The 57,032-nt window shown below is 57.1% G+C and carries 55 protein-coding genes (2 of these 55 cut by a window edge); 37 read left to right on the forward strand and 18 right to left on the reverse strand.

What is annotated here, in order from left to right; translation table 11 throughout:
- From rnr to rlmB, 13 genes are all read left to right on the forward strand, one after another.
- Positions 1-1,790, forward strand: partial view of a ribonuclease R gene (gene rnr / locus M8013_RS11300; RefSeq protein ID WP_271267898.1) — the 3' portion only. 676 nt of this gene lie to the left of the window's left edge; the window shows 1,790 of its 2,466 coding nt (coding positions 677-2,466); its start codon lies off the left edge, out of view; its stop codon occupies positions 1,788-1,790.
- Between the two features lie 217 nt (positions 1,791-2,007).
- Positions 2,008-3,012 carry a D-cysteate sulfo-lyase gene (gene cuyA / locus M8013_RS11305; protein WP_271267899.1) on the forward strand — a complete coding sequence of 335 codons (1,005 nt, stop codon included), beginning with the start codon at positions 2,008-2,010 and terminating at the stop codon, positions 3,010-3,012.
- Positions 3,005-3,712 (forward strand): cysteate racemase, encoded by a 708-nt coding sequence (gene cuyB, locus M8013_RS11310; RefSeq protein WP_271267900.1) that lies wholly within the window; start codon positions 3,005-3,007, stop codon positions 3,710-3,712. Before cuyA ends, cuyB begins: the two co-directional genes overlap by 8 nt.
- Positions 3,713-3,751: 39 nt before the next feature.
- Complete coding sequence (locus tag M8013_RS11315; RefSeq protein ID WP_271267901.1) at positions 3,752-4,759, forward strand: taurine ABC transporter substrate-binding protein; 1,008 nt, start codon at positions 3,752-3,754, stop codon at positions 4,757-4,759.
- Positions 4,756-5,526 carry an ABC transporter permease gene (locus M8013_RS11320; protein WP_271267902.1) on the forward strand — a complete coding sequence of 257 codons (771 nt, stop codon included), beginning with the start codon at positions 4,756-4,758 and terminating at the stop codon, positions 5,524-5,526. Before M8013_RS11315 ends, M8013_RS11320 begins: the two co-directional genes overlap by 4 nt.
- Positions 5,526-6,302, forward strand: a complete 777-nt coding sequence (locus M8013_RS11325; RefSeq protein ID WP_271267903.1) for an ABC transporter ATP-binding protein — start codon at positions 5,526-5,528, stop codon at positions 6,300-6,302. The genes M8013_RS11320 and M8013_RS11325 overlap by 1 nt, the downstream gene beginning before the upstream one ends.
- A 53-nt stretch (positions 6,303-6,355) precedes the next feature.
- A complete protein-coding gene (locus tag M8013_RS11330) occupies positions 6,356-7,573 on the forward strand; it encodes a M20 family metallopeptidase (RefSeq protein ID WP_271267904.1) in 1,218 nt (405 codons plus the stop codon).
- Positions 7,574-7,595: 22 nt separating this feature from the next.
- Positions 7,596-9,158, forward strand: coding sequence for an ABC transporter substrate-binding protein (locus M8013_RS11335; RefSeq protein ID WP_271267905.1), 1,563 nt, complete (start codon positions 7,596-7,598; stop codon positions 9,156-9,158).
- A 12-nt stretch (positions 9,159-9,170) separates the two neighbouring features.
- The gene (locus tag M8013_RS11340) at positions 9,171-10,127 is read left to right on the forward strand and encodes an ABC transporter permease (protein ID WP_271267906.1); all 957 of its coding nucleotides are present in this window, start codon (positions 9,171-9,173) and stop codon (positions 10,125-10,127) included.
- Positions 10,124-10,984 (forward strand): ABC transporter permease, encoded by an 861-nt coding sequence (locus M8013_RS11345; protein ID WP_271267907.1) that lies wholly within the window; start codon positions 10,124-10,126, stop codon positions 10,982-10,984. The genes M8013_RS11340 and M8013_RS11345 overlap by 4 nt, the downstream gene beginning before the upstream one ends.
- Positions 10,977-11,966: an ABC transporter ATP-binding protein gene (locus M8013_RS11350; RefSeq protein WP_271267908.1), complete on the forward strand. Its 990-nt coding sequence runs from the start codon at positions 10,977-10,979 to the stop codon at positions 11,964-11,966. The genes M8013_RS11345 and M8013_RS11350 overlap by 8 nt, the downstream gene beginning before the upstream one ends.
- Positions 11,963-12,763, forward strand: coding sequence for an ATP-binding cassette domain-containing protein (locus M8013_RS11355; protein WP_271267909.1), 801 nt, complete (start codon positions 11,963-11,965; stop codon positions 12,761-12,763). The genes M8013_RS11350 and M8013_RS11355 overlap by 4 nt, the downstream gene beginning before the upstream one ends.
- Before the next feature lie 107 nt (positions 12,764-12,870).
- On the forward strand, positions 12,871-13,602 hold the full coding sequence (rlmB, locus tag M8013_RS11360) for a 23S rRNA (guanosine(2251)-2'-O)-methyltransferase RlmB (protein WP_271267910.1): 732 nt from the start codon (positions 12,871-12,873) through the stop codon (positions 13,600-13,602).
- A 98-nt stretch (positions 13,603-13,700) separates the two neighbouring features.
- Here rlmB and M8013_RS11365 read toward each other — a convergent pair whose 3' ends face one another.
- Positions 13,701-14,990: an MFS transporter gene (locus M8013_RS11365; protein WP_271267911.1), complete on the reverse strand. Its 1,290-nt coding sequence runs from the start codon at positions 14,988-14,990 to the stop codon at positions 13,701-13,703.
- A 160-nt stretch (positions 14,991-15,150) separates the two neighbouring features.
- Here M8013_RS11365 and M8013_RS11370 point away from each other — a divergent pair, with 160 nt between their 5' ends.
- Positions 15,151-16,773: an isovaleryl-CoA dehydrogenase gene (locus M8013_RS11370; RefSeq protein ID WP_271267912.1), complete on the forward strand. Its 1,623-nt coding sequence runs from the start codon at positions 15,151-15,153 to the stop codon at positions 16,771-16,773.
- A gap of 3 nt (positions 16,774-16,776) precedes the next feature.
- On the opposite strand, the gene M8013_RS11375 is transcribed toward M8013_RS11370, so the two are convergent.
- The 3 genes from M8013_RS11375 to bsmA all read right to left on the reverse strand — a co-directional run bounded on the left by M8013_RS11375 (position 16,777) and on the right by bsmA (position 19,628).
- On the reverse strand, positions 16,777-18,702 hold the full coding sequence (locus M8013_RS11375) for a methyl-accepting chemotaxis protein (RefSeq protein WP_271267913.1): 1,926 nt from the start codon (positions 18,700-18,702) through the stop codon (positions 16,777-16,779).
- Positions 18,703-18,874: 172 nt separating this feature from the next.
- Positions 18,875-19,162, reverse strand: a complete 288-nt coding sequence (gene yjfN, locus M8013_RS11380; RefSeq protein ID WP_271267914.1) for a DUF1471 family protease activator YjfN — start codon at positions 19,160-19,162, stop codon at positions 18,875-18,877.
- A gap of 136 nt (positions 19,163-19,298) precedes the next feature.
- Entirely contained in the window at positions 19,299-19,628 is a 330-nt protein-coding gene (gene bsmA, locus M8013_RS11385) for a biofilm peroxide resistance protein BsmA (protein WP_271267915.1), read from the reverse strand.
- A 138-nt stretch (positions 19,629-19,766) separates the two neighbouring features.
- Between bsmA and yjfP the strand changes: the two genes are divergently transcribed.
- Entirely contained in the window at positions 19,767-20,498 is a 732-nt protein-coding gene (yjfP, locus tag M8013_RS11390) for an esterase (protein WP_271267916.1), read from the forward strand.
- Here the strand turns inward: yjfP and ulaR are convergent.
- Both ulaR and ulaG read right to left on the reverse strand, forming a co-directional pair.
- Entirely contained in the window at positions 20,495-21,250 is a 756-nt protein-coding gene (ulaR, locus tag M8013_RS11395) for an HTH-type transcriptional regulator UlaR (RefSeq protein WP_271267917.1), read from the reverse strand. The genes yjfP and ulaR overlap by 4 nt on opposite strands.
- A gap of 109 nt (positions 21,251-21,359) precedes the next feature.
- Positions 21,360-22,424 carry an L-ascorbate 6-phosphate lactonase gene (gene ulaG, locus M8013_RS11400; RefSeq protein WP_271267918.1) on the reverse strand — a complete coding sequence of 355 codons (1,065 nt, stop codon included), beginning with the start codon at positions 22,422-22,424 and terminating at the stop codon, positions 21,360-21,362.
- Positions 22,425-22,781: 357 nt separating this feature from the next.
- Here ulaG and ulaA point away from each other — a divergent pair, with 357 nt between their 5' ends.
- Genes ulaA through M8013_RS11430 form a run of 6 tightly spaced genes read left to right on the forward strand, consistent with a single transcriptional unit; the run spans position 22,782 to position 27,192 of the window.
- Positions 22,782-24,179: a PTS ascorbate transporter subunit IIC gene (gene ulaA, locus M8013_RS11405; protein ID WP_271267919.1), complete on the forward strand. Its 1,398-nt coding sequence runs from the start codon at positions 22,782-22,784 to the stop codon at positions 24,177-24,179.
- Between the two features lie 15 nt (positions 24,180-24,194).
- Complete coding sequence (ulaB, locus tag M8013_RS11410) at positions 24,195-24,500, forward strand: PTS ascorbate transporter subunit IIB (RefSeq protein WP_271267920.1); 306 nt, start codon at positions 24,195-24,197, stop codon at positions 24,498-24,500.
- 9 nt (positions 24,501-24,509) lie between these two features.
- Complete coding sequence (ulaC, locus tag M8013_RS11415; protein ID WP_271267921.1) at positions 24,510-24,977, forward strand: PTS ascorbate transporter subunit IIA; 468 nt, start codon at positions 24,510-24,512, stop codon at positions 24,975-24,977.
- A gap of 12 nt (positions 24,978-24,989) precedes the next feature.
- Positions 24,990-25,643 (forward strand): 3-keto-L-gulonate-6-phosphate decarboxylase UlaD, encoded by a 654-nt coding sequence (locus M8013_RS11420; RefSeq protein WP_271267922.1) that lies wholly within the window; start codon positions 24,990-24,992, stop codon positions 25,641-25,643.
- 9 nt (positions 25,644-25,652) lie between these two features.
- Complete coding sequence (locus tag M8013_RS11425; protein WP_271267923.1) at positions 25,653-26,519, forward strand: L-ribulose-5-phosphate 3-epimerase; 867 nt, start codon at positions 25,653-25,655, stop codon at positions 26,517-26,519.
- Entirely contained in the window at positions 26,506-27,192 is a 687-nt protein-coding gene (locus M8013_RS11430; protein ID WP_271267924.1) for an L-ribulose-5-phosphate 4-epimerase, read from the forward strand. Before M8013_RS11425 ends, M8013_RS11430 begins: the two co-directional genes overlap by 14 nt.
- Positions 27,193-27,269: 77 nt before the next feature.
- Here M8013_RS11430 and yjfY read toward each other — a convergent pair whose 3' ends face one another.
- Entirely contained in the window at positions 27,270-27,545 is a 276-nt protein-coding gene (gene yjfY / locus M8013_RS11435; RefSeq protein WP_271267925.1) for a DUF1471 family protein YjfY, read from the reverse strand.
- Positions 27,546-27,869: 324 nt separating this feature from the next.
- On the opposite strand from yjfY, the gene rpsF reads away from it, so the two are divergent.
- The 5 genes from rpsF (at position 27,870) to M8013_RS11460 (ending at position 30,401) form a co-directional block, all read left to right on the forward strand.
- Positions 27,870-28,265, forward strand: coding sequence for a 30S ribosomal protein S6 (rpsF, locus tag M8013_RS11440; RefSeq protein WP_271267926.1), 396 nt, complete (start codon positions 27,870-27,872; stop codon positions 28,263-28,265).
- Positions 28,266-28,271: 6 nt separating this feature from the next.
- Positions 28,272-28,586 (forward strand): primosomal replication protein N, encoded by a 315-nt coding sequence (gene priB, locus M8013_RS11445; protein WP_271267927.1) that lies wholly within the window; start codon positions 28,272-28,274, stop codon positions 28,584-28,586.
- A 4-nt stretch (positions 28,587-28,590) separates the two neighbouring features.
- Entirely contained in the window at positions 28,591-28,818 is a 228-nt protein-coding gene (gene rpsR / locus M8013_RS11450) for a 30S ribosomal protein S18 (RefSeq protein WP_002210155.1), read from the forward strand.
- A 39-nt stretch (positions 28,819-28,857) separates the two neighbouring features.
- Positions 28,858-29,307: a 50S ribosomal protein L9 gene (rplI, locus tag M8013_RS11455; RefSeq protein ID WP_271267928.1), complete on the forward strand. Its 450-nt coding sequence runs from the start codon at positions 28,858-28,860 to the stop codon at positions 29,305-29,307.
- 152 nt (positions 29,308-29,459) lie between these two features.
- The gene (locus M8013_RS11460; protein WP_271267929.1) at positions 29,460-30,401 is read left to right on the forward strand and encodes a DMT family transporter; all 942 of its coding nucleotides are present in this window, start codon (positions 29,460-29,462) and stop codon (positions 30,399-30,401) included.
- Positions 30,402-30,414: 13 nt separating this feature from the next.
- Here the strand turns inward: M8013_RS11460 and M8013_RS11465 are convergent, their stop codons facing one another.
- Complete coding sequence (locus tag M8013_RS11465; RefSeq protein ID WP_271267930.1) at positions 30,415-31,053, reverse strand: OapA family protein; 639 nt, start codon at positions 31,051-31,053, stop codon at positions 30,415-30,417.
- Positions 31,054-31,284: 231 nt separating this feature from the next.
- Here M8013_RS11465 and fklB point away from each other — a divergent pair, with 231 nt between their 5' ends.
- Positions 31,285-31,905: a BamJ family beta-barrel-assembly machinery protein gene (fklB, locus tag M8013_RS11470; protein ID WP_271267931.1), complete on the forward strand. Its 621-nt coding sequence runs from the start codon at positions 31,285-31,287 to the stop codon at positions 31,903-31,905.
- Positions 31,906-32,213: 308 nt separating this feature from the next.
- Positions 32,214-33,623, forward strand: coding sequence for a D-serine/D-alanine/glycine transporter (gene cycA / locus M8013_RS11475; RefSeq protein ID WP_271267932.1), 1,410 nt, complete (start codon positions 32,214-32,216; stop codon positions 33,621-33,623).
- A 99-nt stretch (positions 33,624-33,722) separates the two neighbouring features.
- Here the strand turns inward: cycA and ytfE are convergent, their stop codons facing one another.
- A complete protein-coding gene (ytfE, locus tag M8013_RS11480; RefSeq protein ID WP_271267933.1) occupies positions 33,723-34,385 on the reverse strand; it encodes an iron-sulfur cluster repair protein YtfE in 663 nt (220 codons plus the stop codon).
- A 242-nt stretch (positions 34,386-34,627) separates the two neighbouring features.
- Here ytfE and M8013_RS11485 point away from each other — a divergent pair, with 242 nt between their 5' ends.
- Positions 34,628-36,277, forward strand: coding sequence for a methyl-accepting chemotaxis protein (locus tag M8013_RS11485; RefSeq protein WP_271267934.1), 1,650 nt, complete (start codon positions 34,628-34,630; stop codon positions 36,275-36,277).
- A gap of 76 nt (positions 36,278-36,353) precedes the next feature.
- On the opposite strand, the gene M8013_RS11490 is transcribed toward M8013_RS11485, so the two are convergent.
- The 3 genes from M8013_RS11490 to M8013_RS11500 form a co-directional block, all read right to left on the reverse strand.
- On the reverse strand, positions 36,354-37,319 hold the full coding sequence (locus tag M8013_RS11490) for a DMT family transporter (RefSeq protein ID WP_271267935.1): 966 nt from the start codon (positions 37,317-37,319) through the stop codon (positions 36,354-36,356).
- A gap of 75 nt (positions 37,320-37,394) precedes the next feature.
- Positions 37,395-38,219: an AraC family transcriptional regulator gene (locus tag M8013_RS11495; protein ID WP_271267936.1), complete on the reverse strand. Its 825-nt coding sequence runs from the start codon at positions 38,217-38,219 to the stop codon at positions 37,395-37,397.
- An 81-nt stretch (positions 38,220-38,300) separates the two neighbouring features.
- Complete coding sequence (locus M8013_RS11500; RefSeq protein ID WP_271267937.1) at positions 38,301-39,149, reverse strand: SDR family oxidoreductase; 849 nt, start codon at positions 39,147-39,149, stop codon at positions 38,301-38,303.
- A gap of 89 nt (positions 39,150-39,238) precedes the next feature.
- Between M8013_RS11500 and M8013_RS11505 the strand changes: the two genes are divergently transcribed.
- Positions 39,239-39,619 (forward strand): winged helix-turn-helix transcriptional regulator, encoded by a 381-nt coding sequence (locus tag M8013_RS11505; RefSeq protein WP_271267938.1) that lies wholly within the window; start codon positions 39,239-39,241, stop codon positions 39,617-39,619.
- A 93-nt stretch (positions 39,620-39,712) separates the two neighbouring features.
- Here the strand turns inward: M8013_RS11505 and cpdB are convergent, their stop codons facing one another.
- Positions 39,713-41,656 (reverse strand): 2',3'-cyclic-nucleotide 2'-phosphodiesterase, encoded by a 1,944-nt coding sequence (gene cpdB, locus M8013_RS11510; protein ID WP_271267939.1) that lies wholly within the window; start codon positions 41,654-41,656, stop codon positions 39,713-39,715.
- A gap of 191 nt (positions 41,657-41,847) precedes the next feature.
- On the opposite strand from cpdB, the gene cysQ reads away from it, so the two are divergent.
- Positions 41,848-42,588 (forward strand): 3'(2'),5'-bisphosphate nucleotidase CysQ, encoded by a 741-nt coding sequence (gene cysQ / locus M8013_RS11515; protein ID WP_271267940.1) that lies wholly within the window; start codon positions 41,848-41,850, stop codon positions 42,586-42,588.
- Here cysQ and M8013_RS11520 read toward each other — a convergent pair.
- On the reverse strand, positions 42,582-43,139 hold the full coding sequence (locus M8013_RS11520) for a YtfJ family protein (RefSeq protein WP_271267941.1): 558 nt from the start codon (positions 43,137-43,139) through the stop codon (positions 42,582-42,584). The genes cysQ and M8013_RS11520 overlap by 7 nt on opposite strands.
- Before the next feature lie 323 nt (positions 43,140-43,462).
- On the opposite strand from M8013_RS11520, the gene M8013_RS11525 reads away from it, so the two are divergent.
- On the forward strand, positions 43,463-43,669 hold the full coding sequence (locus M8013_RS11525; RefSeq protein ID WP_271267942.1) for a DUF1107 domain-containing protein: 207 nt from the start codon (positions 43,463-43,465) through the stop codon (positions 43,667-43,669).
- Between the two features lie 68 nt (positions 43,670-43,737).
- On the opposite strand, the gene paeA is transcribed toward M8013_RS11525, so the two are convergent.
- Together paeA and msrA are read right to left on the reverse strand one after the other, a co-directional pair.
- Positions 43,738-45,075, reverse strand: a complete 1,338-nt coding sequence (gene paeA / locus M8013_RS11530; RefSeq protein ID WP_271267943.1) for a polyamine export protein PaeA — start codon at positions 45,073-45,075, stop codon at positions 43,738-43,740.
- Between the two features lie 197 nt (positions 45,076-45,272).
- A complete protein-coding gene (gene msrA / locus M8013_RS11535) occupies positions 45,273-45,914 on the reverse strand; it encodes a peptide-methionine (S)-S-oxide reductase MsrA (protein WP_271267944.1) in 642 nt (213 codons plus the stop codon).
- Between the two features lie 223 nt (positions 45,915-46,137).
- Between msrA and tamA the strand changes: the two genes are divergently transcribed.
- From tamA to M8013_RS11550, 3 genes are read left to right on the forward strand one after another with little or no spacing between them, the layout of a single operon-like run.
- The gene (tamA, locus tag M8013_RS11540; protein WP_271267945.1) at positions 46,138-47,871 is read left to right on the forward strand and encodes an autotransporter assembly complex protein TamA; all 1,734 of its coding nucleotides are present in this window, start codon (positions 46,138-46,140) and stop codon (positions 47,869-47,871) included.
- Positions 47,868-51,644: an autotransporter assembly complex protein TamB gene (gene tamB, locus M8013_RS11545; RefSeq protein ID WP_271267946.1), complete on the forward strand. Its 3,777-nt coding sequence runs from the start codon at positions 47,868-47,870 to the stop codon at positions 51,642-51,644. Before tamA ends, tamB begins: the two co-directional genes overlap by 4 nt.
- A gap of 2 nt (positions 51,645-51,646) precedes the next feature.
- On the forward strand, positions 51,647-51,991 hold the full coding sequence (locus M8013_RS11550) for a gamma-glutamylcyclotransferase family protein (protein ID WP_271267947.1): 345 nt from the start codon (positions 51,647-51,649) through the stop codon (positions 51,989-51,991).
- A gap of 36 nt (positions 51,992-52,027) precedes the next feature.
- Here the strand turns inward: M8013_RS11550 and M8013_RS11555 are convergent, their stop codons facing one another.
- Complete coding sequence (locus M8013_RS11555) at positions 52,028-53,611, reverse strand: methyl-accepting chemotaxis protein (RefSeq protein ID WP_271267948.1); 1,584 nt, start codon at positions 53,609-53,611, stop codon at positions 52,028-52,030.
- 239 nt (positions 53,612-53,850) lie between these two features.
- A complete protein-coding gene (ppa, locus tag M8013_RS11560; RefSeq protein WP_271267949.1) occupies positions 53,851-54,381 on the reverse strand; it encodes an inorganic diphosphatase in 531 nt (176 codons plus the stop codon).
- 309 nt (positions 54,382-54,690) lie between these two features.
- On the opposite strand from ppa, the gene ytfQ reads away from it, so the two are divergent.
- Both ytfQ and ytfR read left to right on the forward strand, forming a co-directional pair.
- Positions 54,691-55,647 (forward strand): galactofuranose ABC transporter, galactofuranose-binding protein YtfQ, encoded by a 957-nt coding sequence (ytfQ, locus tag M8013_RS11565; protein ID WP_271267950.1) that lies wholly within the window; start codon positions 54,691-54,693, stop codon positions 55,645-55,647.
- Positions 55,648-55,750: 103 nt separating this feature from the next.
- A protein-coding gene (gene ytfR / locus M8013_RS11570) for a galactofuranose ABC transporter, ATP-binding protein YtfR (RefSeq protein WP_271267951.1) crosses the window boundary here: on the forward strand, positions 55,751-57,032 show its 5' portion. It continues 221 nt past the right edge of the window; 1,282 of the gene's 1,503 nt are visible here — the first part of the coding sequence; the start codon lies at positions 55,751-55,753; its stop codon lies beyond the right edge, outside the window.

Consider the following 57,032-nt stretch of genomic DNA (forward strand, 5'->3'; position numbering starts at 1 on the left):
TGGCGCTGCGCACCCATGAAATCCCGTACGTCTGGCCAAAAGAGGTTGAAGAGCAGATTGCAGGGCTGAAAGAACAGGTGCCGGAATCGGCAAAAGTTGGCCGTGTTGATCTGCGTGACCTGCCGCTGGTCACCATTGATGGCGAAGATGCCCGCGACTTTGATGACGCGGTGTACTGCGAGAAAAAACGCGGCGGTGGCTGGCGCCTGTGGGTTGCCATTGCGGATGTGAGCTATTACGTGCGTACCCACACCCCGCTGGACGGTGAAGCGCGTAACCGTGGTACCTCGGTGTACTTCCCGTCGCAGGTCGTACCGATGCTGCCGGAAGTGCTCTCCAACGGCCTGTGCTCGCTGAACCCGCAGGTTGATCGTCTGTGTATGGTCTGTGAAATGACCATCTCCACCAAAGGGCGCTTAACCGGCTACAAATTCTATGAAGCGGTGATGAGTTCACATGCTCGCCTGACCTACACCAAAGTGTGGCATATGCTGCAGGGTGACCAGGAGCTGCGCGAACAGTATGCGCCGCTGGTGAAGCACGTCGAAGAGCTGCATAACCTCTATAAGGTGCTGGATCAAGCGCGCGAAGAGCGCGGCGGTATCTCATTTGAGAGTGAAGAAGCTAAGTTCATCTTCAACGCCGAGCGCCGCATCGAGCGTATCGAGCAGACGCAGCGTAACGATGCGCATAAGCTGATTGAAGAGTGCATGATCCTGGCGAACATCTCCGCCGCGCGTTTCGTTGAAAAAGCGAAAGAGCCGGCGCTGTTCCGTATTCATGATAAGCCGACCACCGAAGCCATCACCGCCTTCCGCACCGTACTGGCCGAGTTGGGCCTGGAGCTGCCGGGCGGCAACAAGCCGGAACCGCGTGACTACGCAGAACTGCTGGAATCCATTGGCGATCGTCCTGATGCAGAAATGCTGCAGACCATGCTGCTGCGCTCCATGAAGCAGGCGATTTACGATCCCGAGAACCGCGGTCACTTTGGTCTGGCGTTGCAGTCATATGCCCACTTTACCTCACCGATCCGTCGTTACCCGGACCTCTCCCTGCACCGTGCGATCAAGTATCTGCTGGCGCAGGAGCAGGGCCTGAAGGGCAACACCACCGAAACCGGTGGCTACCACTATTCGATGGAAGAGATGCTGCAGCTGGGCCAGCACTGTTCGATGGCCGAGCGCCGCGCGGATGAAGCGACGCGTGATGTCTCTGACTGGCTGAAGTGTGACTTCATGTTGGATCAGGTTGGCAACGTGTTTAAAGGTGTCATCGCCAGCGTCACCGGCTTTGGCTTCTTTGTTCGCCTTGATGAACTGTTTATCGATGGTCTGGTTCATGTTTCCTCGCTCGACAACGACTACTACCGCTACGATCAGGTTGGGCAACGTCTCACCGGCGAATCCAGCGGCCAGACTTACCGTCTGGGTGACCGCGTGGAAGTGAAGGTCGAAGCGGTGAACATGGACGAGCGCAAAATTGATTTCAGCCTGATCTCCAGTGAGCGTGCGCCACGCAACGTGGGTAAAACCGCGCGTGATAATGCGAAGAAAGGCGCGGCGGGCAAACCGGGTAAACGTCGTCAGACGGGTAAGAAGGTGAACTTCGAGCCGGACAGCGCTTTCCGCAGTGATAATGGCAAGCCAAAATCACCGAAACCGCCTAAAGCGAAGAAAGATCAAGGTGCGAAGAAAGAGCCAGCCGCGAAAAAACCGTCGGCAAAGACTCAAAAAATCGCCGCCGCAACCAAAGCGAAACGAGCCGCGAAAAAGAAAACTGCGGAATAATGTTTCCCCTCTGACCCCTTCCTGCCGGAAGGGGTTATTCTTTTTAGCCGTAAGTCATTCCAGAACAGAATAGATAATTCGTCACCTGCCTGATATTTCCTGCTTAGTTATTTTCCTGCAAACGTTATTAATTAATTTTGATTAGTCATCTCATCACGATGTGTATAGTGAATTTACGGTTTAAATAAATTCATTACCTGCTTTGCAAGGAGCATATATGCATCTGGCTCGTTTCCCTCGCGTCTCTCTCGGTCATTTCCCGACGCCACTTGAACCCCTGGAAAATATATCCCGTCTGTTAGGTGGGCCGAAAATATGGATTAAACGAGACGACGCAACCGGTCTGGCAACCGGGGGAAATAAAACCCGTAAACTCGAATTCCTGCTGGCGGATGCGCTGGCAAAAAAGGCGGATGTGATTATTACCCAGGGCGCAACGCAGTCAAACCACGTGCGCCAGACCATCGCCGGTGCCGCCCGTCTGGGGCTGCAGGCCAAAGCCCTGCTCGAAAAACGGGTGAGTGACTTTGGTGACGATTATCAGCATTCGGGCAACGTCCTGCTCGATAAAGTGCTGGGCGGTGAAATCGTGGCCCATCTTCCCGCCGGAACCGATATGCAGCAGGCGATGGAAGAGTACGCGGCAACCCTGCGCGAGCAGGGCCACAACCCGTATGTGATCCCCGGCGGTGGCTCCAACCCCATCGGTGCGCTGGGCTACGTGGCCTGTGCCGAAGAGTTGCTGTATCAGTCGTCCGAACGTCGCCTGCGCATCGACCACGTGGTTCACGCCACGGGCAGTACCGGGACGCAGGCGGGATTAGTGGCGGGCTTTACCGCCACCAACAGCCACGTGCCGGTGCTGGGCATTAGCGTGCGGGCACCGAAGGCGAAGCAGGAAGAGAACGTCTGGAATCTGGCCTCCCGCACGCTCGATTTACTCGGTGTGCCGGGTGAGCTGTCCCGCTACGCGGTGGTGGCAAACAGCGATTACGTGGGCGATGGCTACGGATTACCCACCGAAGGTACGCTTGAAGCGCTGTCGCTGCTGGCCCGCCACGAGGGCATTCTGCTCGACCCGGTCTATTCCGCAAAAGGCATGGCGGGGCTAATCGACCTGATTCGAAAAGGCCATTTCCGTCAGGATGAGAACGTGGTCTTTATCCATACCGGCGGCGCGGCCGGGCTTTTTGGCTACCGTCAGGTGCTGGAACATGTCTGAGCCGTTTTTGCTTGGGGTGCTGGGTGGGATGGGGCCGCTGGCGACGCTGGATTTTCAGCGCCGGCTGTTTGACGCCACCCCCGCCCAGCGCGATCAGCAGCAACTCCCTTCTGTGGTCTGGAACGTGCCGCAAATTGCGGACCGGCAGCAGGCGCTGGCGGGCACAGGCCCTTCACCGCTCCCGCAGTTAATTCAGGGGATTACCCGCCTTAACCAGGCCGGGGCGAGCCATATCGCCATTCCGTGCAACACCGCGCATCACTGGTACGACGCGCTGAGCGAGGCCAGTGAGGCACCCATTTTGCACATCGTGGATGCCACCCTTGCCGTGCTGAATCAGGAGGCGGTCAAGCCGCAGCGGGTGGGCATTATCGCCACTCACGGCACGCTTGCTGCAGGCTGGTATCAGCAAAAACTGGCTGCTCAGGACATCGAGATTATTGAGCCGACCGCGCAGGAGCTGGCGGAGTGGTTTGTGCCGGGCTGCTATGCGGTAAAGCGCGGGGCGCTGGAGGAAGGGGGCGCGCTGCTGGTCAGGCAGGCGCAGGCGCTGTTTGCCCGGGGAGCGCAGAAGCTGATTCTGGCCTGTACCGAAGTTCCGATTGCGCTCCAGGCGGCTAACGCACCGTTTTTACCCTTAACGTTCGATCCGGCCCAGGCGCTGGCGCAGCGATGTTCGCAATTATGGCAAGGCCATTAAACACCACAATTAAATCTTATTTTTAACGGGATAAATAAAATGAAGAAAAGTATCTGCTTATTACTGGCGGCGGGTGGCTTATGGGCAAATTTCAGTTATGCAGCCAATCCTGCTGAAGTGCGGGTGGCATTTAGCGGAGGCTCGCAGGTATTAATGCTGGCAAAAGCCGACGGCTCGCTGGATAAAGCATTAAACAGCAAAGTGAAGTGGGTGCAATTTGCCTCCGGTGCCGATGCGTTAAATTATTTCGCCAGCAACGCGATTGATATTGCCAACTTTGGATCCAGCCCGGCAACGGCCGGTATTGTCAGAAAACTGCCGGTCGAAATTATTGGCGTCTCCGGCGTCATTGCCAGCTACGAACGTCTGATCGGCAAAGACGGTATTGCCAGCATCAAGGATATCGAAGGTAAACGCGTCGCCTACCCACCGAACTCAACCGCTCAGTACGCGCTGGAAGCGGCAATCAGCGTTAACAAACTCGACCGCAGCAAGATCACCCTGTTGCCGCTGCGTCCGGCAGAAATGGTGGCAGCCTGGAAACGGGGTGACATAGATGCGGGCTACGTCTGGGCACCTTTTGCTCAGGAGTTGGAGTCCTCCGGCGGGCATCAGGTGTTTGCCACCAAAGACCTGCAAAAAGAGGGCTACCTGATCTACAACAACTACGTGGTGCGTAAAGCCTTTGCCGAGCAGTACCCGCAGGCGGTGAGTGCTTTCCTGCGCGTCCACCAGCAAAAAGTGGATGAGTTCAAGCAAGACCCGGAACGCGCCGCCGCGATTGTCGCCAAAGAGGTCGGCGCCCCGGTGACTACCGCCGCCAATACCCTCGGCGGGCTGGAATACCCGACGCTGGCCCAGCAGGGCACCGCAGAGTGGCTGGGTAATGGCACGCACACCTCCGACAGCGGCATTGGCAAAGCGCTGAGCAAAACCTCCAGCTTCCTGGCGGGCATCGGTGAGATCCGCCAGCGTGATATTCCGGCCAACTGGGATACAGCGATCGAATCGCGCTACATCCGTGATGCGGCGGTAGCCGCGCAATGAGATTGAGTCAGCATATCGCCATCAGCATCCTGTCGGTGGCGGTGTTCTTTATCGTCTGGCAGGTGGCGGCCACCCGGCAGTGGGTCGATCCGCTGCTGCTGCCGTCGCTCACCGATATCGGCCTCACCACCGAAGAGTTGCTGGCCGATGGCTATCGTCAGGTGCCGCTCTGGCAACACATTGCCGTCAGCCTGGCGCGTGCCCTCGGCGCGTTTGCGGTGGCGATTATCATCGGGATTCCGCTGGGCCTGTTGATGGGGCTGTCCGATGGCCTGGCGGCGGTGCTCAACCCGTTTGTGCAGTTTCTGCGTCCGCTGCCCAAGATCGCGCTGATCCCGCTGGCCGTCGTCTGGCTGGGGATTGGCGAGGCCTCCAAATTCTTCCTGATCTTTATCGCCACCTTTTTGAGCGTGGTGGTCGGGGCCTCTGCGGCGGTGGATCGCATTGGCCGGGCAAGGATCCGGGTGGCACAAACGCTGGGCGCATCGCGTCAGCAGATTTTCCTGCGCGTGGTGCTGCCGGATGCCCTGCCGGATCTGTTCACCACTGTCAGGCTGTCGATTGGTATCGGCTGGACGTCGCTGATTGCGGCGGAGATGGTCGCGGCCAGCTCTGGCCTCGGCTGGATGGTGATCAACGCCAGCTCCTATTTGCGCACCGATATCGTGATGCTCGGCATTTTGCTGCTCGGCGGTATTGGCTATCTGCTGGACCTGCTTTTGCTGGGCTTGCAGCGGCTGGTTGTACCCTGGGCGGGGAAAGAATAATGAGTGCCATCACGCTGGAAAATGTCTCGCTCGCGTTTGCGGCGAAACCGCAGCCCTTCACGGTGCTGGAAGATATCAACCTCTCCCTGAGCAAGGGGGAATTTGTGGTGCTGCTGGGGCCGTCGGGCTGCGGGAAATCCACCATTCTGAACCTGGTGGCCGGGTTTACTCAGCCGGATAGCGGTCGGGTGGCGGCAGGGGGGAAAACGGTGCGCCAGCCGGGACCGGACCGCGGGATGATCTTCCAGCAGCCGAATCTGTTCCCGTGGCTGTCGGTGCTGGACAACGTCACCTTTGGCCCGCGCCTTGGCAAACACCGTAAAGACGCAACCAACGCGCTGGCGCATGACTGGCTGGCGCGCGTGGGGCTGAAAGGATTTGAGCATCACGCCCCCTGGCAGCTCTCCGGCGGCATGAAGCAGCGCGTGGCGCTGGCCCGCGCCTGGCTGCCGCAGCCGGAAGTGCTGCTGCTGGATGAACCCTTCGGCGCGCTAGATGCGCAGACCCGCCTGATGATGCAGGAGCTGCTGCGTGACGCCTGGCTGTCCACCGGCACCACGCTGCTGTTCGTGACCCACGATGTGGAAGAGGCGCTGTTTCTCGCCGATCGCATCCTGATCATGTCGGCAAAACCCGGGAAAATCGTCGAAGAGATCGCGCTGCCGTTTGGGCGCGAGCGCGACATCGAAACCCTTGCCGAACACCCGCGCTACAGCGAGATCAAGCATCACGTTTTGCACCGGGTGCGCCAGGAGGCGAAGCGGCACTTAGGGTAAACACCATTCCCGGCGTCGGGAATGCATTAACTGTCATGACTGAGGTGGAAGCAATGAGCAGCAGCGAATTACGAGACCGTCTGGAAACCAGTATTCAGCAGCACCGGGATGCGTACGTGGCAATAGCCAAAGATATTCATGCCCATCCTGAAACCGGCAATAACGAATATTACGCCAGCGGGCTGCTGACGCAGCTGCTGGAAAAACATGGCTTTAGCGTCACCGTCAACGTCGCCGGACACGAGACAGCCTTCTACGCGGTCAAGGAGAGCGGCAAGCCCGGTCCGACCATCGCCTATCTGGCGGAATACGATGCGCTGATCGATATCGGTCACGCCTGCGGGCATAACATCATCGGCGTCACCAGTATTGCGGCGGCGATTGCGCTGGCCGACACGCTTGACCACACCGGGGGCAAAGTGGTGGTGCTGGGCACGCCTGCGGAAGAGGGCGGGCTGCGCGGCAAAGGGGGCGCGAACGGCAATGTGAAGGCCCGCTTTGTGGAGCACGGCTTCCTGAAGGAGGTCGACGTCGCGCTGATGGTTCACCCGGCAGGCAAAACGCGCCTCTCAGGCCCGTCGCTGGCGAACAACCATCTCTACTTCCATTTCTACGGCAAACCCTCCCATGCGGGCAGCTCGCCGCATAAAGGGGTAAATGCGCTGGATGCGCTGGTGCTGCTGTACAACGGCATCAGCGTGCTGCGCCAGCAACTGCCGGACGGGATCCGCGTCCATGGCATCATCACCAACGGCGGGCAAGCGCCAAACGTGATCCCGGAATACGCCTCTGCCCACTACTACATCCGCGCCCACACCCGGGAAGCGGTGCTGGCGCTCGAGCCACGCATTCGGGCGATTGCCGACGGCGTTGCGCTGGCAACCGGCACGACCGTGAAAATCGAACACCAGGTCGGTCCGCGTGATTTCAATATCAACCACACCCTCAATGGCGCCCTGCAGGAAGAGTTCACCGCTGCGGGCGAACAGGTAGAGCTGAAAGAGAAAGAGGGGCTGGGTTCGACCGACGCTGGCGACATCAGCCACGCCGTGCCAACCGCGCATCCGTACATCAAGATTGGTCCGGACGATCTGATCGGCCACACCGTGGCCTTCCGCGAAGCGGCCAACTCCACCCAGGGGTACAACGCACTGGTGACCGGGGCGCAAGTACTGGCGCGCACCGGGTTGCGCCTGCTGACCGATGCCGCGCTGCTGCAGGCAGCAAAAGACGAATTTGCCGGGCGCACCACCGCGACCCAGGCCGCTTAACGTAGACCGGAGCGATAGAATAATGAAAATGCTGTTTTCTGCCGCCACGCTATTGCTGGCGGCGGTTTTACCCCTGGGAAGCGCACAGGCGCAAAGCGTGGATCGTAATGCGACCCTGAATATTGCCTACGGCAACCGTCCGGGCACGCTGGATCCCTATCTGACCACCAACAATGCCACCTCGGACGTGGACCGGCATATCTTCGAAACGCTGTTCACCATCAATGCGAAATTCGAGCCGGTACCGGAGCTGGTGCAGAGCTACACCCTGAGCGAGGATCGCAAAACCTACACTCTGGTGCTGCGCGACGGGATCCATTTTCACGACGGTCAACGGCTGACTGCCGACGACGTGGTGGCCTCGATGAATCGCTGGCTGGCGGTCTCCACCCAGGGCAAAGCCAACCTGCCGGGCGTGCAGTTCAGCAAAGTGGATGACAAAACCGTAGCCTTCACCCTGGCGGCACCCTCGCTTATCACCCTCAACGTGCTGGCCGATGTGAAGAACATCGCCGCCATCATGCCAAAGCGGATTATTGATGCGGCCAACAGCAGCAAGAAGCCGGTGACCGACCTCATCGGTACCGGCCCTTACAAGCTGGCCGAGTTTAAGCCCGGTGATTACCTGCACTTAACCCGTTATGACCAGTATCAGTCGCGCACCGAGCCTGCGAGCGGGCTCGCAGGGCAGAAAAAAGCGGACGTGAAAGATATCTGGTTCCGCTACATCACCGACGAATCGACCCGCCTCGCCGGGGCGATGACCGGGGAATACGATCTCGTCTTCCAGCTGCCGAAGGACAATATTGATACCCTGAGCAGTGCGCCGGATCTGTCCCTGTTTCAGCCGCAGGGCGGCGGATCCTTGATCACCTATCTGTTCAACAAAAACCAGGGGCCGTTTGCTAACGTGAAGCTGCGTCAGGCCTTTAATCTGGCGCTCGACGTGCATCAGACTCTGCTGGCAGGCTACAGCGATCCGCGCTTCTTCAAAGAGGATCCGTCGCTGGGCTTCCCGGATCAGGTGGACTGGTACAGCGAGGCGGGCAAGCCTTACTGGAACCAGCACAAGCTGGAGGAGGCGCGCGCGCTGGTCAAAACGTCGGGCTATAACGGCGAAGAGGTGGTGATCATCGCCACCAAAGAGTATGCCGAGCTGTACAACCTGGCGATTGTTGCCCAGCAGGTGCTGAAGCAGATCGGCGTCAAATCCCGACTGGACGTCTACGACTGGCCGACCGTGCTGCAGCGCCGGCAGGATCCGAAAAACTTCGATCTCTGCGCGCTGGAGTTCTCCATGCGCCAGGTTCTGCATCAGTATCCGTTCCTCGACTCCCGCGCCAAATTCCCCGGCCTGAGCAACAGCCCGGAGATCGACAGCGTGCTGGATGCGATCAAGCAGGCTCCGTCGCTACAAGAGGCAAAACCGCTGGTGGACAAACTCAACGTGCTCAGTTGGCAATATTTGCCGGTGATCGTGCTGGGACGCACCACCCCGGATGCGGTGGCGATCAAAAATAACGTTAAGGGCTTTGAGGATCTGATTGGCCCCATTCTGTGGAACGTTAGCGTGACGCAGCCCTGACCGGAGAAGGCGATGAAAAGATATCTGTTTCACCGCCTGCTGGCACTGCTACCGGTGCTGCTGGTGGTGTCGGTAGTGGTGTTTTGTCTGATTCACCTGGCGCCGGGCGACCCGGCGCTGGTGATTCTCGGTAACGATGCCAGCCCGCAGGACGTTGCGGCGATGCGCCAGCAGATGGGGCTGGATCGGCCGATGCTGGTTCAGTTTGTCAGCTGGTTTGGCGACATTCTGACCGGCAACCTGGGGCATTCCCTGTTTCTGGATACCAGCGTGATGACCCTGTTTTTACAGCATCTGACTCCCACGCTGGCGCTGGCGTTGTATGCGCAAGCCATCGCGCTGGTGCTGGGCCTGACGGGCGGCGTACTCAGCGCCTGGCAGCACGGTAGCCTGACGGATCGCGCTATTCGCATGCTGGCGACGTTCGGGATGTCGGTACCGGGGTTTCTGCTCGGCCTGTTTCTGATCTTCTTTTTTGCCGTGCAGCTGCGCTGGTTCCCGGTGGTGGGGTATCGCTCGAGCAATGACGCCTTCTGGCTCAACGTCTGGTATCTGACCCTCCCGGCGATTGCGCTGGGGTTACGCATTGCGGCGCTGATCGCGCGTATGACCCGGGCGGTCATGCTGGACGTCATGCAGGAGCCATTTATCAGCACCGCCAGAGCCAAAGGGGTGCCGGAGCGGTGGGTGCTGCTGCGCCACACGCTGAAAAACAGCCTGATCCCGATCCTCACCATCTGCGGCGAATCCTTTGCCTCGCTGGTGACGGGCACGATCGTTATTGAAAGCGTGTTCGGTATCCCCGGCATCGGATCGCTGATTGTGGATTCGATCGAGCGGCGCGACGTGACGGTGATCCAGGGCGTGGTGCTGTTGCTCACCGTCTGCTATGTGCTGATCAATCTGGCCGTGGATCTGTTGAGTTATCTCGCCGATCCGCGTCTCTCCGTCGACGGGGGTGAAAAATGATCCCGATGCGTCATCCGGCTCTGTTGATCTGGCCTGCGGTGCTGGCCGCGATCGTCCTGCTGTCGTTTTTTGCCAGCGGCTTAAGCCCTTACGATCCCTACAGTATCGATCCGTTAAGTCGCCTGAAGCCCCCCTCTGCCGCACACTGGTTCGGTACCGACAACTTTGGTCGGGATCTGTTTGTGCGGGTGGCGCTGGCGGTGCGGGTGTCATTCTCGGTGGGTGCCGCCGTCGCGGTAATTGCGGGCATCACGGGGATGGTGGTCGGGCTGCTGTGCGCCTGGTATCACCCGGTTGATCGGGTGTTAATGCGCGTCTGCGATGGTCTGTTTGCGTTCCCTTCGCTGCTGCTGGCCATCGCCATTGTCGGGGTGCTGGGGCCAAATATTGCCAACGTGGTGCTGGCCCTGTCGCTGGTGTATGTCCCGTCGATTGCCCGGGTGATCCGCGGGGCGGCGAGGGTGATTAAAGAGAAGAACTTTATCGAAGCGCTGCGGGCGCAGGGAGCGAGCGCCTCGCGCATCATCTGGCTGCATCTGCTGCCCAACGTCATTTCACCCTTTATCGTGCAGGTCAGCTGGGTCTTTTCAGTGGCGATCCTCACCGAAGCGGCGCTCAGCTTCCTCGGCTCTGGGGTTCCGGCCCCGATGCCCAGCCTCGGCAATTTACTGCTGGAAGGGAAAGCAGTGATCTTCACCGCCTGGTGGATGACCTTCTTCCCCGGTATCGCCATCGTGCTGCTGATCCTCGGGCTGAACATCATTGGCGACGACCTGCGCGACAGCGCCGATCCGGGGCTTAAACCGCTGCCGCGCCACGTCTTACGTCTGTTAAAACAAGGAGGACGCCATGGCTGAGGCACTGCTTCAGGTCAACGACCTGGCGGTCAGTTTCGCCACCCGTCAGGGCATTATCTCCCCGGTACGCGGCGTCTCATTTCAGGTGAATGCCCATGAAACGCTGGGCATTATTGGTGAGTCCGGCTGCGGTAAAAGCGTTACGGCGCAGGCGCTGATGGGACTGCTCTCGCCGCGCACCAGCCGGGTTGAGGGCGAGGTGATTCTGGCAGGCACAGCGCTGCACCGGCTGTCGGCACACGCCCGTCGACAGATGAGCGGGCGCGACATGGCGATGATTTTCCAGGATCCGCTTGCCAGTCTGAATCCGGTGATGACCATTGGTGCGCAGATTGACGAAAGCCTGCGGCTGCATACGACGCGGACGCGCGCGCAGCGGCAGACGAAAACTCTCGCGCTGCTCGCGCAGGTCGGCATACCCGATCCCGGGCGCTGTGCCAGCGCCTGGCCGCATGAGCTCTCCGGCGGGATGCGCCAGCGGGTGATGATTGCAATGGCCATCGCCACTTCGCCGTCGCTGCTGATTGCCGATGAACCCACCACCGCCCTCGATGCGACCATTCAGGCGCAAATCCTCGATCTGCTCGACGCGCTGAAGCAGGAGACCGGGATGGGGATCGTGATTATCACCCACGACCTGAGCGTGGTGGCCAGATTGTGCCAGCGGGTGGTAGTGCTGTACGCCGGGCAGGTGGTGGAAGAGACCGATGTCTATACGCTGTTTGAGCGCCCGCGCCATCCTTACACCCGTGCGCTGCTGGCGGCGCGTCCGTCGGCCGATCATCCGCCGAAAACGCCGCTGGCCGAAATTGGCGGGCAGGTGCCGTCCCTGCATGCGCTGCCGCAGGGCTGTACCTATGCCGATCGCTGCCCGCTGGCACAGCCTCGCTGTCGGGGACAGGCGCCCGAGCTGCGCGCCGTGGGGCGCGATACGCAGCGGGTTCGCTGCTGGCGAGCCGACGAGACAGGAGCCATGACATGACTACCCCTTTACTGAGCGTTAATCAGCTGTCGAAAACCTTCCAGCGCCGCGGGCAGTCCGTGGCGGCGGTAGACCGGGTGAGCTTTACGCTCAATGCGGGCGAAACCTGGGCGCTGGTGGGCGAGTCCGGCAGCGGCAAAAGCACCACCGGACGGCTGGTGCTGGGGCTTACACCGGCAAGCGGGGGCGACATTCAGTTTGAAGGGCGCTCGCTGGCGGATTTAAACTCCAGTGGGTGGAAGCGCGTGCGCCGCGATATGCAGATGATTTTTCAGGATCCGCTCTCTTCGCTCGACCCGAAGCGCACCGTCGGCTACAGCCTGGAAGAGCCGTTGATTATCCACGGCATCGGCAAGCGTAAAACCCAGGTCGCCGGGATGCTGGAGCAGGTGGGCCTGCGCCCGCAGGATGCCGCCCGCTATCCGCATGAGTTTTCCGGCGGCCAGCGCCAGCGCATCGGGATTGCCCGGGCGCTGATCCTCAAGCCCAAGCTGATTATCTGCGATGAGCCGGTATCGGCGCTGGACGTGTCGATTCAGTCGCAGATCCTCAATCTGCTGATGGGGCTGCAGCGCGAGTACGGGCTGGCATACCTGTTTATCTCTCACGACCTGAATGTGGTGCGCCATATTGCCGATCGGGTGGGGGTGATGCACCGTGGCAGGATCGTGGAACAGGGTGAAACACAACGTATTTTTACGCATCCGCAGCAGGAGTATACCCGTTATTTACTCAACGCTATTTTGCCTGCGCACCCGGTTGCGGCAGGCGCGGGGCAAGTGGTGGTGAATGGCTAACGCCGACAAGGGTCGATTTGGGCGCAGTGTCGGTTATACTAGGCGCAAGTGACCTGTTTCACGGCCCAATTTAACCCGGCGCACCCCGCCTAAAACGAGTAAGTTTAATGAGTGATATGATTTACGGCATCCATGCGGTGCAGGCCCTGCTGGAGCGCGCCCCGGAGCGTTTTCAGGAAGTTTTTATTCTGAAAGGGCGTGAAGATAAACGCCTGCTGCCGCTGATCCACGCCCTCGAAGCACAAGGCGTGGTGATCCAGCTGGCCAGCCGCCAGTTCCTCGATGAGAAAAGCGAGGGTGCGGTACACCAGGGGATCATTGCCCGCGCGAAACCAGGCCGCCAGTATCAGGAAAACGATCTGCCGGATCTGATCGCCAGCCTGGAAAAACCGTTCTTCCTGATCCTCGACGGCGTGACCGATCCGCACAACCTCGGCGCGTGCCTGCGAAGCGCTGACGCTGCGGGTGTGCATGCGGTGATCGTGCCTAAAGATCGCTCTGCGCAGCTGAACGCCACGGCGAAGAAAGTGGCCTGCGGCGCGGCGGAAAACGTTCCGCTGATCCGCGTGACCAACCTGGCGCGCACCATGCGTCAGTTGCAGGAAGAGAACATCTGGATCGTCGGCACCGCTGGCGAAGCCGACCATACCCTGTTCCAGAGCAAAATGACCGGCCCTATGGCGCTGGTGATGGGTGCAGAAGGCGAAGGCATGCGTCGTCTGACCCGCGAGCACTGCGACGAGCTGATCAGCATTCCGATGGCGGGCAGCGTGTCATCCCTGAACGTCTCCGTAGCAACCGGCATCTGCCTGTTCGAAGCGGTACGCCAGCGCGGGTAAGTCTTTGTGGTTTTGCCGGGTGGCGGCTACGCCTTACCCGGCCTACCAAAAAGCCCCATCCCGTAGGCCCGGTAAGCGCAGCGCCACCGGGCAATTTGTCACTCTTCTAACGATCGCAAATGGTCGTCTTTATTCAGCGTCATCAGCGCCACGATACTCACTACTGCCGTTGCCATCACGTAATAGGCCGGAATATCCAGATTGCCCGTCTCTTTGATAAGCCCGGTAATGATCAATCCCGCGCAGCCCGAGAAAATCGCGTTCGACAGCGAGTAGGCCAGACCCAGCCCGGTATAACGCACCCGCGTCGGGAACATCTCCGACAGCATCGCCGGTCCCGGACCTGCCAGCATTCCCACCAGACCGCCCGCAATCAGTACCACAATCGCTTTCACCGCCAGCGTGCTGGATTCTGCCTGCAACATTTTCAGCAGCGGCAGGGCGAGGATCAACAGCAGCGCGGCGGCAATAACCATCACCGTCCGGCGCCCGATGCGGTCACTCAGTATTCCTGACGGGATAATGGTCAGGGCAAAACCAATATTGGAGATCACCGCAATCAGCAGCGCTTGATTAAAACCGGTATGCAGCGCCGATTGCAGATAGGCGGGCATGATCACCAGATAGGTATACCCGGCTGCAGACCACACCATCACCCGACCGATGCCCATGACGATCGCTTTCAGGGTTGCCGACGTCTGCGCTTTCACCGCCACCGGTTTTGCCTGCTGCTTCACAAAGCTCGGCGTCTCTTCCATGCTCACCCGCAGCCACAGGGCCACGGCCCCCAGCGGCAGCGCAATAAAGAACGGAATACGCCAGCCCCAGTCATGCAGTGCCTCTGGCGTCAGCAACGCTGAGAGCAGCGCCACGATCCCTGCCCCGGCCAGCAGGCCCAGCGCCACGGTAAAGGACTGCCAGGCACCGTACAACCCGCGCTTGCCGCGCGGGGCGAACTCGGTCATCAGCGACACCGCGCCGCCGTATTCGCCGCCCGCGAACAGTCCCTGCAGGATCCGCAGGCCAGTAATGATAAGCGGTGCAGCAATGCCGATACTGGCATACACCGGCACCAGCCCAATCGCCGCCGTCGCCAGGGTCATCAGCACCAGCACAATAATCAACGTCGGTTTACGCCCGATCCGATCGCCGATCCGGCCAAAGACGATGGCACCCAGCGGCCGAAAGAAGAACGCGATGGCGAAGGAGGCGTAGGTGAGGATCAGGCTGGTCAGCCCCGCTTCACCGTCCAGCTGAAAAAAGTTTTTCGCAATGACGGTGGCCATAAAACCGTACACCGCAAACTCATACCATTCGATGAAGTTACCAATCGAGCCTGCAATTAACGCGCGCTTATGGGCTTCTGGCGCAAGTTGAGTAGAGTGCATCGTGATTCTCCCTGAGAAATGAGAATAAATTATTCACCATAAGCTGACATGGAAATTAATTATTCTTAGGTTGTGTGAGCTGTTTCACGCTTGCAGAGCGCAATACCTCCTTTCGTAGCGTCCATACTTACCTTCATTGCCATTGAAGGAGGGACACAACATGCACTGGCAAACGCATACGGTTTTCAATCAGCCTTTACCGCTGACTAACAGTAATCTTTTCCTCTCTGACCGCGCCCTGTGTGAAGCGATCCACCGTGAAGGCGCCGAATGGGACGCCGACCTGCTCGCCAGTATCGGCCAGCAGCTGGGTACCGCAGAATCACTGGAGTTAGGCAGGCTCGCCAACGTCAATCCGCCGGAACTGCTGCGCTATGATGCCAGCGGCACGCGGCTGGACGACGTGCGCTTTCACCCCGCGTGGCACCTGCTGATGCAGGGGCTGTGCGCCAACCGGGTGCACAACCTGGCGTGGGAAGAGGACGCGCGCAAAGGCTCGTTCGTGGCCCGGGCGGCGCGTTTTGTTCTGCATGCGCAGGTGGAGGCGGGCACGCTGTGCCCTGTCACCATGACCTTTGCCGCCACGCCGCTGCTGCAACAGGCGCTGCCGCGAGGCTTGCACGACTGGCTAACGCCGCTGCTCAGCGACCGGTATGACTCGCACCTGGCGCCAGGCAACCAAAAGCGCGGCCTGCTGATTGGAATGGGGATGACGGAAAAACAGGGTGGGTCAGATGTCCTTAGCAACACCACCCGGGCGGAGCGCTGCAGCGACGGCAGTTACCGGCTGGTGGGCCATAAATGGTTTTTATCGGTGCCGCAAAGCGATGCACATCTGGTGCTGGCGCAGGCAAAAGGTGGGCTGTCGTGCTTTTTCGTTCCGCGTTTTCTGCCCGACGGTCTGCGCAATGCCGTGCATCTGGAGCGGCTCAAGGACAAGCTGGGCAATCGTTCAAACGCCAGCAGCGAGGCCGAGTTTCTCGACGCCACCGGCTGGCTGCTGGGTGAAGAGGGCGAAGGCGTGCGCCAGATCCTTAAGATGGGTGGATTAACCCGCTTTGACTGCGCCCTCGGCAGCCATGGTCAGATGCGCCGCGCACTCTCGGTGGCGCTGTATCACGCCCACCAGCGCCAGACCTTTGGCAAAAATCTTATCGATCAGCCGCTGATGCGCGACGTGCTGAGCCGGATGGCACTGCAGCTGGAGGGGCAAACCGCGCTGCTGTTCCGTCTGGCGCGAGCCTGGGATCGTCGTGCTGACGAACAGGAGGCTTTGTGGGCCCGGCTGTTTACCCCGGCGGCAAAGTTTGCCCTCTGCAAGGCCGGGATCCCGTTTGTCGCCGAGGCGATGGAGGTCCTCGGCGGGATCGGCTACTGCGAAGAGAGCGAACTGCCGCGGCTGTACCGCGAGATGCCGGTCAACAGTATCTGGGAGGGCTCGGGGAATATCATGGGGCTGGACGTGCTGCGGGTGCTGGCGAAGCAGCCCGCCGTTATTGAGATGCTGTTTGCAGATTTTGCCGAAGTGAAAGGGCAGGACCGCCATTTCGATCGCAGCTGGCGACAGCTGCAGCAAAAACTGCGTAAGCCGCAGGAGGCACAGGGCAGGGAAATCGCCCGGCAGATTTATCTGCTGGGCGCGGGGGCGCAGATGCTGCGCCATACGTCGCCGCCGATGGCGCAGGCCTGGTGCCGTGAAATGCTCGACGCCCGTGGCGGTTCCCTGCTCAGCGCGCAGGTGCAGGACGACCTGCTGCTGCGCGCCACGGGCGGCGTAGCATGAGTGTTACAGGCGGAACAGGCTGACCAGATCGGTCAGGTGCGATCCTTTCCCCCGCAGGGTCTGCGCCGTCTCTTCGCTGCGTGAAACGCGGTCAGCGTTGATATGTGACGCTTCACCGATATGCGCCATTGCCAGATTAACCTGACCGATGCCTGCCGACTGTTCGCGGGAAGCGTGGTTAATCTCCGTGACCAACTGGTTGATATTGTCGATGTGCGCGGTAATGCTTTCCATCGCCTGACGGGTCTGCTCCGACAGGGCGTGGCCCTCACTCACTTTACTGAGCGTATCGCCAATCAGCTGTTCAATCTCTTTCACCGCGTTGGCGCTGCGCGCGGCCAGGGCGCGGACTTCCTGCGCCACCACGGCGAAGCCCTTACCGTGCTCACCTGCCCGGGCGGCCTCAACGGCGGCGTTCAGTGCCAGAATATTGGTCTGGAAAGCGATCCCCTCAATCACCCGCGTGATGGCTTCGATACGTTTCGATGCTTCGCGAATATCATCCATGGTCGAGACTGCATTACTGACGGTCTCCCCGCCCTGATGTACCGCCCGGGAGGTTTCACCTACCAGCTGCTGGGTCTGCTCCATATTGGCCGCATTCTGCTGCACGGTGGCCGCCAGTTGTTCCATGCTGGCGGAGGTCTCTTCCACGCTGCTGGCCTGCTTGTTGATCTGCGCAGAGATCTCGCCGGTATCCGCCGCCAGAGCGTTGGTTCCCAGATGGATATCTCCCGCCGCTTCTCGCACCTGCAGCACGATTTTTTGCAGTCCGCCACCAATACCGTTGATGGCATTGATCAGCTGGCCAACCTCATCCTGACGGCTGGCTGGAAGGGTGGCGCGCAGATCGCCTGAAGCATACTGTTGAGCAAGACCAATCACGTCGCGCAGCGGGCGTGTCAGCCAGCGGCGGATAATAAACACGAACAGCATGGCGAAAAGTGCAGACAGCACCACGCCGGCCAGCAGGAAGCGATCGCGCAGGCTGGTCACGTCGGCCAGCAGTACGGTTTTATCCACCTGGCCCACAATCGTCCAGTTCCATCCCGGAAGCGGGGTCCAGGCCATAATCAGCGTGCGGCCATCGGCGCTCTGGCGCTCCAGCGTGCCGGGACGATCGCCCAGCAGTTGCTGCTGAACAGCGTTCTCCCATTTCGGTAATTGCCCCTCTTCTGCGCTGTGGAACAGGTACTGGCCGTGATTTTTGCCATTACTGCGATCCAGCACGAAGAAACGGCCACTCTCGCCCAGACGGCGGCCGAGGATCTTCTCGCGCATGACGTTCCATGAGTGGGTAATGTCGACCCCAACGAAAATAATGGCGATCACCTGTCCGCCCGCGTCTTTTACCGGTTGGTACTGGGTGATGTAGCGTTTGCCGAACAGCAGAGCGAGGCCGCGATACACCTCGCCTTTGGTGACCATCGCCCAGGCCGGGCTGGCATGATCCAGTACCGTACCGATGGCCCGGTCACCGTTCTCTTTACGCAGCGAGGTTGCCACGCGGACAAAGTCGTCGCCGCTGCGGACAAACAGCGTCGAGATAGCGCCGGTGCGATTCAGAAAATCATCGGGCGTGGTGTTGTTCTCATGGAGTTCCGTATCGTTGCCTTTCAGCAACGGGACGGTCTGACCGTTGATGGTGCGGGTCTGACTGGCATCAAGGTTCAGCGGCTGCGGCAAAAAGGTGGTAAACAGGCGGGTATAGCTCTCCACCTCTTCGGTGAGGCTGGTATCGAACATCTGCACCATGTCCACTACGCCGGTAGACTGATTATGCAGATCTTCTATGGCCAGTGATTCGAGTTTTTGACTGGTGTTATAGCTCAGAAGAAAAGTGAACAGCAGAAAGAGTGTAGCCACACTCAAGCCGGTAAGCAGCGATAGCTTAGTGCCCAGACCTGCACGGCGAAAAAAATTGATCATAAATTGCTCATTGCTAAAAAGGTATCGCTTTTCAACGGCAGAGCGGGGATAACATTTATTGAGTTTATGTAACTAAATGTTACAAAAAGGTCGCAGGGTAGTAATGACAAGGATAATGGAATTGTAAATATTAAAAAGCCACTATTATTGAGTGGCTTTTTATCGTTGCTTTTCAGGCATAAAGTATGGCTTGTACCCGCCAGCGATCAACATGGCTGTCTTCCTGCATTTTAATGATGCGATACCACGAGGCACCTTGCTCGTCAGCTTTAAGCGCAATCATGCGCTCAACATCTTGCGGACTCCCTGAGATATCACTCACGGAAATCAGTCCAATTTCATTTAAACCTGTTACGCAATCCGCGCTGGCAAATTCGGCTGACTGCGCGGCCGTACTCACCAGACCGGCCGAGAGTAACAGTGAGGTCAAAGCAAGAGATCGTTTCATCGTCAGCTCCATTTTACGTGTCCCCGGTATCCGCCGGGCAATCCTTCGCAAATAAACTCACTTCCATTGTCATAGGCACGGAGTTTATTGTGGACAGGAAAACGTCTATGGACGCAAAGCAGTGTAAATATCGTTTAAATACCGGTCATTACTTCCGGTATAAAATGGCCTGCGAGTACCATTGTCCCGTCACGATAGTTTCATCGACGAGGATAATGACGTAGTAATCTGCTTTTGCGGCGACGGCTTTTGCTTTAATGGCATCTTCCACATCGTCCGGGGAGCCACGCTCAAGTGCGGTGACCGTGCCCATTCGCTGTAATCCTTCCGTTTGATTACGACGAATCTCTTGTGGATGATCGGCGACCGCTGGTGCGGGTTGCGGCGTACCTTGCAGTGCGCTACATCCGCCTAACAGCAGCATCAGCATTAAAGCAGCAAACCTTCGCATAACCCAATCTCGTTTCCTGATAGCCATAGTGTAGATCTCTGTTAATTTGATTTTGGGGGAATGTTCCCAAACTGTTATCTGTGGCGTAATTTTCGAATGAAAATTTGGCGAAAGCGTAAGCCAGTTCTCAACATTATGAATCACCCATTAGCATGAGGCTCAACAATGATTGAACTCGAAATACGACAGTTTGGCGATCGTGAGATTGTACACGCCGTTCCGGCAGGAAGGGGGGCTCATCCCCTGCCGGTTGTTATCTTTTATCATGGGTTTACCTCCTCTAAGCTGGTTTACAGCTATTTTGCGGTCGCCCTCGCGCAGGCCGGTTTTCGGGTGGTGATGCCGGACGCCCCGGATCACGGTGCGCGTTTTACGGGGGATGAACAGGCGCGGCTCGGGCAGTTCTGGCCGATTCTGCACGGCAACCTCACTGAATTTGCCGGGCTACGGGATGCGTTGTATCAGGCCGGACTGGTGCAGGACGAGCGCCTGGCGGTGGCCGGAGCGTCGATGGGGGGCATGACTGCGCTGGGGATCATGGCGCGTCACCCGGAGGTGACATGCGTGGCGAGCCTGATGGGCTCCGGCTATTTTACCACCCTGGCCCGTACGCTGTTTCCACCGCAGCAGCCTGAGGCGTTCGACACAGCCGTTGCTCCGCTTGCCGACTGGGACGTGACCACGGCGCTGCCGCGACTGGGCGATCGTCCGCTGCTGCTCTGGCACGGTGAAGAGGATGACGTGGTGCCTGCCGCAGAGACGTTCCGTTTACAGCAGGCGTTGCAGCGAGAAGGGCTGGATAACCAGCTAACCTGTTTATGGGAAGCGGGGGTGAAGCATCGCATCACGCCGACCGCCCTGGATGCCACGGTGGCGTTTTTCCGCCAGCATCTCTAAACGCGCAGGATAGTCACTCCCTGATCTTCCAGTTTCTGGAGGATCTGGGGATTGGCGCTTTTACCGGTGATAACCAGGTCTATCTGCTCGGCGCGGCTGAACAACATCCCGGCGCGCTCACCGACCTTGCTGCTGTCGACCAGCACCACCAGCTTGCCGACCACGTTCAGCATGTTCTGCTCGGCCATCGCTGTCAGCATATCAGTCTTATACAGTCCCTCGGCGGTTAGCCCTTTACCGCTGGTAAACATCCAGTGTCCGGCATACAGCGTGTTCTCGCTGTCCTGCGGACTTAAGGTAATGGACTGGCTCTTGTTGTACTGCCCCCCCATGATCACCACGCTCTCGTGCTCCTGATCGATCAGGTAATTAGCCAGCGGCAGGTAGTTAGTGATGATCTGCACCGGCTTGCCGCACATCTCGCGGCCCAGTAGAAATGCGGTTGAGCCGCAGTTGATCACCACGCTTTCGCCCGGATTGACCAGCTGCGATGCCGCCCGGGCAATACGTACTTTCTCGTCGTGATTCTGTGCCTGGTGAATATTCATCGGCGACCAGCGCGGACGCTGCTGGCTGATGCCTTCTGCACCGTTGCGCACTTTTTTCAGTTTGCCGCTTTCATCCAGCTTGTTGATATCCCGGCGTGCGGTGGCGGGTGAAACGCCCAGTCTGGCAATTACCTGTTCGACGGTAACAAAGCCCGTCTGTGCCAGGAGTTCCAGTAATATTTGGTGTCGCTGTGCTTCTGTCATGAGCTATTCCGAAATAAATTGATTTCAAAAGATGATATTTGAAATAGCCTGAAAATACTAAGCAAAAGATGGAATCGCCGGGCAGGTTGCCCGGCGATGGTATGAAGAATTACAGGAACGATTTGAAAGGTAAATCCGGTTCAATCGTAAAGCAGTCGTCAAAACCGCGCGGATAATGATACTCAAAATTATCCTTATCCAGCGGCCAGGTAAATTTGCCACCCACCTGCCAGATAAACGGCTTAAAGCCATATTTCAGGCGGTCTTTTTTCATCTCCCACAGCACGCGGATTTCCTGCGGATCGGCCTGGAAATTCGACCAGATATCATGGTGGAACGGGATCACTACTTTCGTGTTCAACGCTTCCGCCATGCGCAGCATATCGGCGCTGGTCATTTTATCGGTGATGCCGCGTGGGTTCTCACCATATGAGCCCAGCGCCACGTCGATATGATGCTCATTGCCGTGTTTTGCATAGTAGTTGGAGTAGTGAGAATCGCCGCTGTGGTACAGCGTACCGCCGGGAGTGTTGAACAGGTAGTTCACCGCGCGCTGGTCCATGCCGTCCGGCAGAATGCCTGCCGCTTTCTGATCCGCAGGAAGGGTGATCAGTGCGGTGCGGTCAAAGGCATCCAGGGCATGAATTTCAATGTCTTTGATTTTCACCACATCGCCCGGTTTCATCACGATGCAGCGTTCTTTCGGCACACCCCAGCCGATCCATAAATCAACACAGGTCTGCGGGCCGATAAATGGCACGTCGTCAGGGCAGTTTTGCATGACCGCTGCGGCGACATTTACATCAATATGGTCGTTATGGTCATGTGTCGACAGCACGGCATCGATCTGGCGAATGGCAAAAGGATCAAGTACAAACGGGGTGGTGCGCAGGTTAGGCTGCAGCTTTTGAACGCCCGCCATGCGCTGCATCTGGTGCCCTGCTTTCATCAATGGGTTGCCGTGGCTTTGCTTGCCCGTCCCGCACCAAAAATCGACGCAAATATTCGCGTTGCCTTCTGATTTCAGCCAAATCCCCGTACAGCCCAGCCACCACATGGCAAAGGTGCCTGCAGCGACCTGCTCCTGTTCAATCTCTTCATTCAGCCAGCTGCCCCACTCCGGGAACGTGCTCAGGACCCATGATTCACGGGTGATGGTGTTCACTTTACTCATTTTCCAGACTCCCTTTTTTATCATAAGTAATCATATGGTGATTTGTTTTGATTTATACTGGCACCGGAGAATCAATAATGCAACGGCATTTTGGCCGTTTCGTTTCTCATGTGATGCTCGTCCCAAATGAGGTCAGCATTACCTTTTGTAACGACGTTTTTTATTAATTAATTGAATTATAAGATTTTATGTAGAGGTAAATCGTTGAAGTTAAAGCCATTGCCCGGAGTGTGGAAATAATTTGCGTGATACATCACAAATAATCAAATTCAATCTTGTGGTGATTATTTGTGATTACTAGAGTGGGGGCACTTTCGCACAAGCATCGCGCATCGTGCTTCCCTATCGGAGAGTGTTATGGAGATCCTCTACAGCGTCTTTACCGTGTTTTTTAATCAGGTAATGACCAACGCCCCGCTGCTGCTGGGTATTGTGACGTGTCTGGGCTATATCCTGCTGCGCAAAAGCGTGAGCGTGATAGTCAAAGGCACCATCAAAACCATCATCGGCTTTATGTTGCTTCAGGCGGGTTCGGGCATTTTAACCAGCACCTTTAAGCCGGTCGTCGCCAAAATGTCGGAGGTGTACGGCATTAATGGCGCGATATCCGACACCTATGCCTCAATGATGGCCACCATTGAACGGATGGGCGACGCCTACAGCTGGGTGGGCTACGCGGTACTACTGGCGCTGGCGCTGAACATCATTTATGTCCTGCTACGCCGGATAACCGGCATCCGCACCATCATGCTGACCGGCCACATCATGTTCCAGCAGGCTGGGCTGATTGCCGTATCTTTCTATATTTTCGGCTATCCAATGTGGACCACCATTATCTGTACTGCGGTACTGGTGTCGCTCTACTGGGGTATCACCTCCAATATGATGTACAAGCCCACTCAGGAAGTGACTGACGGCTGCGGTTTTTCTATCGGCCATCAACAGCAGTTTGCCTCGTGGATCGCCTACAAAGTGGCGCCGTTCCTCGGCAAGAAAGAGGAGAGCGTTGAAGATCTTAAGCTGCCAGGCTGGCTGAACATTTTCCATGACAACATCGTCTCCACGGCGATTGTGATGACCCTTTTCTTCGGTGCGATCCTGCTTTCCTTTGGCATTGACGTTGTGCAGGCGATGGCCGGAAAAACCCACTGGACTATCTACATCCTGCAAACGGGCTTCTCGTTCGCCGTGGCGATTTTCATCATCACCCAGGGCGTGCGTATGTTCGTTGCTGAATTATCCGAAGCCTTCAACGGCATCTCTCAGCGTCTTATCCCCGGCGCGGTGCTCGCCATCGACTGTGCGGCTATCTATAGCTTTGCGCCCAATGCGGTGGTGTGGGGCTTTATGTGGGGCACCATCGGCCAACTGATTGCGGTCGGCATCCTGGTTGGCTGCGGCTCTTCCATTCTGATCATTCCTGGCTTTATCCCGATGTTCTTCTCCAACGCCACGATCGGCGTATTTGCTAACCACTTCGGCGGCTGGCGCGCGGCGCTCAAGATTTGCCTGGTGATGGGCATGATTGAAATTTTCGGCTGCGTCTGGGCAGTAAAACTCACCGGGATGAGCGCCTGGATGGGGATGGCGGACTGGTCGATTCTGGCGCCACCCATGATGCAAGGGTTTGCTTCCGTCGGCATCGTCTTTATGGCCGTCATTATCCTGATTGCACTGGCTTATATGGTCTTCGCCGGGCGCGCATTACGCGCTGAAGAAGACGCAGAAAAACAACTGGCAGAGCACTCTGCTTAATAAGGAGTTCTGATTATGACCGTACGTATTCTGGCTGTATGTGGCAACGGGCAAGGCAGCTCCATGATCATGAAAATGAAAGTGGATCAGTTCCTGACCGAGCAAGGTGTTAATCACACGGTAAACAGCTGCGCCGTCGGGGAGTACAAAAGCGAGCTCAGTGGGGCAGACGTGATCATAGCCTCGACCCACATCGCCGGCGAAATCACGGTGTCAGGCAATAAATACGTGGTGGGCGTACGCAATATGCTCTCTCCGGCAGATTTTGGCCCAAAACTGATGGAAGTGATCAACGCGCACTTTCCGACAGATGTGAAATAAGGGAGCGCCATGAAATTACGTGATTCACTGGCCCAGAACCACTCCATCAAGCTGCAGGCAGACGCCAGCAGCTGGCAGGAAGCGGTAAAAATCGGTGTCGACTTACTGGTTGCGGCCGATGTGGTCGAACCCCGTTATTACCAGGCCATCCTCGATGGCGTTGAGCAGTTTGGCCCGTACTTTGTGATTGCCCCGGGGCTGGCGATGCCGCACGGCCGCCCGGAAGAGGGCGTTAAAAAAACCGGTTTTGCGCTGGTGACGCTAAAAACGCCGCAGGTGTTTAACCACGACGACAATGACCCGGTCGATATCCTGATCACCATGGCGGCGGTTGATGCCAATACCCATCAGGAAGTGGGGATCATGCAGATCGTCAATCTGTTCGAAGATGAAGCCAATTTTGACCGTTTACGTGCCTGCCGCAGCGAGCAGGACGTGTTGGATTTAATCGACCGCGCCAATGCGGTGGCAGTTTAAGAGGGAATGAATATGTCACAGTTACCGATGCTCCAGGTTGCGCTGGATAACCAGACGCTGTCTCACGCGTATGAAACCACACGTCTTATCGCCGATGAGGTCGACATCATTGAAGTGGGCACCATCCTTTGCGTGGGAGAGGGCGTGCGCGCCGTTCGCGATCTGAAAGCCCTGTATCCGCACAAAATTGTGCTGGCGGACGCCAAAATCGCCGATGCGGGCAAGATCCTGTCGCGGATGTGTTTTGAAGCCAATGCCGATTGGGTCACGGTGATCTGCTGTGCTGACATCAACACCGCCAAAGGAGCGCTGGAGGTGGCGAAAGAGTTCAACGGCGATGTGCAGATTGAACTGACGGGTTTCTGGACCTGGGAACAGGCAAAAGAATGGCGCGATGCCGGTATTCAGCAGGTGGTGTATCACCGCAGCCGTGATGCACAGGCCGCAGGCGTTGCCTGGGGAGAAGCGGATATCAGCGCGGTGAAACGTCTGGCAGACATGGGCTTTAAAGTGACCGTGACGGGTGGACTGGCGCTAGAGGATCTACCGCTGTTCGCCGGTATTCCGATTCACGTCTTTATTGCCGGTCGCAGCATTCGCGATGCGGCCTCTCCGGTTGAGGCTGCGCGCCAGTTCAAACGTTCCATCGCCCAGCTGTGGGGATAAGGAGCGGCTATGTTAAGCAAACAGGTTCCACTTGGGATCTATGAAAAGGCCCTCCCCGCCGGGGAGGGCTGGCTTGAGCGACTGCAGCTCGCCAAAAAGCTGGGTTTTGATTTTGTCGAAATGTCGCTGGATGAAACCGATCTGCGTTTGTCACGTCTGGACTGGTCGTGTGAACAGCGGCTGGCGCTGGTGGCTGCTATTGCCGAAACCGGCGTGCGCGTGCCGTCGATGTGCCTTAGCGCCCACCGTCGCTTCCCGCTCGGCAGCGAAGATAATGCGGTGCGCCATCAGGGGCTGGAGATCATGCGTAAAGCCATTCGCCTGGCTCAGGACGTGGGCATCCGCGTTATCCAGCTTGCGGGTTATGACGTTTACTATCAGGACGCGAACGATGAAACGCGCCGCCGCTTTCGCGAAGGGCTGAAAGAGAGCGTCGAGATGGCGAGTCGTGCCCAGGTGACGCTGGCGATGGAGATCATGGATTACCCGCTGATGAACTCCATCAGCAAGGCGCTGGGCTACGCCCACTACCTGAATAACCCGTGGTTCCAGCTCTATCCCGATATTGGCAATCTCTCCGCGTGGGATAACGACGTGCAGATGGAGCTACAGGCCGGAATGGGACACATCGTCGCGGTACACGTCAAAGACACGCGCCCGGGCGTGTTTAAAAACGTTCCCTTCGGCAGCGGGGTGGTGGATTTTGAACAGTGCTTTACCACTCTCAAACAGAGCGGCTATTGCGGACCTTATCTGATTGAGATGTGGAGCGAAACCGCTGACAACCCGGAGCATGAAGTCGCAAAAGCACGCGACTGGGTACTCGGGAAGATGGCGCAGGCCGGGCTGGTGGGAGGTGAGAATGCAGCAGCTTAAGCAGCAGGTATTTGAGGCAAACATGGATTTACCGCGTTACGGCCTCGTCACCTTTACCTGGGGAAACGTCAGCGCCATTGACCGCGCGCGCGGGTGGGTGGCAATCAAACCCAGCGGTGTGGCCTATGACAGCATGGGCGTCGACGATATCGTGGTGGTGGATCTCAGCGGCAAGGTCGTCGAGGGAAAATGGCGACCCTCTTCCGATACGGCAACCCATCTGGCGCTTTATCAGCGTTATCCCTCTATCGGCGGAGTGGTGCACACCCACTCGACGCATGCGACCGCCTGGGCGCAGGCCGGGCGGTCGATCCCCGCGCTGGGTACCACCCATGCGGACTATTTCTTTGGCGATATCCCCTGTACGCGGGCATTAACCGAAGAGGAGGTGCAGGATCGCTATGAGCTCAACACCGGCAAGGTAATCATTGAGACGCTGGGCGACGGCGAACCGCTGCACAGGCCGGGGATTGTCGTTTATCAGCACGGGCCCTTCGCCTGGGGTAAAGTCGCCCACGATGCGGTGCATAACGCGGTGGTGCTGGAGGAGGTAGCCAGAATGGCGTGGATTGCGCAGGGCATTAATCCGCACCTGCAGCCGATCGACAGCTACCTGATGAACAAGCATTTTATGCGCAAGCATGGTCCAGATGCCTATTACGGACAAAAATAAAAAAAGCCCCCGGGCAGGGGGCTAATCACTATGACAATATTCTCGTTGTTGGCTTTCCTGGTGCTAGCGTCAAAGCATTACCGATAGATATCTGCGCTGACGTGCATATTGCCGTTGCTGCCCGGTTCACGGGTGAGCATGACGTGATAGTAGCGGGCATCCCGCGCATCGGCTTCTGCGTTAATCGCTTCTGTGGCTTCACTTTCCGTAGCGAAGTTATGGTTGATATAAATGACGCCCAGACTTTGCACATCATCCATATTTCTGGCCTGTCGGCTATCAACCTTTATGGCTGCTGTCGCGTTTGCACTGAGCAAAAGCGCAGCCAGAATGGCAAGGGTGATCTTTTTCATGATATGCGCTCCACGACAACCTACGGTGCGACGATATTCACTTCTGCTGATTAAAGTGTAATCACTAATCTGGCGGGCTATCGCGACCATTTCTGATGCTGTTGTTCAAAAAAACGGCGCAATGGCGTGGGAGTAATGGTAAATCACCCACTTAGACTGACTTTGCGCTTTGTGCGAATTATTTGCGCAATCAGCTTGAGTTTCCAGGGGGTGGCAAGTATTATGGCGCGTCAATTTTTCAGCCGCCCTTTAATCACGTTCCTTGCCTCCATGGGCCGCGGCTGACCCAGACAGGAGGCTGAATAATCCGTAAGGAGCAATTCGATGCGTCATTACGAAATCGTTTTTATGGTCCATCCTGACCAGAGCGAACAGGTTCCGGGTATGATCGAACGTTACACTACTGCAATCACTGCAGCAGAAGGCACGATTCATCGTCTGGAAGACTGGGGCCGCCGTCAGCTGGCTTACCCGATCAACAAACTGCACAAAGCCCACTACGTTCTGCTGAACGTTGAAGCTCCGCAGGAAGCGATCGATGAGCTGGAAACTAACTTCCGCTTCAACGACGCCGTTATCCGTAGCATGGTAATGCGTACTAAGAACGCAGTTACTGAAGCATCTCCGATGGTTAAAGCGAAAGACGAGCGCCGTGAGCGTCGCGATGATTTCGCAAATGAAACCGCAGATGATGCTGATGCTGGGGATTCTGAAGAGTAATTTCTGATGACCAACCGTCTGGTGTTGTCTGGCACTGTGTGCAGGCCCCCCCTTCGTAAGGTCAGCCCATCAGGAATTCCTCACTGCCAGTTCGTGCTTGAGCATCGTTCAGTGCAGGAGGAAGCCGGGTTTCACCGGCAGGCGTGGTGCCAAATGCCCGTTATTATTAGCGGACACGAAAACCAGGCCATTACTCACAGTATAACGGTCGGTAGTGCAGTAACCGTTCAGGGGTTCATTTCTTGCCACAAGGCAAAGAACGGTCTGAGCAAAATGGTTTTGCATGCCGAGCAGATTGAATTGATAGATTCTGGAGACTAGCCAAATGGCACGTTATTTCCGTCGTCGCAAGTTCTGCCGTTTCACAGCGGAAGGCGTTGTTGAGATTGATTACAAAGATATCGCAACGTTGAAAAACTACATTACCGAAAGCGGTAAAATTGTCCCGAGCCGTATTACCGGTACTCGTGCAAAATACCAGCGTCAGCTGGCTCGCTGCATCAAGCGCGCTCGCTACCTGTCCCTGCTGCCGTATACCGATCGTCATCAGTAATCGGCCGCCGTCTATTAACGACTTTAAGAGGATAAGGTAATGCAAGTTATTCTGCTTGATAAAGTAGCAAACCTGGGCAGCCTGGGTGATCAGGTTAACGTTAAAGCGGGTTACGCACGTAACTTCCTGGTACCACAGGGTAAAGCTGTTCCAGCTACTAAGAAAAACGTAGAGTTTTTCGAAGCACGCCGTGCTGAACTGGAAGCCAAACTGGCTGACGTTCTGACTGCTGCTAACGCTCGCGCTGAGAAAATCAACGCACTGGGCACTGTTACTATCGCGTCTAAATCTGGCGACGAAGGTAAACTGTTCGGTTCCATCGGTACCCGCGACATCGCTGACGCTGTAACTGCAGCTGGCGTTGAAGTAGCTAAGAGCGAAGTTCGTATGCCGAACGGCGTTCTGCGTACCACCGGTGAGCACGAAGTGGACTTCCAGGTTCACAGCGAAGTATTCGCGAAACTGGTTGTTAACGTTGTTGCTGAGTAAGTAATTACTCGTCACTACGTCGAAGCGCCGGCCTTGTGCCGGCGTTTTGCTTTTTAACGCGACCCGCTTCGCCTTTTTAGCTTGTATGGTAGCTATTCCTGCCGCATTCTCTGATAATAAAATGAAACACCATTTTATCTCTGAGATTTGCTATGGACTCCGTTCTGCCCACCCCTGTTTTTGCGCGTAAAAATATCGCCTATGCCAGCGCGACGCTCTGTTGCCTGCTCTGGGGTAGCTCGTATCCGGCGATTAAAAGCGGCTATGAACTGTTTCAGATCGCCACCGATGATATTCCCTCAAAAGTGGTCTTTGCCGGTTATCGGTTTGTCTTTGCAGGCCTGCTGTTGCTGCTGTTTGCTCTCGCCCAGCGTAAACCTATTGCCAGACTCACTCCACGCCAGTTTGGCCAGCTGACTGTGCTTGGCCTGACGCAGACGGCGATCCAGTACACCTTCTTTTATATCGGCCTCGCCTACACCACGGGCGCGAAAGGTTCGATCATGAACGCGACGGCTACCTTCTTCAGCGTCATGCTGGCGCACTTTATCTATCAGAACGACAAAATCAGCTTCAACAAAGCCCTCGGCTGTATCCTCGGCTTTGCGGGAGTCATGCTCGTTAACTTTAACAGTGGCTTGCAGGACTTTCATTTTGTCTGGAATGGCGACGGTTTTGTGGTGCTGGCGGCCTTTATCCTCTCTGCCGCCACGCTGTATGGAAAACGTATTTCCCAGACGGTCGATCCTATGGTGATGACCGGCTGGCAGCTGGCAATGGGCGGAGTGATGCTGGTAGTGGGGGGTTATGTGACAGGCGGTACGCTGGAAGTGCACAGCGTCAAAGCCGCGGCAGTGCTGGGCTATCTGACGCTGCTCTCCTCGGTGGCCTTTGCGCTGTGGAGTTTGCTGCTGAAGTACAACCGCGTCAGCATGATCGCGCCGTTCAACTTTATCGTCCCGGTGGCCGGAACGGTGCTGTCCGCTATCTTCCTCGGGGAAAATATTCTGGATATCAAATACGCGATTGCGCTGGTTCTGGTCTGTTCCGGTATCTGGTGGGTTAACAAGGCGAGCAAAAAGCCCGCCCTGTGATCCCGGCGAAGGGCTATTTAATTCGCAGGAAGCTGCCATCTGACTGACGGGTAAACAGCACCTGCTGACCATTACCGCTGTCAATGGTCAGGCCCGTCACTACGCCGCTGGCGTTCTGGCGGATCTGCACCATCTGCCCGTTTTGCAGGTTGCTCAAAGGCTTGCCTGCGCCTTCGACCTGCGCCATCGCATAAACATCGGTAGGCGGCAGGCTATGGTCGCGGAACAGCTGCGCCATTGTTTTGCCTGGTTCAACGCGATAGGTCCGCCACTGCTGTTCGATTCCCGGTGGTTGCTGCTGGGATTGTACCGGGGCGGCAGCCTGCTCCTGCGGTTGTTCCTCCTGGATAGGCTCGGGTTCTATCGGTGCCATCTGACCTGGATCGTTTGACGGTGCGACCAGCTGTGTCTGCATTGGCTGTGAGTCGGGCTGTGGCTGCGATTGCGAGCGGATATCCAGCTCGGCATCCCGGCGCACGGGTGATGTCTCGCTGTCGTCAGCACCCGGAAGCAAGAAACCTATGATGACCAACAGCATCCCAATGATAATGCCCTTGCGGTGCAGGGGCGGCAGCGGATCCATAATGCGAAAGTTGTCTGGCGCATGCCAGATTTTCGCCAGGGTAGGTTTTATTTCAAATGGCCCGGGCATGGCTTTCCTCCTGCTCCGCGTCGCTTTTATCCTGTCCCGAGAAGTATAGTTTGCTAACTGACTGATGGGCGTAGCAAAGGTGACTTCCGTGACATATTCGGGAATAATCCAGATAGTCTCTATTGTTTCTGTTTCGTCGCAATTTGTCATCTTTCAATAAGACAAAGTTTTACCGGATGGGGGGTGGCTGTTATGCTGCCCGCTACTTTAAATGTGATGGAAGGAAAACCCATGACCACCCCGACTTTTGACACAATCGAAGCGCAGGCAAGCTACGGTATCGGCTTGCAGGTAGGCCAGCAGCTGAGCGAATCAGGCCTGCAGGGTCTGTTACCTGAAGCGCTGGTGGCGGGTATCGCCGATGCACTGGAAGGCAAACACCCGGCGGTTCCGGTGGATGTGGTTCACCGTGCGCTGCGTGAAATTCACGAACGTGCTGACGTTGTACGTCGTGCTCATTTTGAAGAGATGGCCGCAGAAGGCGTCAAATTCCTGGAAGAGAACCGCGAGCGCGAAGGCGTGAACAGCACCGAAACTGGCCTGCAGTTCCGCGTCATCAACCAGGGCGAAGGCACTATTCCGGCGCGCACTGACCACGTACGTGTGCACTACACCGGTAAACTGATCGACGGCACCGTGTTCGACAGCTCCGTAGCGCGCGGCGAACCGGCAGAATTCCCGGTCAACGGCGTGATCCCTGGCTGGATCGAAGCGCTGACTCTGATGCCAGTAGGCTCTAAATGGGAACTGACTATCCCGCAGAACCTGGCGTACGGTGAGCGTGGCGCTGGCGCGTCCATTCCGCCATTCAGCACCCTGGTGTTTGAAGTCGAGCTGCTGGAAATTCTGTAAACGCGTTTTCTTTTTCCTCTCCTCATTCGGGAGAGGAAAATAGTTAAAAAACCTATAGTTACGCGCTAATCAACAGATTATCTTGCAAATGTAGCCGGTGAGTGTATTTTTGTGAGCTGTTTCGCGCTGTATGAGTGATATGACACTCACTTTAAACATATTATTAACATAATATTTAAATCACAGTATTCATCCCGCCGATTCTTACCTAATATCGATGAGTCCTGAAACAGGGCCGTCGCTTTTCGACGTTATAAAAGGCCAGAAGAGCCTAAACAACACAGGCAGTTACAACAGGAATAAATCACATGGTAGATCAGGTAAAAGTCGTTGCCGACGAAGAGGCACCGTCTGAACAATCACTACGGCGTAATCTCACAAACCGTCATATTCAGCTCATTGCCATCGGCGGGGCTATCGGCACCGGGCTGTTTATGGGGTCAGGCAAAACCATCAGTCTGGCCGGGCCGTCGATCATATTCGTGTATATGATCATCGGTTTTATGCTCTTTTTCGTCATGCGTGCAATGGGAGAGCTGCTGCTCTCAAATCTCGAATACAAATCCTTTAGCGACTTTGCCTCCGACCTGTTAGGGCCGTGGGCCGGTTATTTCACCGGCTGGACCTACTGGTTCTGTTGGGTGGTGACCGGGATGGCCGACGTCGTCGCGATTACGGCCTATGCACAGTTCTGGTTCCCCGGACTCTCCGACTGGGTTGCGTCGCTGGCGGTGATTGCCCTGCTGCTGAGCCTCAACCTCGCCACCGTGAAGATGTTCGGTGAGATGGAGTTCTGGTTTGCGATGATCAAAATCGTCGCTATCGTCGGGCTGATTGTGGTGGGTCTGGTGATGGTGCTCACGCACTTTACCTCACCAAGCGGCGTCCAGGCCTCGGTGACCCATCTGTGGAATGATGGCGGCTGGTTCCCGAAAGGGCTGAGTGGCTTCTTTGCCGGTTTCCAGATTGCGGTGTTTGCCTTCGTGGGGATTGAGCTGGTGGGAACGACCGCCGCAGAGACCAAAGATCCGGAGAAATCCCTGCCGCGCGCGATTAACTCCATTCCGATTCGCATCATTATGTTCTACGTCTTTGCGCTGATCGTCATTATGTCGGTCACGCCGTGGAGCTCGGTTGTCCCAACCAAGAGCCCGTTCGTGGAGCTGTTTGTGCTGGTGGGTCTGCCTGCTGCCGCAAGCCTGATTAACTTCGTGGTGCTGACGTCTGCGGCCTCTTCCGCCAACAGCGGCGTGTTCTCCACCAGCCGCATGCTGTTCGGTCTGGCACAGGAAGGCGTCGCGCCGAGCGCGTTCGCTAAGCTCTCTAAGCGTGCGGTACCGGCGAAAGGACTCACCTTCTCCTGTATTTGCCTGCTGGGTGGCGTGGTGATGCTCTACGTGAACCCGAGCGTGATTGGCGCATTTACCATGATCACCACCGTGTCGGCGATCCTGTTTATGTTCGTCTGGACCATCATCCTGTGCTCGTACCTCGTGTACCGCAAACAGCGTCCACAGCTGCATGAGAAATCGATCTACAAAATGCCGTGGGGCAAGGTGATGTGCTGGGTGTGCATGGCGTTCTTCGCGTTCGTGCTGGTCCTTCTGACCCTGGAAGAGGATACCCGTCAGGCGTTAATCGTCACGCCGCTGTGGTTTATTGCTCTGGGACTGGGCTGGATTTTTATCGGTAAGAAACGAATGGCGGGGGTGCGTTAAGCATTAGTGCGGCTGTGTGCCGGGTGGCGCTAGCGCTTACCCGGCCTACGTTCGAGGTCGTTGTAGGCCCGGTAAGGCGAAGCCGCCACCGGGCTTTTTTTATTCCCCGGCCAATGCCCGTGGGAACAGCACGTTATTCTCGAGGCTGATGTGTTCCATCAGATCGTCGATCATCTCGTTAATCCCGTTATACATGGCGCGCCAGGTGGTACAGGCATCCGCCGGTGGGGTCACGTTATCGGTGATGTGTTTGATCACTTCCACCAGTTCACCCGCATCGTCATGCTCGCTTTCCATCACGCTGATCGGCCCCATCGCCTGGCTGCCCATTCCCTGTTTGATCATCGGGAACAGAATCTGCTCTTCTTTCATCATGTGGCTGGACAGCTCCTGATGCAGCATGGTCAGGTTTTTCGCCAGACCGCGCGGGACAGAGGCTTTCTCGGCATGCACACGTTCAACCTTGGTGGCCTGCAAGATCAGCTCTGGCAGCTGTTCGCGGTGGCGATCGTGATAGCGCACGATAATGTGATCGATGATGTCCGCCAGCGGCACGCTGCGCCAGTCTTTCTCCAGCGGCTGCTGGGCCAGGGTCGCCAGTTCTGCTTCGATGAGGTCCAGATCCAGTTCCTTGCGCGATGCTGCACGCGCCAGGGTTTGTTTACCGCCGCAGCAGTAGTCCATATCGTATTTACGGAACAGCGCAGATGCGCGTGGAATGGAGAGCGCCAGCTCGCCTAATGGTTGGTCGCGGTAGGCCATTGCAATTACCTCATCGTCATTTGATAAGGTGTATTTTAAATGCATCTTTATGCTGGGGATATACCCCTTTGGGAGCACGGAGCAAAAAGGAGGGGGATTCACAAAAATTTCTTATGTTTTAACTTGCTGAATGGGTTTAATAATTTCCAAAAACAGAGGTGGTTAGACCACGAAATGTTAAATAACCCGCCAGCCCTGCCGATATGCCTTATCAGACAATACCCTGCAACATAAGGCTTACAATGTTTAAACGTATTAAAGTAATCACCCTGTTAATCTCGGTGCTTTTGATCCTCGGTGCACTGCAAATCATTGCGGCGACGGTCTTTATCAACGCCTTGAATAACGATAAGGATAATTTCAACGTCTCCCAGCTCTCCAGTCAGAACGTGGCGGAGTTTACCGACGCCTGGATTAGCCTGAACCAGGCGCGAGTGACCCTGAACCGCGGCATGCTGCGCCTGCAAAACAACACGGCAACCGAGATTAACGGCACGCAGCTGGGTGAGCTGGTAACAGCAGCGAAAAATCTGTTGGCCGAGGCGCAGGGGCATTACGATAAATATTATGCTCTGCCGGCCACCCCAGGTATGGATGAGAAATTGTCGGAGCGGCTGGAAGAGCAGTACCGCGCCTACTCCTCAACGCTTGCAAAAATGAATGAGCTGCTGGCGCAGGGCAATTTGAACGATATGTTCAAGCAGAATGCCGAGCAGAAGCAGGTTGCCATGCAGGTTGTCTATCGCGAATGGCGTGAAGTGCAGGCGAAACTCTCCAATGCAGGTGTGAGCGAAAACGAAGCTGACTACCAGCGTATCCTGTGGATCCTCTCGGCCATTATGCTGATTGTGGTTGGCGTGATTGTCGCCAGCTGGATTGCGATGCGTCGGGTGCTGCTGCAACCGCTGCATGAAGTGATCGCCCACATTCGCGCCATCTCCGCAGGCGACCTGACGCAGCCGATCACTGCCCACGGACAGAACGAAATGGCGGTGCTGACGATGAACGTCCACGAGATGCAAAAATCGCTGGCGAACACCGTTGGCGTGGTACGCGAAAGCGCGGACACCATCTTCACTGGTGCCGGCGAAATTTCGGCGGGCAGTAACGACCTCTCTTCCCGTACCGAACAGCAGGCGGCCTCTCTGGAAGAGACGGCAGCCAGTATGGAACAGTTGACCGCCACCGTGAAGCAGAACGCCGATAACGCCCGTCAGGCGTCACGTCTGGCGCTGGATGCCTCTTCCACCGCGAAGAAAGGCGGAAGCGTGGTTGAAGGCGTGGTGCGTACCATGGATGAGATCGCCACCAGCTCCAGCAAAATCGCCCAGATCACCAACGTGATTGACGGCATTGCCTTCCAGACCAATATCCTGGCGCTGAACGCCGCGGTAGAAGCGGCGCGAGCGGGCGAGCAGGGCCGTGGTTTTGCGGTCGTGGCAGGGGAAGTGCGTACCCTGGCGCAGCGCAGCGCCCAGGCGGCGAAAGAGATCAAAGGATTAATCGACGATTCGGGCAACCGCGTCAGCGCGGGTTCCGCGCTGGTTAACGAGGCCGGAGAGACGATGGCAGAAATCGTCAATGCGGTGACCCGCGTGACTGACATCATGGGCGAAATCGCTTCCGCCTCTGATGAGCAAAGTCGTGGGATTGATCAGGTCGGCCAGGCGGTCGCCGAAATGGATCGCGTTACCCAGCAGAACGCCTCGCTGGTAGAAGAGTCCGCAGCCGCGGCAGCGGCGCTGGAAGATCAGGCGGCCCGCCTGAACGAGGCAGTGGCGGTGTTTAAAATTACCCGCGGGCAGGCAGTGAAAGCGGCTCCGGTTAAAATCCCCACCGCGAAGGCAAAACCCGTGGCGGCGTTGAACGAAGCCAACTGGGAAACCTTCTGACAGACGCCGGATAGCGCTCGCGCTTATCCGGCCTGTGATGGTATCGCCCGGCAAGCGCAGCGCCGCCGGGCGATACCTACATCTCCGACGCCGGAATAACCCTCGGTTTTTCCGGTTTCGCGCTGACCGCAATCACCACACCCACCACCAACAAAACAATCCCGGCCCCGGTTAACAACGGCGGCACGCTCTGGCGCAGCAAAAAGGTGTACAGCAGCCCTGCCAGCGTTTCGAAGACAATCAATGGCCCGAGAATCACCGTCGGCAGCTTCTGGCTGGCCATGTTCCAGCACAGCGCCCCAACCCATGAACAACAGACGGCGATCGCCACCATCAGGCCGAGAAACACGCCTGGCCGTGGCCCCAGCGGTAGGGCAAACGCCGGCTGTTGCGCATTCAGCCAGACACAGGCGGCCAGATAGCCAATAAGCGAGACTGGCAGCGTCACCAGCGCCTGTGCGGTGGCCCACATCATCGGGTGTTTATCCGGGTTCTCCCGCAGCCAGCGGGCATTGCGCAGGGCATACCACGCCCAGCAGACCACTGAAATCGATGCCAGCAGAATGCCGGAACCGTAGCGCCAGCCGTTGATATCGGCCATCCCGTGACGCAGCTCGGCAATGTTCACGCACGCCAGTCCGAGGGCGATACAAAGCAGGGCGGGCATCATTTTCGACCACGCCAGTTTGCCGTCGCGCTGGCTATACAGCAGGTTGGCGAATACCGGGATCACCACCGGCAGCGTGCCGATAATCATCGTTGAGACCGGGGCTCCGGTGCGCTGAATGGCACTGGCCAGGCACACGTAATAGATCAGGTTGCCCATCATGGTCAGCCCCAGCGCCGTCCACCAGTCCTGACGGGAAAGCTGGCGTAACCGCCTGCGGCCTAGCCACGCCAGCGGCAGGGCGATCAGCCCCAGCGCCAGGTAACGCCCCATCGACTGCAGCATCGCCGGGTACTCCGGCACAAGTAACGGGCCAACAAAAATCAGACCCCACATCAAACCCGCAAGCAGGGCATACAACACGCCGCTAATCATTTTTGCATCCCTTGTTTCTTAACCTGCGGGCAGTGTAGAGGGGTAAAAGGCGGGCGTATTGTATGAGGTTGCGCATTAGCGCTTCGCGACCTGTTTTTGGTAGCGCACGGGGGTGATGCCGTAGCGATGCGTAAACGCGCGGGTCAGATGCGACTGGTCAGTCAGCCCGGTGGCCGCCGCCACCTCAGCAGCCGGAAGCCCCTGGGTGAGAAAGGCTTTCGCGCGCCACAGGCGGATCGCCATCAACATCTGATGAGGGGTAACGTGAAAATGGGCTTTGAACTGGCGCTGAAAATGATACGGACTGAGCGACACCACCTGCGCTAGCTCGTCGAGGGTGAGCGCGTGCATATAGTTGTCATGCAGATACTCGCGCACGCGGTCGAAGCGGTGCGCTCCTTCGCGCAGCACCGGCGCATGGCGCGCCAGTGGCCGGAAGGTCTCAATCAGATCCAGCAGCAGCCCTTTTTGCGCCAGTGGATCCTCGGTGTGCCACAGGCCATAAATCAGCTGGCCGATCTGCTGCGAGCGCCTGGGGTCGTGGCGGGTGACGTCACTGAACCACCAGTGGCGAACGCCGGTCACCTCTTCAAGCAGATCCGGTTCAAGGTAGATCATCCGGTAGCGCCAGCCGTCGGCGGTTTCAGCCTCGCCGGTGTGCAGCTCATCCGGGTTCATGGTGACAACGGAATTGACGGGGGCGACGTATTGGGTGCCGCGATAGCGAAAGCGCTCGGCACCGGCTTCAATCGCGCCGATACCGAAGGCTTCGTGGGTGTGAGGCTCAAACGCGTAGCGGGAGATGTGGGCGTGATACAGCTCGACGCCCGGTACCTGCGCCAGATGGCGAAAGCGCGCGCTGTCTCTCTCATCGAAGAACTGTTCGGGTACGCCTTGCACGGTGAGCCTCCTCGTGGGTCATGCTTTCATTATCAGAGATGACCCACGGGGACGCCACAACAATTAACCACTATGTAACAATTACAGGATGCTTTTGACGCTCTCAGCCAGCGGGGTGGTTGGGCGGCCAATCAGGCTGCTCAGGGTGTGGCTGTCGTCAAACAGACCGCCCTTCGACGCGCCTACATCGGAGTCGGCCAGCATATCCGCAAGACCCGCCGGTAAGCCAAAGCCTTTCAGCGCGGCGGAAAAATCGGCTTCACTCAGGTTCTGATACACCACGTTTTTCCCGCTCTGACGGCTCAGTTCCTCCGTCAGCTCGGCTAATGTCCACGCAGAGTCGCCCGCCAGCTCATATACTTTACCGGCATGGCCTTCTTCAGAAATAACGCGTGCAGCCGCCGCCGCATAGTCGGCGCGGGTGGCCGCGGCGATTTTTCCTTCGCCTGCGGAGCCGATAAACACGCCGTGCTCCAGCGCAGGCGGCGCGCTGGCGAGGTAGTTTTCGCTGTACCAGCCGTTACGCAGCAGGGCATAAGGAATACCCGACGCCGCCAGCGCGTTTTCGGTCTCGACGTGCTCGACGTGCAGGCCCAGCGGGGAGGTATCGGCATGCAGCAGGCTGGTATAGGCGATAAATTTCACGCCTGCAGCTTTTGCTGCGTTGATCACGTTCAGATGCTGTGGCGTGCGCTGGCCGACTTCACTTGATGAGATCAGCAGCAGCTTGTCCACGCCCGCCAGTGCAGTGGTGAACGCGGCCTGGTCGGTGTAATCGGCCTGACGGACGATCACGCCCTGCTGGCTCAGCGCCCCGGCCTTCGCCGGGTTACGTACAATAGCGACCAACTGGCTGGCTGGAACGGTTTTCAGGAGCTGTTCAAGAACGTGCTGGCCAAGCTGGCCGGTGGCACCGGTAATCGCGATCATGATGAATATCCTTCGTCTCAGGTAAGTGTTGTGGCACACTATCACCTTAGCTAACTTTAAGTAAGTACGCACAAAAAGGTAAGTATGAAATGACGAACCCAACGCTTAGCGAGCAAATGCGCGACGGCAATCTCTTCGCGGAGCAGTGCCCCTCCCGGGATGTGCTGAAGCATGTGACCAGCCGCTGGGGCGTGCTGATTCTGGTGGCGCTGCGTCAGGGAACGCACCGCTTTAGCGATCTGCGGCGCAAAATGGGTGGCGTGAGCGAGAAGATGCTGGCCCAGTCGCTGCAGGCGCTGGAGCAGGATGGCTTTATTAACCGCGTCTCGTATCCGGTGGTGCCGCCGCACGTTGAGTACAGCCTGACCCCGCTGGGGGAAGAGGTGAGCGAGAAAGTGGCGGCGCTGGCCGACTGGATTGAGCTGCACTTACCCCAGGTGATGACGAATCGGGATGAGCGTGCGGCGTGATTTCAGGGTGCGGTCTGATGCCCTCACCCCAACCCTCTCCCACCGGGAGAGGGCGCAAACACTAAAAACGGCAACTGGGTTGCCGTTTTGCTTTTACCTGCTTAAATCCACCTGATAAATGGCGAAGCCGATCTCGTCGGTTGCCACCTGTTTCATTGGATACTGTGCCTTCTCTTTGATAAACGCCGCGGCTTTTTCAGTTGGCGCGGTCTCAAAGCGAATATCCAGCTTCACCTTGCTGGCAATCGGAGCCAGACGCCAGTTGTTGTCTGCAGCCGGATGGATCTCGCCCGCCTTTTTCGACTGCTCGCCGATCCACGCCGCCAGCACCGAGCGGTTCTCATCCGGGGAGGCAAACGCGATATGGCTGTCGCCGGTTCCGGCAAACTTGCCGCCGTAGGCGCGGTAGTTATTCGTCGCCACCAGGAAGGTCGCCTTCAGATCAATAGGCTTGCCGTTAAAGGTCAGGTTCTTGATACGTTCTGCCTGCGCATTCACCACCTTGCATTCGCCGTCGTATTTTGCCGGCTGCGAGACATCAATCTGGTAGTCCACACCGTCGATCACGTCGAAGTTATAGGTGCGGAATCCGTCCCAGTTAATCAACGACTGCGGTTGGGTGCTGGCCACATCGATCTGGTTGAACTGCCCGGCAGAACACTCGAGCCACTCCTTCACTTCCTGACCGGTGGCTTTTACCACCACCAGCGTATTCGGGTAGAGGTACAGATCGGCGGCGTTACGGAAGGTCAATTGGCCTTTTTCCACTTCGACGAAGCTGGCCGGATCGTTCTTGCGTCCGCCCACTTTAAACGGCGCAGCGGCAGAGAGCACCGGCAGTTTGGCCAGGTCCGGGTCGCCCTGAATAAAGCGTTCCACGTAGGCTTTCTGCGCCATATTCACCACCTGAACAGTGGGATCGTCCTGCACCAGCGACAGATAGCTGTACATGTTATCGGCGGATTTGCCGATTGGCTTGCTGACGAACTCGCGGGTGGCGTCGTGATCGTGCTTCAGCACCTCGACGATTTTTTTATCCTCACCGACCAGCGCTTTTTTGCCGGCCAGGTCGTAAATCGGACGGGCTTCGGCTTTGGACTGGGTCACCTGCCATTTTCCACCGTCGTTATTCAGCACCAGATCAACCACCCCCAGGTGGTCGCCCCACATGCCTGGCATCACTGACGGCACGCCGTTCAGCGTCCCTTTCGCAATGTCGGCGCCCTTGATGTTGGCGAAGTCCTTGCCCGGGAACACCGCGTGGGCATGGCCGAAGAGAATCGCATCCACGCCCGGCACTTCGCTGAGGTAGTAGACCGAGTTCTCTGCCATCGCCTGATACGGATCGGCAGACAGACCGGAGTGGGCAACCACCACCACCAGGTCGGCACCTTTCTCGCGCATCTCCGGCACATACTTGCGTGCGGTTTCGGTAATGTCGTTAACGGTGACCTTACCTTCCAGGTTCTTCTTATCCCAGGTCATGATTTGCGGTGGGACAAAGCCGATATAGCCAATTTTCAGCGTCTGCGGCTTACCGTCCTGATCGACGACGGACGTCTCTTTGATTAAGTAGGGCGTGAACAGCGGCTTCTGCGTTTTCAAATCGATGATGTTGGCGTTGACGTAGGGGAATTTCGCCCCGGCCAGCGCCATATGCAGATAGTCCAGCCCGTAGTTGAACTCGTGATTGCCGAGGTTGCCGACCGCGTAATCCAGGGTGTTGAGGGCTTTATAAACCGGGTGAATATCGCCTTTTTTCAGCCCCTTCGCCGCCATGTAATCGCCAAGCGGGCTCCCCTGAATGAGGTCCCCGTTGTCCACCAGCACGCTGTTTTTCACTTCGCCACGGGCAGCGTTAATCAGGCTGGCGGTGCGCACCAGACCAAACTTCTCCGTCGGGGCATCTTTGTAGTAGTCAAAGTCCATCATATTGCTGTGCAGGTCGGTAGTTTCGAGAATGCGAAGATCTACCGTCGCTGCTTGTACGCTCGCGGCAATCAGCGTCGCCAGGAGCGTTGCGCTAAACTTAATCATCTGAGGAGTCCTTTTTTCGATCCAGGCCACAAAAGAATATGTATGTATATTGTTTTGCTTACAGAACTGTGAATCCTGCCAGAAAAATCGGCAATGAAACCGGAATTGCTTCACAGATAGCGGATTTATGCACAATGCGATATAAATAAAACAACAAGTTATACCCACTGTCACAAGCAAAGAGGTGGAGAATGTTAGATAAAATTTGTCAGCTCGCACGGGATGCGGGCGAGGCCATTATGCAGGTCTACGATGGCAAACTCCCGATGGACGTTGTCCGTAAAACCGATGATTCACCGGTGACCGCCGCCGATCTCGCGGCGCATGGGGTGATCCTGCAGGGTCTGCAGGCCCTGACGCCCGATATTCCGGTGCTCTCCGAAGAAGACCCGCAAGCGTGGGAGGAGCGTCAACACTGGCAGCGCTACTGGCTGGTGGATCCGCTGGATGGCACCAAAGAATTCATCAAGCGCAACGGTGAATTCACGGTCAATATCGCCCTGATTGAAAAAGGCAAAGCGGTGCTGGGGGTGGTGTATGCCCCGGTGCTGAAGGTGATGTACAGCGCTGCCGATGGCAAAGCCTGGAAAGAAGAGTGCGGCGTGCGGATGCAGATCCACGTGCGCGATGCCCGCCCGCCGCTGGTGGTGATTAGCCGTTCGCATTCCGATAACGAACTGCAGGAGTACCTGCAGCAGTTGGGCGAACATCAAACCACCTCGATCGGATCGTCACTGAAATTCTGCCTGGTGGCAGAAGGGCAGGCGCAGCTTTACCCGCGCTTTGGGCCAACCAACGTGTGGGATACGGCAGCAGGCCATGCGGTCGCCGCTGCCGCCGGGGCGCATGTTCACGACTGGCAGGGCAAGCCGCTTGACTATACCCCGCGTGAATCGTTCCTGAACCCCGGCTTCAGGGTCTCGCTTTACTGACCGAGCAGCTTGTGCAGCAGGGCCGTCACCTGCTGCACCTCTTCTTGCGTTAGCGCGCCGTCTTTCGCCCACTGTACGCGACCTTCTTTGTCCAGCACCGCAACCGCAGAACCCTCTTCTTCCAGCTGCCATGCGCCGCGCGCCACGCCGTTACTGTCGACGATAATCTGCGACCACGGATAGAGCTTTTTATTGCTCTCCAGGCTGTTGCGCACAAACATCCCGGAGCCTGGGATCGCATCATCGGTATTCACAATGGTGGTAGTTTGATAGCGGTCATGGGGGAATTTTGCTGACTTGATCGCTTCTATCAGCGTTGCGTTTTTCTCTTTTGCCGACGAGCGACCAGCAATATGTAGCACCACTCGCACTTTGCCCGCGAGCTGCGCGCTATTCCAGGTTTTGTAGCTAAACTTATCATTGTCGAGGATCAATTCTCCCCGGTCGGCGATGCCCACCGGCGGCACACGTTGTCCCTTCTCAAAATTATGTGCGGAGGCCATCAGTGGCAGCATCAGGAAAGCTGTTGCCAGAATGTTACGTAGAGTCATGGTGTTTCCTTATAATGTGCAGGTGATCCGACCACTTGGTCTTGCGCTTTAATCATAAGTGCGATCAATGCTCTTTACCCGCAATCCCGGTGCCAGAATGCGGAGGAACGCACATAACGGCACAAAAACGATGGCTTATACTGCCTGCATATATCCTTTACATAGATAATTCTGATTAATTGTCATCAAAAGGTAAATAAACTTATGCACACTGGGTATCACCGAGTTACTGGTCTATAGTCATTGGGCAACAAAATTTGCGCTCCAGAAAGTCGGCCCAATTGTGGCGCTGCAAGAGCGTATGATTCGCAGGAGAGCATAGAATGAAAATTTTCCAACGATACAACCCGCTTCAGGTGGCGAAGTACGTAAAAATCCTGTTCCGTGGACGTTTGTACATCAAGGATGTTGGCGCTTTTGAGTTTGATAAGGGCAAGATCCTTCTGCCGAAGGTAAAGGATAAACAGCACTTTTCTGTGATGTCCGAAGTCAACCGTCAGGTTATGCGTCTGCAAACTGAAATGGCTTAACCCCGTGCTATGCAGTATGAAAAACGGCTCCCGATGGGAGCCGTTGATGTTTGTGGCGTAGCCTAAACTCAGGCCGACGCGTTCTCTTCGGCGTCCGGGAGTCTCGGTACCAGCACCGTCGGCTTGTTGTCGATGCGCGTCACCAGCAGCTGGTCGATGCGGTAGTTATCAATATCGACCACTTCGAACTTGTAGCCGGAGAACTTCACCGAATCGGTGCGTTTCGGGATCTTACGCAGCATAAACATCATAAAGCCGCCAATGGTCTCGTAGTTCCCGGACTGCGGGAACTCGTCGATATCCAGTACCCGCATCACGTCGTCGATTGGCGTCCCGCCATCAATCAGCCATGAATTCTCATCGCGCGCCACAATCTGCTCTTCCAGACCCTGGCCGACCAGATCGCCCATCAGGGTGGTCATCACATCATTAAGGGTGATTAGCCCCACCACCAGCGCGTATTCGTTCATGATCACCGCGAAATCTTCCCCGGCGGCTTTAAAACTTTCCAGCGCTTCGGAGAGGGTCAGAGTGTCGGGCACAATCAGCGTATTACGGATCTGCACGCCGCTGCTCAGGGCCAGGCTCTGATTAGCCAGCACGCGGTTCAGCAGATCTTTGGAATCCACGTAGCCGATAATGTGGTCGATATCTTCTTTACACACCAGGAACTTGGAGTGCGGATGCTGGGCAACCTTGTTCTTCAGGCTCTGCTCATCTTCGTTGAGATCGAACCAGATGACGTTTTCGCGCGAGGTCATCGACGACGGCACGGTACGGGATTCCAGTTCAAACACGTTCTCGATCAGCTCATGCTCCTGCTTACGCAGCACACCCGCCAACGCACCGGCTTCAAACACCGCGTAGACATCGTCAGAGGTGATGTCGTCTTTGCGCACCATCGGCAGCTTAAACAGGCGGAAAATCATATTTGCCAGGCCGTTGAAGAACCATACCAGCGGACGGAACACGAACAGGCAGAAGCGCATCGGGTTGATGATACGCAAAGCCACGGCTTCGGGCGCAATCATACCGATGCGTTTCGGGGTCAAATCGGCGAACAGGATGAACATACTGGTCACCAGCGTGAAGGAGAGGATAAAGCTCAGCTGCTCGGAGAGTTCAGGGGAGAAGTAGTTGGCGAACAGGCTGTAAAACACCGGAGAGAAAGCAGCGTCACCGACGATACCGCCGAGAATGGCAACCGCGTTGAGGCCAATTTGCACCACGGTAAAGAACATACCGGGGTTTTCCTGCATTTTCAGCACACGTTGTGCATTGATATTGCCATCATCGGAGAGCAACTTAAGTTTGATTTTTCGGGATGCGGCCAGTGAAATTTCTGAAATTGAGAAAAATGCACTCACGGCAATCAGACAAAGTATTAGTAAAATACTGTTTAACATAGTTTATCCGGCTTCTCGCCAGATCCTCGGAAGGGAAGTTAATTACATTTGTGTGAAAACACATTGAACACCCGCTCGTAGCGTTGAGCCGGTTATTTCAGCGGGTAGTATAGCGTAACCAACTGTAAAGCTGCCAGAGATCGCTTTTTAACCCGATCCTGCCGGGGAAGGCAGGGTCGGGTGCGCGCGTTTATCGGTTATGCCAGCTGAGGCGGCAGGCAGACGCCGATGCCGCCGATACCGCAGTAGCCGTATGGATTTTTGTGCAGATACTGCTGGTGGTCGTCCTCGGCATAGTAGAAAGGCAGCGCGGTGGCGATTTCCGTGGTCACCAGGCGATCGTCATGAGCCTCATGCATCGCCTGCTGGAAGCGCGCAAGGCTGGCACGCGCGGCGGTATCCTGCTCGGGCGTCAGAGGATAGATCGCTGAGCGGTACTGAGTGCCATGGTCATTGCCCTGGCGCATACCTTGCGCCGGGTCGTGGTTTTCCCAGAATACCTGCAGCAGCTGCTCGTAGCTGATAAGGTTCGGGTCATACACCACGCGTACCGCCTCGGCATGACCGGTCTCGCCGGAGCAGACTTCACGGTAGGTCGGATTAGGGGTATAGCCACCGGTGTAGCCTGCTGCGGTGCTGTACACGCCCGGTAGTTGCCAGTAGAGGCGCTCCACGCCCCAGAAGCAGCCCATCGCGAACAGGGCGATTGCCATGCCGTCCGGCACGTTGGTCATGGAGTGATTGTTGACGGCATGCAGGGTGGCGACTGGCATAGGGGTATTTCGTCCCGGTAATGCATCCGCCTGAGCAACAAGGTGTTTTTTATCGAATAAACTCACGGTGAGGCCTCCGGGGTGGTGATGTTTGGGTTAAGGTTGTCACGAAGCGTTTAATTGAACACAATAAACACGGTGAATGAGTCTAGATTTAAACATAAGAAATATTAGGTTGTTTAACCAATTTTCAACCCGCTAATTGGTTTTTGGGCATTATGCCGTGATACGCCGCGGAGCGGCACTTCAAGTGCTTCCAGGGTGGAAACAAGGATATTCAGGAGAAAACGTGCCAAAAATCCGCCAGTTATGTTTGGTCAGTTTATTGCTGACAAGCGGAGTCGCCAGTGCGGCGAATGTTCGTTTGCAGGTTGAGGGGTTATCCGGGGCGCTGGAAAAAAACGTACGTGCGCAGCTGTCCACGATCCAGAGCGACGAAGTGACGCCGGACCGGCGCTTTCGCGCGCGCGTCGATGATGCGATTCGCGGCGGGTTAAAAGCGCTCGGCTACTACGACCCGACCATCGACTTCGAATTACGTCCACCGCCGGCCAAAGGGCGGCAGGTGTTGATTGCCCGCGTTAAGGCGGGCGAACCGGTGCTGATTGGTGGTACTGACGTGGTGCTGCGCGGCGGGGCGCGTACCGATCGTGACTATCTCGATCTGCTGCACACCCGTCCGAAGAACGGCACCGTCCTGAATCACAGCGACTACGACGACTTCAAAAAAGATCTGACCCGCGTGGCGCTGCGCAAAGGCTATTTCGACAGCCAGTTCAATAAAAGCCAGCTCGGGGTCTCTCTCGAAAGACGCCAGGCGTTCTGGGATATCGACTACGACAGCGGCGAGCGCTACCGCTTTGGTGATGTCACCTTCGAAGGCTCGCAAATCCGCGATGAATACCTGCAGAACCTGATCCCGTTTAAAGAAGGCGACTATTACCAGTCGAAGGATCTGGCTGAGCTGAACCGCCGCCTGTCTGCGACCGGCTGGTTTAACTCGGTGGTGGTGGCACCGGAATTTGATAAAGCGCGGAAGACCAAAGTGCTGCCGCTGCACGGCGTGGTCTCGCCCCGTACCGAAAACACCATCGAGACCGGGGTCGGTTACTCTACCGACGTTGGCCCGCGCGTGAAGGCGACCTGGAAAAAGCCGTGGATGAACTCCTACGGCCACAGCCTGACCACCAACCTCAGCGTCTCGGCCCCCGAACAGCAGCTTGATTTCAGCTATAAAATGCCGCTGCTGAAAAACCCGCTCGAGCAATATTACCTGGTGCAGGGCGGCTTTAAGCGCACTGACCTCAACGATACCGAATCGGACTCCACCACCCTTGCCGTGTCGCGCTACTGGGACCTCTCCAGCGGCTGGCAGCGGGCGATTAATCTGCGCTGGAGCCTCGACCACTTTACGCAGGCCAGCGTCACCAACACCACCATGCTGCTGTATCCGGGGGTGATGATCAGCCGGACACGCTCACGCGGGGGGCTGATGCCAACCTGGGGCGATTCTCAGCGTTATTCGGTCGATTATTCGAATACCGCCTGGGGCTCCGATGTGGATTTCTCGGTGGTTCAGGCGCAAAACGTCTGGATCCGTACCCTCTACGATCGCCATCGCTTTGTGGTGCGCGGCAATCTGGGCTGGATTGAAACCGGAGACTTCGCCAAAGTCCCGCCGGACCTGCGCTTCTTCGCCGGGGGCGATCGCAGTATTCGTGGCTATAAATACAAATCCATCGCGCCGGAAGACAGCGAAGGCAAGCTGATCGGGGCCTCGAAGCTGGCCACCGGCTCGCTGGAGTATCAGTACAACGTCACCGGCAAATGGTGGGGCGCGACCTTTATCGACAGCGGTGAAGCGGTGAGCGATATCCGCCGCAGCGATTTCAAAACCGGCGCAGGCGTCGGCGTGCGCTGGGAGTCACCGGTCGGGCCGATCAAGCTCGATTTCGCGGTGCCGGTGGGTGATAAAGATAATCACGATCTGCAGTTTTACATCGGTCTGGGGCCTGAGTTATGAGTTTATGGAAGAAGATAAGCCTCGGCGTGTTGCTGTTTATCCTGCTGCTGCTGGGTGCCGTGGCGTTCCTGGTGGGGACCACCAGCGGGCTCCACCTGCTGTTTAATGCGGCCAACCGCTGGGTACCGGGGCTGGAGATCGGCCAGGTCACCGGCGGATGGCGCGACCTGCACCTGAAAAACGTCCGCTATACCCAGCCGGGCGTGGCGGTGAATGCCGGGGATCTGCATCTGGCGGTCAAGCTCGGCTGCCTGCGCGACAGCAGCCTGTGCATTAACGATCTGGCGCTAAAAGACGTCTTTGTGACTATCGATTCCAGCAAAATGCCGAAAACGGAACCGGTAGCTGAAGAAGACAGCGGCCCGCTGGATCTCTCCACGCCGTATCCGATTGCCCTCTATCGGGTGGCGCTGAACAACGTCAACCTCAAAATCGACGACACCACCGTGTCGGTGATGGATTTCACCTCCGGCCTGCGCTGGCAGGAGAAAAACCTGACCTTAACGCCCACCAATCTGCAAGGGCTGCTGATCGCCCTGCCGAAGGTGGCGGATATGGCGCAGGAAGAGATCGTCGATCCGAAAATTCAGAACCCGCAGCCGGACGAGAAACCGCTGGGTGAAACGCTGAAAGATCTGTTCTCCAAACCGGTGCTGCCGGAGATGACAGAAGTCCATCTGCCGCTGAATCTCAATATCGAAGAATTTAAAGGCGAGCAGCTGCGCCTGACCGGCGACACCGATCTGACGGTGTTCAACATGCTGCTGAAAGTGAGCAGTATCGACGGCAACATGAAGCTCGACGCGCTGGATATCGACACTAACCAGGGCAGCGTGAATGCGACCGGCAATGCGCTGTTGCGCGATAACTGGCCGGTGGATATCACCCTCAACAGCACCCTGAATATCGACCCGATAAAAGGCGAGAAGGTAAAGCTAAAAGTCGGCGGTGCGCTGCGTGAACAGCTGGAATTTGGCGTCAACCTGTCAGGCCCGGTGGACATGGTGCTGCGCGGCCAGACCCGGCTGGCAGAGGCAGGCCTGCCGCTCAACCTGGAGCTGATCAGCGAGCAGCTGTACTGGCCGTTTACCGGCGAGAAGCAGTATCAGGCTGACGACGTGAAGCTGAAGCTCACGGGAAAAATGACCGATTACACCCTGTCGTTCCGCACGGCGGTGAAAGGCGAGGGGCTGCCGTCCGCGGGCATTACGCTGGATGCGAAGGGCAACGAGCAGCAGATTAACCTCGATAAGCTGACGGTGGCGGCGCTGGAAGGCAAAACCGAGCTGACGGCGCTGCTCGACTGGCAGAAGGCGATCAGCTGGCGCGGCGAGCTGAAACTTACCGGCATCAACACCGGCAAAGAGGTGCCGGACTGGCCGTCGAAGCTTGATGGCCTGATTAAAACGCGCGGCAGTCTGTATGGCGGAAGCTGGCAGATGGACGTCCCGGAACTAAAAATCACCGGCAACGTGAAGCAGAACAAGGTCGATGTCCACGGTTCGTTAAAGGGCAACAGCTACCTGCAGTGGATTATTCCGGGCATGCACGTGGCGCTGGGGCGTAATACCGCCGACATCAAGGGCGAGCTGGGGGTGAAAGATCTGGATCTGGATGCCACCATCGATGCGCCAAATCTCGACAACGCCCTGCCGGGGCTGGGTGGCACGGCGAAAGGGCTGGTAAAAGTGCGCGGCACGGTCGAGGCACCGCAGCTGCTGGCCGATATCACCGCCAATAACCTGCGCTGGCAGGAACTGACCATCGCCCGCGTACGGGTGGATGGTGACGTCAAATCAACCGATCAGATTGCAGGGCATCTCAACCTGCAGGTCGACCGGATATCCCAGCCGGGCGTTAATCTGAATCAGGTGACGCTGGAAGCGAAGGGCAACGAGAAACAGCACGAGCTCCAGCTGCGCATCCAGGGAGAGCCGGTCTCCGGCCAGCTGCATCTGGCGGGGAGTTTTGATCGCAAAGAGACCCGCTGGAAAGGCACGCTGGATAACACCCGCTTCGCCACACCGGTGGGGCCGTGGGCGTTAAACCGGTCGATTGCGCTGGATTACCGCAACGCAGAGCAGAAAATTAGCATCGGGCCGCACTGCTGGACCAACCCGAATGCCGAGCTGTGCGTGCCGCAGACCATCGATGCTGGCGCCGAGGGGCGGGCGGTGGTGAATCTCAACCGCTTCGACCTTCAAATGCTCAAGCCGTTTATGCCGGATGCCACCCAGGCCAGCGGCGTCTTCAGCGGTAAAGCGGATGTGGCGTGGGACACCACCAAACCGGGGCTGCCGCAGGGCAACGTGACCCTGTCCGGGCGCAACGTCAAAGTGACCCAGGTGATTAACGACGCGCCGCTGCCGCTGGCGTTCGACACCCTGAACCTCACCGCCGATTTACATAATAATCGCGCCGAGCTGGGCTGGCTGATCCGCCTGGCCAACAACGGTCAGTTCGACGGTCAGATCCAGGTTACCGATCCGCAGGGTCAGCGTAATCTGGGCGGTAACGTCAATATCCGCAACCTCAACCTGGCGATGGCAAACGCCATTTTCGCCCGCGGCGAGAAGGTAGCCGGGATGCTGAGCGCCAATCTGCGGCTAGCCGGTAACGCGCAAAGCCCGCAGCTGTTCGGCCAGATGCAGCTCAACGGGGTGGATGTCGACGGCAACTTTATGCCATTCGATATGCAGCCCAGCCAGCTGGCGATGAACTTCAACGGCAAGAGTTCGACCCTCGCAGGCGTGGTGCGTACCCAGCAGGGGCAAATCAACCTCAGCGGCGATGCGGACTGGAATCAGCTTGATAACTGGCGCGCGCGGGTGGCGGCTAAAGGCAGCAAAGTGCGCATTACGGTGCCGCCGATGGTGCGGCTGGATGTCTCGCCGGATGTGGTCTTCGAGGCGACGCCAGACCTGTATACGCTGGACGGACGAGTCGATGTGCCGTGGGCGCGTATCGTGGTGCACGACGTGCCAGAAAGCGCGGTGGGCGTCTCCAGCGATGAGGTGATGCTCGACAAAGATCTGAAGCCGGTAGAAACCCAGCGGGCGGCGATCCCGATCAACAGCAATCTGATTGTGCACGTCGGCAACAACGTGCGCCTGGATGCCTTTGGTCTGAAGGCGAGGCTGACGGGCGATCTGAAAGTGGCGCAGGATAAACAGGGGCTGGGCCTGAACGGGCAGATCAATATTCCGGAAGGGCGCTTCCACGCCTATGGCCAGGATCTGATTGTGCGCAAAGGCGAGCTGCTGTTCTCTGGCCCGCCGGATCAGCCGCTGCTGAATATCGAGGCGATCCGTAACCCGGAGTCCACCGAAGACGAGGTAATTGCCGGGGTGCGGGTGACCGGCACCGCTGACGAGCCGAAGGCGGAGATCTTCTCCGACCCGGCGATGTCGCAGCAGGAAGCCCTGTCTTACCTGCTTCGCGGGCAAGGTCTGGACAGCAATCAGAGCGACAGTGCCGCAATGACGTCAATGTTAGTGGGCCTGGGGGTTGCACAAAGTGGTCAGGTTGTGGGTAAAATCGGCGAGACGTTTGGCGTAAGCAATCTGGCGCTGGACACCCAGGGGGTCGGTGACTCTTCTCAGGTGGTGGTCAGCGGCTATGTACTGCCGGGTCTGCAGGTGAAATATGGTGTGGGGATCTTTGACTCACTGGCGACGCTCACGTTACGCTATCGCCTGATGCCTAAGCTGTATCTGGAAGCGGTGTCTGGCATAGACCAGGCACTCGATGTGCTCTATCAGTTTGAGTTCTAGCAATGCGAATATTTGTCTACGGTAGTTTACGAACTAAGCAAGGCAACAGCCACTGGATGACCAACGCCCAGCTGCTGGGGAATTACAATATTGAAAACTACCAGTTGTACAGTCTGGGCCACTATCCAGGCGCAGTTCCGGGGAACGGAACAGTACAGGGTGAAGTTTATCGTATTGATAACGCCACGCTTGCCGAACTTGATGCCTTGCGCACCAGGGGCGGGGAATACGCTCGCCAGTTGATCCAGACGCCCTACGGTACTGCGTGGATGTACGTATACCAGCGTCCGGTCGATGGGTTAACGCGGATTGAAAGCGGTAACTGGTTAGACAGAGACCAGTACTGAAATGAACAACGCCACCCTCGGGTGGCGTTGTTTTTGTTAAGCCTCTTCCTGGCGCAGCTTGAATATCTGCACCGTGTCCAGCAGATGTTCTGCCTGGCGATGCATCGCCTTCGCGGCGGCAGACGACTCCTGAGAAAGCGTGGCATTTTGCTGCGTGGCTGCATCCATGTGGGTCACTGCGACGTTGACCTGATCGATACCGGTGCTCTGCTCGTTGCTGGCTAACGAAATCGCTTCGATCAGCTCGCTCACCTTACTGACGCTCTGCAGAATATCCGCCATCGCGGCACCGGCCTCTTTGACCTGGCCGTTACCCTCATCAATGCGGTTAACCGAGCGGTCAATAAGCCCTCTGATCTCCTTCGCCGCCGAGGCAGAACGCTGGGCCAGGCCGCGCACTTCGGCGGCCACCACCGCAAAGCCGCGTCCTTCTGTCCCTGCGCGGGCCGCCTCGACAGCGGCATTGAGGGCAAGGATATTGGTCTGGAAGGCAATGCTGTCGATCATGCTGATGATGGTGTTAATTTCGCTGGAAAAATCATGGATTTCGCTCATGGTCTGCACGGCGCGCTCCACGGCTTTCTCCCCCTGACGCGCCACCTGGCGGGCGTTGCGGGCAAGCTCGCTGGCGGTACGCGAATTTTCAGCGTTGCTTTTCACTACCGAGGTAAGCTCTTCCATAGAGGCTGCGGTCTGCTCCAGTGCGCTGGCCTGGGCTTCGTTACGCGAAGAGAGCTCATGGCTGCCGCTGGCAATCTGCGCCGACGTGGTGGCGATGCTTTCGGTACCGTTGCGCACACCCGAGACAATGCGGGTCAGGTTGACGTTCATCTCCTGCAGCGCATGCATCAACTCGGCAGTCTCGTCGCGTCCGGCGACGGTAAAGCGGGACTGCAAATCGCCGGCGGCCACGGTGCGGGCAATGCTCACCGCCTGCGCCAGCGGACGGGTAATACTGCGAATCAACCACCAGGTCACCAGCAGTCCGGCGGCGAGGGTCAGCGCCATGGCCAGCAGCAACAGCCATTTGGTCTGCTGGTAGCGCGCTTCGTTCTCGGTGATGGTCTGCTGGTGTAGCGCTTTAGCATGCTGCAGCGTGCGGGCCACCACCTCGTCGATCATTTTCGTCGGCTCGCGATCGATGCCGGTCACTTGCTTATCCACCCGCTGGGCGCTGGTCGCATCGCCCACCTGATAATCGGCCAGCGCCGCCAGGTACTTCTGTTCCAGCCCGGCGTGAATGTCACGCGTGGCCAGCAGCTCGCGGTTATCCATGCCGATTTTGGGCAGCAGTTCGCTCAACGTGGTTAACAGCGCCTGTGTTTCCTGACTTTCACGGCTAAAGGCGGTTCTGTACTTATCAAACGCCTCTTGCCCCTGGGCACCGCGCAGCAAGGTGTTCTTCCACTCCTGCACCTGGATTTTGAACTGCACCTGGGCATTGCGCGCGGTATCAATGCTTTCGGTGATGGTCTGCTCCATCGTCATGATCTGTTCTTGTTGGGCCAGGCTATTGCTGTTAATCGCCAGCCCGCGCAGGCCGATAAACAGCGTAGCAAGCAGCAACAGCGAGGCCAGCAGCCCCAGGCGTTGGCCTATGGTAAGTGAATTGAGTTTCATCTGTAGCGGGCATTTCCTGTGTAATAAAGCGATCGCGATCACGTGACGAGGGTATCGACCCGCCGCGGGCAGACTTTAAGGGCGCACAAGAAGGTTAAGGCAGGGTAAAAGCACTATCTGATTAATATGAATAGAGAAAAGTTATTTGTGACATTTTTGTGACATTTGCGATCGTTGGCTTTCACCGCCGTTAAGCCAAAAAAAACCCCGACGAATCGGGGCTTATTCAACCGGAAGCATTACTTCTTCTTCGCGCGCTCGAAAGAGGCAACGATTTCAGCTTTAGCGGCTTCGGCATTGTCCCATCCGTCCACTTTCACCCATTTGCCTTTCTCGAGATCTTTGTAATGCTCGAAGAAGTGGGTGATCTGCGCTTTCAGCAGTTCTGGCAGGTCGTTCACATCGTTGATGTGATCGTACTCTTTGCTCAGTTTGGTGTGCGGTACCGCAACCAGCTTCGCATCTTCACCGGCTTCGTCGGTCATTTTCAGTACGCCAACCGGACGGCAGCGGATCACTGAGCCTGGCTCCAGCGGGTATGGCGTTGGGACCAGCACGTCTACCGGATCACCATCCAGAGACAGGGTGTGGTTGATGTAACCGTAGTTGCACGGATAGAACATCGCGGTAGACATGAAACGGTCAACGAACAGTGCGCCGGTGTCTTTGTCGATTTCGTATTTAATTGGATCGGCGTTTGCTGGGATCTCAATAACTACATAGATGTCTTCCGGCAGTTCTTTACCCGCAGGGACGTTGAGTAAGCTCATGTCTGTGTCCTTCAAAATGATTGGTAAACAAGTGGCGAGTATTATAGCCAACTGGCGACGAATGTCTTCGCTTGTTTTCTCCCGTTCCCGGTTCTGCGCGCCCTTTTCAGCCTCTTCTGATGACAGGAATATCCATAAACTCAGCCGCATTTTTAATGGGTGAATGAAAGCGATTACAAAGTTGTGATTAACGTTTTATTCACTTTTCCGAAGTGTGATGTAACACACTCCGTTACATCCCGCATTGTCTATAGTTTTTTCGCGGAACATCTTTTAACCAACAATAACCTGGACTACGAGGGTATCACTATGTGGAAGCGCTTACTTCTTGTCACAGCAGTTTCGGCAGCCATGTCGTCTATGGCGATGGCCGCCCCATTAACCGTAGGATTTGCGCAGGTCGGCTCGGAATCAGGCTGGCGCGCAGCGGAAACCAACGTCGCGAAAAGTGAGGCCGAAAAACGCGGTATCACGCTGAAAATCGCCGATGGTCAGCAAAAACAGGAAAATCAGATCAAAGCGGTACGCTCGTTTATCGCCCAGGGCGTTGATGCCATCTTCATTGCGCCGGTGGTGGCAACAGGCTGGGAACCGGTTTTAAAAGAAGCTAAAGATGCAGAAATTCCGGTCTTCCTGCTCGATCGTTCCATCGATGTAAAAGACAAATCTCTCTATATGACCACCGTTACCGCCAACAACGTGCTGGAAGGGCAATTGATCGGTGAGTGGCTGATCAAACAGGTGGCGGGTAAGCCGTGTAACGTGGTTGAGCTGCAGGGTACCGTGGGTGCCAGCGTGGCGATTGACCGTAAGAAAGGCTTCGCTGATGCGATTGCCAAAGCCTCCAACATCAAGATTATCCGCTCTCAGTCCGGCGACTTTACCCGCAGTAAAGGGAAAGAAGTCATGGAGAGCTTTATCAAAGCCGAGAACAACGGCAAAAACATCTGCATGGTTTACGCCCACAACGATGACATGGTGATCGGCGCGATTCAGGCGATCAAAGAAGCGGGTCTGAAACCGGGTAGCGATATCCTGACCGGCTCTATCGACGGCGTGCCGGACATCTACAAAGCGATGATCGACAAAGAAGCCAACGCCAGCGTCGAGCTGACCCCGAATATGGCTGGCCCGGCGTTTGACGCGCTCGAGAAATTCAAGAAAGACGGCACCCTGCCGGAAAAAGTGACCATCACCAAATCCACCCTTTACCTGCCTGATACCGCGAAAGAAGAGTTAGAGAAGAAGAAAAATATGGGCTACTAAGCTCCAATAAAAATGCCGGGCGACGCTGCGCTTGCCCGGCCTACGATACGCTTTTTGTAGGCCGGTTAAGCGTAGCGCCATCTGGCGTGATGCAGGGGGAAGCATGACCACAGACCAACACCAGGAAATCCTCCGCACAGAAGGATTAAGCAAGTACTTTCCCGGCGTAAAAGCGCTGGATAGCGTCGATTTCAGCCTGCGCCGTGGCGAGATCATGGCCCTGCTGGGGGAGAATGGCGCCGGGAAATCCACCCTCATTAAAGCCCTGACCGGCGTCTATCACGCCGATCGCGGCACCATCTGGCTGGATGGTCATACCATTTCGCCAAAAAACACCGCCCACGCCCAGCAGCTGGGTATTGGTACGGTCTATCAGGAAGTGAACCTGCTGCCGAACATGTCGGTGGCCGATAACCTGTTTATTGGCCGGGAGCCGAAGCGCTTTGGCCTGATTCGACGCAAAGAGATGGTGGCGCGCGCCACCCGATTAATGGAGTCATACGGCTTCTCTCTCGACGTGCGTGAACCCCTGAACCGCTTTTCGGTGGCGATGCAGCAGATTGTGGCCATCTGCCGGGCTATCGATCTGTCTGCTAAAGTGCTGATCCTCGATGAACCCACCGCCAGCCTCGACACCCAAGAGGTAGAGATGCTCTTCACCCTGATGCGTCAGCTGCGCGACCAGGGGGTGAGCCTGATTTTCGTCACCCACTTCCTCGATCAAGTGTATGAGGTCAGTGACCGCATTACCGTGCTGCGCAACGGCAGCTTTGTCGGCTGTCGCGAAACGCGCGAGCTGCCGCAAATTGAGCTGGTGAAGATGATGCTGGGCCGCGAACTGGAGACCAACGCCCTGCAGCGCGCGGGCCGCACCTTGCTCAGCGATAAGCCGGTGGCGGCGTTTAAAGGCTACGGCAAAAAAGGCACCATCGCCCCGTTTGATCTTGAGGTTCGCCCCGGCGAGATCGTCGGTCTGGCGGGCCTGCTGGGATCCGGGCGCACCGAAACGGCCGAGGTGATCTTCGGGATCAAACCTGCCGACACCGGCAGCGCGCTGATCAAAGGCAAACCTCAGACCCTGCGCTCACCGCATCAGGCCTCCAGCCTCGGGATCGGCTTCTGCCCGGAAGACAGGAAAACTGACGGAATTATTGCTGCGGCCTCGGTGCGCGAAAACATCATTCTGGCCCTGCAGGCCCAGCGCGGCTGGCTGCGGCCAATCCCTAAGCGTGAGCAAAACGCCATTGCCGAGCGCTTTATTCGTCAGCTGGGGATTCGTACGCCGAGTGCGGAACAGCCGATTGAATTCCTCTCCGGCGGTAATCAGCAAAAAGTCCTGCTGTCGCGCTGGCTGCTGACCAAACCGCAGTTCCTGATCCTCGACG

Source organism: Silvania confinis, from assembly GCF_025564085.1.
GTDB classification, from domain to species: domain Bacteria; phylum Pseudomonadota; class Gammaproteobacteria; order Enterobacterales; family Enterobacteriaceae; genus Enterobacter; species Enterobacter confinis.

Coding starts and splice junctions, on each gene's coding strand:
- cuyA (WP_271267899.1), top strand. CDS start 2,008: ATGCATCTGGCTCGTTTCCCTCGCGTCTCTCTCGGTCATTTCCCGACG.
- cuyB (WP_271267900.1), top strand. CDS start 3,005: ATGTCTGAGCCGTTTTTGCTTGGGGTGCTGGGTGGGATGGGGCCGCTG.
- M8013_RS11315 (WP_271267901.1), top strand. CDS start 3,752: ATGAAGAAAAGTATCTGCTTATTACTGGCGGCGGGTGGCTTATGGGCA.
- M8013_RS11320 (WP_271267902.1), top strand. CDS start 4,756: ATGAGATTGAGTCAGCATATCGCCATCAGCATCCTGTCGGTGGCGGTG.
- M8013_RS11325 (WP_271267903.1), top strand. CDS start 5,526: ATGAGTGCCATCACGCTGGAAAATGTCTCGCTCGCGTTTGCGGCGAAA.
- M8013_RS11330 (WP_271267904.1), top strand. CDS start 6,356: ATGAGCAGCAGCGAATTACGAGACCGTCTGGAAACCAGTATTCAGCAG.
- M8013_RS11335 (WP_271267905.1), top strand. CDS start 7,596: ATGAAAATGCTGTTTTCTGCCGCCACGCTATTGCTGGCGGCGGTTTTA.
- M8013_RS11340 (WP_271267906.1), top strand. CDS start 9,171: ATGAAAAGATATCTGTTTCACCGCCTGCTGGCACTGCTACCGGTGCTG.
- M8013_RS11345 (WP_271267907.1), top strand. CDS start 10,124: ATGATCCCGATGCGTCATCCGGCTCTGTTGATCTGGCCTGCGGTGCTG.
- M8013_RS11350 (WP_271267908.1), top strand. CDS start 10,977: ATGGCTGAGGCACTGCTTCAGGTCAACGACCTGGCGGTCAGTTTCGCC.
- M8013_RS11355 (WP_271267909.1), top strand. CDS start 11,963: ATGACTACCCCTTTACTGAGCGTTAATCAGCTGTCGAAAACCTTCCAG.
- rlmB (WP_271267910.1), top strand. CDS start 12,871: ATGAGTGATATGATTTACGGCATCCATGCGGTGCAGGCCCTGCTGGAG.
- M8013_RS11365 (WP_271267911.1), bottom strand. CDS start 14,990: ATGCACTCTACTCAACTTGCGCCAGAAGCCCATAAGCGCGCGTTAATT.
- M8013_RS11370 (WP_271267912.1), top strand. CDS start 15,151: ATGCACTGGCAAACGCATACGGTTTTCAATCAGCCTTTACCGCTGACT.
- M8013_RS11375 (WP_271267913.1), bottom strand. CDS start 18,702: ATGATCAATTTTTTTCGCCGTGCAGGTCTGGGCACTAAGCTATCGCTG.
- yjfN (WP_271267914.1), bottom strand. CDS start 19,162: ATGGAGCTGACGATGAAACGATCTCTTGCTTTGACCTCACTGTTACTC.
- bsmA (WP_271267915.1), bottom strand. CDS start 19,628: ATGGCTATCAGGAAACGAGATTGGGTTATGCGAAGGTTTGCTGCTTTA.
- yjfP (WP_271267916.1), top strand. CDS start 19,767: ATGATTGAACTCGAAATACGACAGTTTGGCGATCGTGAGATTGTACAC.
- ulaR (WP_271267917.1), bottom strand. CDS start 21,250: ATGACAGAAGCACAGCGACACCAAATATTACTGGAACTCCTGGCACAG.
- ulaG (WP_271267918.1), bottom strand. CDS start 22,424: ATGAGTAAAGTGAACACCATCACCCGTGAATCATGGGTCCTGAGCACG.
- ulaA (WP_271267919.1), top strand. CDS start 22,782: ATGGAGATCCTCTACAGCGTCTTTACCGTGTTTTTTAATCAGGTAATG.
- ulaB (WP_271267920.1), top strand. CDS start 24,195: ATGACCGTACGTATTCTGGCTGTATGTGGCAACGGGCAAGGCAGCTCC.
- ulaC (WP_271267921.1), top strand. CDS start 24,510: ATGAAATTACGTGATTCACTGGCCCAGAACCACTCCATCAAGCTGCAG.
- M8013_RS11420 (WP_271267922.1), top strand. CDS start 24,990: ATGTCACAGTTACCGATGCTCCAGGTTGCGCTGGATAACCAGACGCTG.
- M8013_RS11425 (WP_271267923.1), top strand. CDS start 25,653: ATGTTAAGCAAACAGGTTCCACTTGGGATCTATGAAAAGGCCCTCCCC.
- M8013_RS11430 (WP_271267924.1), top strand. CDS start 26,506: ATGCAGCAGCTTAAGCAGCAGGTATTTGAGGCAAACATGGATTTACCG.
- yjfY (WP_271267925.1), bottom strand. CDS start 27,545: ATGAAAAAGATCACCCTTGCCATTCTGGCTGCGCTTTTGCTCAGTGCA.
- rpsF (WP_271267926.1), top strand. CDS start 27,870: ATGCGTCATTACGAAATCGTTTTTATGGTCCATCCTGACCAGAGCGAA.
- priB (WP_271267927.1), top strand. CDS start 28,272: ATGACCAACCGTCTGGTGTTGTCTGGCACTGTGTGCAGGCCCCCCCTT.
- rpsR (WP_002210155.1), top strand. CDS start 28,591: ATGGCACGTTATTTCCGTCGTCGCAAGTTCTGCCGTTTCACAGCGGAA.
- rplI (WP_271267928.1), top strand. CDS start 28,858: ATGCAAGTTATTCTGCTTGATAAAGTAGCAAACCTGGGCAGCCTGGGT.
- M8013_RS11460 (WP_271267929.1), top strand. CDS start 29,460: ATGGACTCCGTTCTGCCCACCCCTGTTTTTGCGCGTAAAAATATCGCC.
- M8013_RS11465 (WP_271267930.1), bottom strand. CDS start 31,053: ATGCCCGGGCCATTTGAAATAAAACCTACCCTGGCGAAAATCTGGCAT.
- fklB (WP_271267931.1), top strand. CDS start 31,285: ATGACCACCCCGACTTTTGACACAATCGAAGCGCAGGCAAGCTACGGT.
- cycA (WP_271267932.1), top strand. CDS start 32,214: ATGGTAGATCAGGTAAAAGTCGTTGCCGACGAAGAGGCACCGTCTGAA.
- ytfE (WP_271267933.1), bottom strand. CDS start 34,385: ATGGCCTACCGCGACCAACCATTAGGCGAGCTGGCGCTCTCCATTCCA.
- M8013_RS11485 (WP_271267934.1), top strand. CDS start 34,628: ATGTTTAAACGTATTAAAGTAATCACCCTGTTAATCTCGGTGCTTTTG.
- M8013_RS11490 (WP_271267935.1), bottom strand. CDS start 37,319: ATGATTAGCGGCGTGTTGTATGCCCTGCTTGCGGGTTTGATGTGGGGT.
- M8013_RS11500 (WP_271267937.1), bottom strand. CDS start 39,149: ATGATCGCGATTACCGGTGCCACCGGCCAGCTTGGCCAGCACGTTCTT.
- M8013_RS11505 (WP_271267938.1), top strand. CDS start 39,239: ATGACGAACCCAACGCTTAGCGAGCAAATGCGCGACGGCAATCTCTTC.
- cpdB (WP_271267939.1), bottom strand. CDS start 41,656: ATGATTAAGTTTAGCGCAACGCTCCTGGCGACGCTGATTGCCGCGAGC.
- cysQ (WP_271267940.1), top strand. CDS start 41,848: ATGTTAGATAAAATTTGTCAGCTCGCACGGGATGCGGGCGAGGCCATT.
- M8013_RS11520 (WP_271267941.1), bottom strand. CDS start 43,139: ATGACTCTACGTAACATTCTGGCAACAGCTTTCCTGATGCTGCCACTG.
- M8013_RS11525 (WP_271267942.1), top strand. CDS start 43,463: ATGAAAATTTTCCAACGATACAACCCGCTTCAGGTGGCGAAGTACGTA.
- paeA (WP_271267943.1), bottom strand. CDS start 45,075: ATGTTAAACAGTATTTTACTAATACTTTGTCTGATTGCCGTGAGTGCA.
- tamB (WP_271267946.1), top strand. CDS start 47,868: ATGAGTTTATGGAAGAAGATAAGCCTCGGCGTGTTGCTGTTTATCCTG.
- M8013_RS11550 (WP_271267947.1), top strand. CDS start 51,647: ATGCGAATATTTGTCTACGGTAGTTTACGAACTAAGCAAGGCAACAGC.
- M8013_RS11555 (WP_271267948.1), bottom strand. CDS start 53,611: ATGAAACTCAATTCACTTACCATAGGCCAACGCCTGGGGCTGCTGGCC.
- ppa (WP_271267949.1), bottom strand. CDS start 54,381: ATGAGCTTACTCAACGTCCCTGCGGGTAAAGAACTGCCGGAAGACATC.
- ytfQ (WP_271267950.1), top strand. CDS start 54,691: ATGTGGAAGCGCTTACTTCTTGTCACAGCAGTTTCGGCAGCCATGTCG.